This window comes from Streptomyces sp. NPDC107454 (assembly GCF_055582885.1).
In genome coordinates this window covers 56,854-112,269 of the sequence record NZ_JBVJPA010000006.1, presented here as the reverse complement: position 1 = coordinate 112,269, position 55,416 = coordinate 56,854, and the positions used below count along the sequence as shown (strand labels likewise).

General features: G+C 69.8%; 58 protein-coding genes (2 of these 58 cut by a window edge). 20 read left to right on the top strand and 38 right to left on the bottom strand.

The window, feature by feature from the left end; translation table 11 throughout:
* The 3 genes in view from ACZ69M_RS16165 to ACZ69M_RS16155 are tightly spaced (at most 14 nt apart) and all read right to left on the bottom strand, a layout consistent with a single transcriptional unit that may run on beyond the window.
* Window positions 1–369, bottom strand: partial view of an NADH-quinone oxidoreductase subunit C gene (locus ACZ69M_RS16165; RefSeq protein WP_470050354.1) — the beginning only. It extends 372 nt beyond the left edge of the window; 369 of the gene's 741 nt are visible here — the first part of the coding sequence; the start codon lies at window positions 367–369; its stop codon lies beyond the left edge, outside the window.
* Window positions 366–920 (bottom strand): NuoB/complex I 20 kDa subunit family protein, encoded by a 555-nt coding sequence (locus ACZ69M_RS16160; protein ID WP_003998928.1) that lies wholly within the window; start codon window positions 918–920, stop codon window positions 366–368. The genes ACZ69M_RS16165 and ACZ69M_RS16160 overlap by 4 nt, the downstream gene beginning before the upstream one ends.
* A 14-nt stretch (window positions 921–934) precedes the next feature.
* The gene (locus ACZ69M_RS16155; RefSeq protein WP_007383963.1) at window positions 935–1,294 is read right to left on the bottom strand and encodes an NADH-quinone oxidoreductase subunit A; all 360 of its coding nucleotides are present in this window, start codon (window positions 1,292–1,294) and stop codon (window positions 935–937) included.
* Window positions 1,295–2,019: 725 nt separating this feature from the next.
* Here ACZ69M_RS16155 and ACZ69M_RS16150 point away from each other — a divergent pair.
* Window positions 2,020–2,865 (top strand): C40 family peptidase, encoded by an 846-nt coding sequence (locus ACZ69M_RS16150; RefSeq protein ID WP_470050352.1) that lies wholly within the window; start codon window positions 2,020–2,022, stop codon window positions 2,863–2,865.
* A 147-nt stretch (window positions 2,866–3,012) separates the two neighbouring features.
* On the opposite strand, the gene ACZ69M_RS16145 is transcribed toward ACZ69M_RS16150, so the two are convergent.
* A complete protein-coding gene (locus ACZ69M_RS16145) occupies window positions 3,013–4,308 on the bottom strand; it encodes a geranylgeranyl reductase family protein (protein ID WP_352046342.1) in 1,296 nt (431 codons plus the stop codon).
* A gap of 98 nt (window positions 4,309–4,406) precedes the next feature.
* On the opposite strand from ACZ69M_RS16145, the gene ACZ69M_RS16140 reads away from it, so the two are divergent.
* Window positions 4,407–4,913 (top strand): GNAT family N-acetyltransferase, encoded by a 507-nt coding sequence (locus tag ACZ69M_RS16140; protein ID WP_470050349.1) that lies wholly within the window; start codon window positions 4,407–4,409, stop codon window positions 4,911–4,913.
* Window positions 4,914–5,037: 124 nt separating this feature from the next.
* Complete coding sequence (locus ACZ69M_RS16135) at window positions 5,038–5,370, top strand: PASTA domain-containing protein (protein ID WP_470050348.1); 333 nt, start codon at window positions 5,038–5,040, stop codon at window positions 5,368–5,370.
* Window positions 5,371–5,456: 86 nt separating this feature from the next.
* Here ACZ69M_RS16135 and ACZ69M_RS16130 read toward each other — a convergent pair whose 3' ends face one another.
* From ACZ69M_RS16130 to ACZ69M_RS16115, 4 genes are all read right to left on the bottom strand, one after another.
* On the bottom strand, window positions 5,457–6,152 hold the full coding sequence (locus ACZ69M_RS16130) for a demethylmenaquinone methyltransferase (protein ID WP_470050346.1): 696 nt from the start codon (window positions 6,150–6,152) through the stop codon (window positions 5,457–5,459).
* Between the two features lie 72 nt (window positions 6,153–6,224).
* On the bottom strand, window positions 6,225–7,604 hold the full coding sequence (locus ACZ69M_RS16125) for an acyltransferase family protein (protein WP_470050344.1): 1,380 nt from the start codon (window positions 7,602–7,604) through the stop codon (window positions 6,225–6,227).
* A gap of 1 nt (window position 7,605) precedes the next feature.
* A complete protein-coding gene (locus ACZ69M_RS16120) occupies window positions 7,606–10,023 on the bottom strand; it encodes a bifunctional polysaccharide deacetylase/glycosyltransferase family 2 protein (RefSeq protein WP_470050342.1) in 2,418 nt (805 codons plus the stop codon).
* 19 nt (window positions 10,024–10,042) lie between these two features.
* Entirely contained in the window at window positions 10,043–10,351 is a 309-nt protein-coding gene (locus ACZ69M_RS16115) for a hypothetical protein (RefSeq protein WP_470050340.1), read from the bottom strand.
* A gap of 391 nt (window positions 10,352–10,742) precedes the next feature.
* Here ACZ69M_RS16115 and ACZ69M_RS16110 point away from each other — a divergent pair, with 391 nt between their 5' ends.
* Complete coding sequence (locus tag ACZ69M_RS16110) at window positions 10,743–11,795, top strand: chitinase (protein ID WP_470050338.1); 1,053 nt, start codon at window positions 10,743–10,745, stop codon at window positions 11,793–11,795.
* Window positions 11,796–11,886: 91 nt separating this feature from the next.
* On the opposite strand, the gene ACZ69M_RS16105 is transcribed toward ACZ69M_RS16110, so the two are convergent.
* The 5 genes from ACZ69M_RS16105 to ACZ69M_RS16085 form a co-directional block, all read right to left on the bottom strand.
* A complete protein-coding gene (locus ACZ69M_RS16105; protein WP_470050945.1) occupies window positions 11,887–12,333 on the bottom strand; it encodes an imidazolonepropionase-like domain-containing protein in 447 nt (148 codons plus the stop codon).
* A gap of 125 nt (window positions 12,334–12,458) precedes the next feature.
* On the bottom strand, window positions 12,459–13,673 hold the full coding sequence (gene mqnC / locus ACZ69M_RS16100; protein WP_470050336.1) for a cyclic dehypoxanthinyl futalosine synthase: 1,215 nt from the start codon (window positions 13,671–13,673) through the stop codon (window positions 12,459–12,461).
* A 72-nt stretch (window positions 13,674–13,745) separates the two neighbouring features.
* A complete protein-coding gene (locus tag ACZ69M_RS16095) occupies window positions 13,746–14,603 on the bottom strand; it encodes a prepilin peptidase (RefSeq protein ID WP_470050334.1) in 858 nt (285 codons plus the stop codon).
* A 2-nt stretch (window positions 14,604–14,605) separates the two neighbouring features.
* Entirely contained in the window at window positions 14,606–16,324 is a 1,719-nt protein-coding gene (locus tag ACZ69M_RS16090) for a serine/threonine-protein kinase (protein WP_470050332.1), read from the bottom strand.
* A gap of 69 nt (window positions 16,325–16,393) precedes the next feature.
* Entirely contained in the window at window positions 16,394–17,242 is an 849-nt protein-coding gene (locus tag ACZ69M_RS16085; RefSeq protein ID WP_352046331.1) for a menaquinone biosynthetic enzyme MqnA/MqnD family protein, read from the bottom strand.
* Window positions 17,243–17,585: 343 nt separating this feature from the next.
* Here ACZ69M_RS16085 and ACZ69M_RS16080 point away from each other — a divergent pair, with 343 nt between their 5' ends.
* Window positions 17,586–17,789, top strand: a complete 204-nt coding sequence (locus tag ACZ69M_RS16080; RefSeq protein ID WP_028805073.1) for a cold-shock protein — start codon at window positions 17,586–17,588, stop codon at window positions 17,787–17,789.
* A gap of 111 nt (window positions 17,790–17,900) precedes the next feature.
* Here ACZ69M_RS16080 and ACZ69M_RS16075 read toward each other — a convergent pair whose 3' ends face one another.
* Both ACZ69M_RS16075 and ACZ69M_RS16070 read right to left on the bottom strand, forming a co-directional pair.
* Complete coding sequence (locus tag ACZ69M_RS16075; RefSeq protein WP_470050330.1) at window positions 17,901–19,805, bottom strand: AMP-dependent synthetase/ligase; 1,905 nt, start codon at window positions 19,803–19,805, stop codon at window positions 17,901–17,903.
* Between the two features lie 192 nt (window positions 19,806–19,997).
* Window positions 19,998–20,420 carry an ATP-binding protein gene (locus ACZ69M_RS16070; RefSeq protein ID WP_470050328.1) on the bottom strand — a complete coding sequence of 141 codons (423 nt, stop codon included), beginning with the start codon at window positions 20,418–20,420 and terminating at the stop codon, window positions 19,998–20,000.
* Between the two features lie 133 nt (window positions 20,421–20,553).
* On the opposite strand from ACZ69M_RS16070, the gene ACZ69M_RS16065 reads away from it, so the two are divergent.
* The 4 genes from ACZ69M_RS16065 to ACZ69M_RS16050 all read left to right on the top strand — a co-directional run bounded on the left by ACZ69M_RS16065 (window position 20,554) and on the right by ACZ69M_RS16050 (window position 23,755).
* On the top strand, window positions 20,554–21,417 hold the full coding sequence (locus ACZ69M_RS16065) for a helix-turn-helix domain-containing protein (RefSeq protein WP_470050326.1): 864 nt from the start codon (window positions 20,554–20,556) through the stop codon (window positions 21,415–21,417).
* Window positions 21,414–21,668 carry a DUF397 domain-containing protein gene (locus ACZ69M_RS16060; RefSeq protein ID WP_470050324.1) on the top strand — a complete coding sequence of 85 codons (255 nt, stop codon included), beginning with the start codon at window positions 21,414–21,416 and terminating at the stop codon, window positions 21,666–21,668. Before ACZ69M_RS16065 ends, ACZ69M_RS16060 begins: the two co-directional genes overlap by 4 nt.
* Window positions 21,655–22,704, top strand: a complete 1,050-nt coding sequence (locus tag ACZ69M_RS16055) for a helix-turn-helix transcriptional regulator (protein WP_470050322.1) — start codon at window positions 21,655–21,657, stop codon at window positions 22,702–22,704. The genes ACZ69M_RS16060 and ACZ69M_RS16055 overlap by 14 nt, the downstream gene beginning before the upstream one ends.
* 214 nt (window positions 22,705–22,918) lie before the next feature.
* The gene (locus ACZ69M_RS16050) at window positions 22,919–23,755 is read left to right on the top strand and encodes a MaoC family dehydratase (protein ID WP_470050320.1); all 837 of its coding nucleotides are present in this window, start codon (window positions 22,919–22,921) and stop codon (window positions 23,753–23,755) included.
* A 5-nt stretch (window positions 23,756–23,760) separates the two neighbouring features.
* On the opposite strand, the gene ACZ69M_RS16045 is transcribed toward ACZ69M_RS16050, so the two are convergent.
* From ACZ69M_RS16045 to ACZ69M_RS16010, 8 genes are all read right to left on the bottom strand, one after another.
* A complete protein-coding gene (locus ACZ69M_RS16045) occupies window positions 23,761–24,405 on the bottom strand; it encodes a TetR/AcrR family transcriptional regulator (RefSeq protein WP_470050318.1) in 645 nt (214 codons plus the stop codon).
* 42 nt (window positions 24,406–24,447) lie between these two features.
* Window positions 24,448–24,753 (bottom strand): DUF4229 domain-containing protein, encoded by a 306-nt coding sequence (locus ACZ69M_RS16040; RefSeq protein WP_054232132.1) that lies wholly within the window; start codon window positions 24,751–24,753, stop codon window positions 24,448–24,450.
* Between the two features lie 94 nt (window positions 24,754–24,847).
* Complete coding sequence (locus tag ACZ69M_RS16035; protein ID WP_403690568.1) at window positions 24,848–25,387, bottom strand: GNAT family N-acetyltransferase; 540 nt, start codon at window positions 25,385–25,387, stop codon at window positions 24,848–24,850.
* A 181-nt stretch (window positions 25,388–25,568) separates the two neighbouring features.
* The gene (gene mqnE, locus ACZ69M_RS16030) at window positions 25,569–26,732 is read right to left on the bottom strand and encodes an aminofutalosine synthase MqnE (RefSeq protein WP_054232131.1); all 1,164 of its coding nucleotides are present in this window, start codon (window positions 26,730–26,732) and stop codon (window positions 25,569–25,571) included.
* Window positions 26,733–26,773: 41 nt separating this feature from the next.
* A complete protein-coding gene (locus ACZ69M_RS16025) occupies window positions 26,774–27,229 on the bottom strand; it encodes an Lrp/AsnC family transcriptional regulator (protein ID WP_352046325.1) in 456 nt (151 codons plus the stop codon).
* Window positions 27,230–27,324: 95 nt separating this feature from the next.
* Window positions 27,325–27,999: a UbiX family flavin prenyltransferase gene (locus ACZ69M_RS16020; protein WP_054232129.1), complete on the bottom strand. Its 675-nt coding sequence runs from the start codon at window positions 27,997–27,999 to the stop codon at window positions 27,325–27,327.
* Between the two features lie 31 nt (window positions 28,000–28,030).
* A complete protein-coding gene (mqnP, locus tag ACZ69M_RS16015; RefSeq protein ID WP_470050314.1) occupies window positions 28,031–28,936 on the bottom strand; it encodes a menaquinone biosynthesis prenyltransferase MqnP in 906 nt (301 codons plus the stop codon).
* A gap of 31 nt (window positions 28,937–28,967) precedes the next feature.
* Complete coding sequence (locus ACZ69M_RS16010) at window positions 28,968–30,425, bottom strand: menaquinone biosynthesis decarboxylase (protein WP_168494463.1); 1,458 nt, start codon at window positions 30,423–30,425, stop codon at window positions 28,968–28,970.
* A gap of 437 nt (window positions 30,426–30,862) precedes the next feature.
* Here ACZ69M_RS16010 and ACZ69M_RS16005 point away from each other — a divergent pair, with 437 nt between their 5' ends.
* A complete protein-coding gene (locus ACZ69M_RS16005) occupies window positions 30,863–31,270 on the top strand; it encodes a PLD nuclease N-terminal domain-containing protein (protein ID WP_470050312.1) in 408 nt (135 codons plus the stop codon).
* Window positions 31,271–31,343: 73 nt separating this feature from the next.
* On the opposite strand, the gene ACZ69M_RS16000 is transcribed toward ACZ69M_RS16005, so the two are convergent.
* Together ACZ69M_RS16000 and ACZ69M_RS15995 are read right to left on the bottom strand one after the other, a co-directional pair.
* Window positions 31,344–31,946 (bottom strand): hypothetical protein, encoded by a 603-nt coding sequence (locus ACZ69M_RS16000; protein WP_470050310.1) that lies wholly within the window; start codon window positions 31,944–31,946, stop codon window positions 31,344–31,346.
* 43 nt (window positions 31,947–31,989) lie between these two features.
* Window positions 31,990–32,325: an ArsR/SmtB family transcription factor gene (locus ACZ69M_RS15995; protein ID WP_470050308.1), complete on the bottom strand. Its 336-nt coding sequence runs from the start codon at window positions 32,323–32,325 to the stop codon at window positions 31,990–31,992.
* Between the two features lie 117 nt (window positions 32,326–32,442).
* On the opposite strand from ACZ69M_RS15995, the gene ACZ69M_RS15990 reads away from it, so the two are divergent.
* The 6 genes from ACZ69M_RS15990 (at window position 32,443) to ACZ69M_RS15965 (ending at window position 38,918) form a co-directional block, all read left to right on the top strand.
* Window positions 32,443–33,459 (top strand): quinone oxidoreductase family protein, encoded by a 1,017-nt coding sequence (locus ACZ69M_RS15990; protein WP_470050306.1) that lies wholly within the window; start codon window positions 32,443–32,445, stop codon window positions 33,457–33,459.
* Window positions 33,456–33,605 carry a hypothetical protein gene (locus ACZ69M_RS15985; protein ID WP_470050304.1) on the top strand — a complete coding sequence of 50 codons (150 nt, stop codon included), beginning with the start codon at window positions 33,456–33,458 and terminating at the stop codon, window positions 33,603–33,605. Before ACZ69M_RS15990 ends, ACZ69M_RS15985 begins: the two co-directional genes overlap by 4 nt.
* A 101-nt stretch (window positions 33,606–33,706) precedes the next feature.
* The gene (locus ACZ69M_RS15980; protein WP_470050302.1) at window positions 33,707–34,165 is read left to right on the top strand and encodes a nucleoside deaminase; all 459 of its coding nucleotides are present in this window, start codon (window positions 33,707–33,709) and stop codon (window positions 34,163–34,165) included.
* Entirely contained in the window at window positions 34,146–35,123 is a 978-nt protein-coding gene (locus ACZ69M_RS15975; RefSeq protein WP_470050300.1) for an isopenicillin N synthase family dioxygenase, read from the top strand. The genes ACZ69M_RS15980 and ACZ69M_RS15975 overlap by 20 nt, the downstream gene beginning before the upstream one ends.
* A 142-nt stretch (window positions 35,124–35,265) precedes the next feature.
* Window positions 35,266–37,374, top strand: coding sequence for a hypothetical protein (locus ACZ69M_RS15970; protein WP_470050298.1), 2,109 nt, complete (start codon window positions 35,266–35,268; stop codon window positions 37,372–37,374).
* Window positions 37,374–38,918 (top strand): ABC transporter substrate-binding protein, encoded by a 1,545-nt coding sequence (locus tag ACZ69M_RS15965; protein WP_470050296.1) that lies wholly within the window; start codon window positions 37,374–37,376, stop codon window positions 38,916–38,918. Before ACZ69M_RS15970 ends, ACZ69M_RS15965 begins: the two co-directional genes overlap by 1 nt.
* A gap of 101 nt (window positions 38,919–39,019) precedes the next feature.
* On the opposite strand, the gene ACZ69M_RS15960 is transcribed toward ACZ69M_RS15965, so the two are convergent.
* The 11 genes from ACZ69M_RS15960 to ACZ69M_RS15910 form a co-directional block, all read right to left on the bottom strand.
* On the bottom strand, window positions 39,020–39,430 hold the full coding sequence (locus ACZ69M_RS15960) for an SRPBCC domain-containing protein (protein ID WP_470050291.1): 411 nt from the start codon (window positions 39,428–39,430) through the stop codon (window positions 39,020–39,022).
* Between the two features lie 50 nt (window positions 39,431–39,480).
* The gene (gene ccsB / locus ACZ69M_RS15955) at window positions 39,481–40,593 is read right to left on the bottom strand and encodes a c-type cytochrome biogenesis protein CcsB (protein ID WP_352046312.1); all 1,113 of its coding nucleotides are present in this window, start codon (window positions 40,591–40,593) and stop codon (window positions 39,481–39,483) included.
* The gene (resB, locus tag ACZ69M_RS15950) at window positions 40,590–42,413 is read right to left on the bottom strand and encodes a cytochrome c biogenesis protein ResB (RefSeq protein ID WP_470050289.1); all 1,824 of its coding nucleotides are present in this window, start codon (window positions 42,411–42,413) and stop codon (window positions 40,590–40,592) included. The genes ccsB and resB overlap by 4 nt, the downstream gene beginning before the upstream one ends.
* A 3-nt stretch (window positions 42,414–42,416) precedes the next feature.
* The gene (locus ACZ69M_RS15945; protein WP_470050287.1) at window positions 42,417–43,199 is read right to left on the bottom strand and encodes a cytochrome c biogenesis CcdA family protein; all 783 of its coding nucleotides are present in this window, start codon (window positions 43,197–43,199) and stop codon (window positions 42,417–42,419) included.
* Complete coding sequence (locus ACZ69M_RS15940) at window positions 43,196–43,819, bottom strand: TlpA family protein disulfide reductase (RefSeq protein WP_470050285.1); 624 nt, start codon at window positions 43,817–43,819, stop codon at window positions 43,196–43,198. Before ACZ69M_RS15940 ends, ACZ69M_RS15945 begins: the two co-directional genes overlap by 4 nt.
* Before the next feature lie 66 nt (window positions 43,820–43,885).
* On the bottom strand, window positions 43,886–45,235 hold the full coding sequence (locus tag ACZ69M_RS15935) for a polysaccharide deacetylase family protein (protein ID WP_470050283.1): 1,350 nt from the start codon (window positions 45,233–45,235) through the stop codon (window positions 43,886–43,888).
* 174 nt (window positions 45,236–45,409) lie between these two features.
* Window positions 45,410–46,123, bottom strand: a complete 714-nt coding sequence (locus ACZ69M_RS15930; RefSeq protein WP_470050281.1) for a histidine phosphatase family protein — start codon at window positions 46,121–46,123, stop codon at window positions 45,410–45,412.
* Window positions 46,120–47,487 (bottom strand): glutamate-1-semialdehyde 2,1-aminomutase, encoded by a 1,368-nt coding sequence (gene hemL / locus ACZ69M_RS15925; RefSeq protein ID WP_470050279.1) that lies wholly within the window; start codon window positions 47,485–47,487, stop codon window positions 46,120–46,122. Before hemL ends, ACZ69M_RS15930 begins: the two co-directional genes overlap by 4 nt.
* A gap of 5 nt (window positions 47,488–47,492) precedes the next feature.
* Window positions 47,493–47,927, bottom strand: a complete 435-nt coding sequence (locus ACZ69M_RS15920; RefSeq protein ID WP_470050277.1) for a hypothetical protein — start codon at window positions 47,925–47,927, stop codon at window positions 47,493–47,495.
* A complete protein-coding gene (locus tag ACZ69M_RS15915) occupies window positions 47,924–48,487 on the bottom strand; it encodes a recombinase zinc ribbon domain-containing protein (protein ID WP_470050275.1) in 564 nt (187 codons plus the stop codon). Before ACZ69M_RS15915 ends, ACZ69M_RS15920 begins: the two co-directional genes overlap by 4 nt.
* Window positions 48,484–48,834, bottom strand: coding sequence for a recombinase family protein (locus ACZ69M_RS15910; RefSeq protein WP_470050273.1), 351 nt, complete (start codon window positions 48,832–48,834; stop codon window positions 48,484–48,486). The genes ACZ69M_RS15915 and ACZ69M_RS15910 overlap by 4 nt, the downstream gene beginning before the upstream one ends.
* A 507-nt stretch (window positions 48,835–49,341) precedes the next feature.
* On the opposite strand from ACZ69M_RS15910, the gene ACZ69M_RS15905 reads away from it, so the two are divergent.
* Window positions 49,342–49,779, top strand: a complete 438-nt coding sequence (locus tag ACZ69M_RS15905; protein WP_003974483.1) for a hypothetical protein — start codon at window positions 49,342–49,344, stop codon at window positions 49,777–49,779.
* A 125-nt stretch (window positions 49,780–49,904) separates the two neighbouring features.
* Entirely contained in the window at window positions 49,905–50,510 is a 606-nt protein-coding gene (locus tag ACZ69M_RS15900; RefSeq protein WP_470050271.1) for a flavin reductase family protein, read from the top strand.
* A 19-nt stretch (window positions 50,511–50,529) separates the two neighbouring features.
* Here the strand turns inward: ACZ69M_RS15900 and ACZ69M_RS15895 are convergent, their stop codons facing one another.
* Window positions 50,530–51,627, bottom strand: a complete 1,098-nt coding sequence (locus ACZ69M_RS15895) for a magnesium and cobalt transport protein CorA (RefSeq protein WP_470050269.1) — start codon at window positions 51,625–51,627, stop codon at window positions 50,530–50,532.
* 238 nt (window positions 51,628–51,865) lie between these two features.
* Between ACZ69M_RS15895 and ACZ69M_RS15890 the strand changes: the two genes are divergently transcribed.
* A complete protein-coding gene (locus ACZ69M_RS15890; protein WP_470050268.1) occupies window positions 51,866–52,405 on the top strand; it encodes a universal stress protein in 540 nt (179 codons plus the stop codon).
* A gap of 56 nt (window positions 52,406–52,461) precedes the next feature.
* Here the strand turns inward: ACZ69M_RS15890 and ACZ69M_RS15885 are convergent, their stop codons facing one another.
* Entirely contained in the window at window positions 52,462–54,276 is a 1,815-nt protein-coding gene (locus tag ACZ69M_RS15885; protein ID WP_470050266.1) for an APC family permease, read from the bottom strand.
* A 377-nt stretch (window positions 54,277–54,653) separates the two neighbouring features.
* Between ACZ69M_RS15885 and ACZ69M_RS15880 the strand changes: the two genes are divergently transcribed.
* A protein-coding gene (locus tag ACZ69M_RS15880) for a hypothetical protein (RefSeq protein WP_470050264.1) crosses the window boundary here: on the top strand, window positions 54,654–55,416 show its 5' portion. 125 nt of this gene lie beyond the right edge of the window; only the first 763 of its 888 coding nucleotides appear in the window; its start codon is at window positions 54,654–54,656; the stop codon falls past the right edge of the window.

The window sequence follows — 55,416 nt, the reverse complement described above, 5'->3', positions numbered from 1 at the left end:
TGCCGGGTCGTCGCGGAGGGTCTGGGCGACCCGGAGCAGGTACTCGCGTTCGATGTGGAAGGTGAGCTCGTCGCGGTCGACGATCGTCTTGTCGATGGCGTTGTCGGGGACGAGTCCCTGTTCCTCCAGGGCGCCTTCCAGCTCGTCGGCGACCTCGTCGAACCAGCCGCCGTAGGGGCGGGTGGCCGGGCCGGGCAGCCGGACGGAGCGGACCAGGCCTCCGTAGCCGGTGGTGTCGCCCCCGTTGTTGGCACCGAACATGCCGCGCTGGACGCGGATCTCCTCGCCGCCCTCGCCGCGCTGGCCGGGGAGGTTCGAGGCGCCGAGGTCCTTCTCGGGGTTCACCCCGTTGCCGTTCGCGTCGCTCACCGCAGCAGGCCCTTCATCTCGATGGTGGGAAGCGCCTTGAGCGCCGCTTCCTCCGCCTCGCGGGCCGCCTCCTCGGCGTTCACGCCGAGCTTGGAGGTCTGGATCTTCTGGTGGAGCTTGAGGATCGCGTCCATCAGCATCTCGGGGCGCGGCGGACAGCCGGGCAAATAGATGTCGACCGGGACGATATGGTCGACGCCCTGCACAATGGCGTAGTTGTTGAACATTCCGCCCGATGAGGCACAGACCCCCATGGAGATCACCCACTTGGGGTTGGGCATCTGGTCATAGACCTGCCGCAGCACCGGCGCCATCTTCTGACTGACGCGGCCGGCGACGATCATGAGGTCGGCCTGGCGCGGCGAGCCGCGGAAGACCTCCATGCCGAAGCGCGCGAGGTCGTAGCGGCCCGCGCCGGTCGTCATCATCTCGATGGCGCAGCAGGCGAGTCCGAACGTGGCGGGGAAGACGGACGCCTTGCGCACCCAGCCCGCGGCCTGCTCGACGGTGGTCAGCAGGAATCCGCTCGGCAGCTTTTCTTCGAGTCCCATGTCTTAAAGGCCCCTCAGTCCCATTCCAGGCCGCCGCGCCGCCATACGTACGCGTACGCGACGAAGACGGTGAGCACGAAGAGCAGCATCTCCACGAGCCCGAAAACACCCAGGGCGTCGAAGGTGACGGCCCAGGGGTAGAGGAAGACGATCTCGATGTCGAAGACGATGAAGAGCATCGCCGTCAGGTAGTACTTGATGGGGAAGCGCCCGCCGCCGGCCGGCGTGGGGGTCGGCTCGATACCGCACTCGTAGGCCTCGAGCTTGGCCCGGTTGTATCGCTTTGGACCGATAAGCGTGGCCATGACCACGGAGAAGATCGCAAAGCCTGCCCCGAGGGCTCCCAGTACGAGGATCGGCGCATACGCGTTCACGCTCCTCGCTCCTCTCAGTCGGCACTGACTGCTGGCGGTTGCGTCAGGCAAGCACTTCCGCCCCACCCGTCCCACGAACCCCGTGCGTCCCGACGAAGATCGCGGACATGTGAAGCAGGTCACAAGCCCAACTGCCTCGCATCCTATGCCCGCCGGTCTGTGATCTGCGACACGGGGTATTGCACAAGCTTTGTGATCTCCACCACCTGACGAAGGATCATGAAGTCGGATGAGCAGTGATCTTCATACGCGAAGCGTCCGCGCGATCACCAGATGTGACATTTCCGCTCGTCACCACAGGTCCGGGGCGGCGTCTCAATATCAAGAGACTTCCGACGCATGCAAATTGGTGCTGGACGCGGCGGCTTGGTAGAGGGGCGCGTTCACACATCAGGGGGAGGGGTGTGGACGGATGTGGACGAGCGTCGGCGCGTGCATGCATTCACGAGCACGGGGCAGTCGAGAGGTGCGCGCGAGACGCAGCCGGTCCGGTGACCGTTCCGTGACCTGCGTCACATTGATCTATGGGTCAGATAAGCCGGCCTTGGCCACAGGCTGCAACCAGTGGTAGGCAGTGGGCAATTCGGACGTAATGCGGAAACAGCATGATCACAGGCTTGATCACCTCTGTCCAGAATGCCCGTTACGGCGTCAATAAAGAGTGACGCGCGCCGGATTCAGCCGCGGATTGAACAACTGTGGCGCACCACACGTTTCTTGAAGGTATGAGGGAGTCCCTGATACCGGTTGTACCCATGTCCCACACCGCTCACATACGCAACCACCGGAAGCCCCGCCGCAACGCGTCGACGCTAGCGATGCGCGCCGGAGTTGCCGGTGGCGTTCTCAGCACCTTGGCCGTGGCCGGTGCGTCTGGTTCGGCGAACGCGGCCGAGCCCGTTACCCAGACCCTCGAACTGCCCACCCTGACGGCCGACCTGGCCACTCAGCTGGCGCAGTCCGCGGACGCCACTCAGCAGGCAGCTGCGAACTACGAGCTGCAGGCCGAGCGTGACGCGGCCGCCGCAAAGGCCGCGAAGCAGGCCAAGGCGGACCTCGCGGACGCCAAGAAGAAGGCCGAGGCCAAGAAGAAGGCCGAGGACGCACGGAAGGCCGCGGCCGAACAGGCCGCCTCCCGGTCGTCCACCCGGACCATCCTGTCCAGCTCGGCGAGCTCCTCGGGCTCCTCGAGTTCGACCGTCTCCGCCCCGGCCGGCGGCAGTGTCGCCACCGTCATCGGGTTCCTCAAGGCTCAGCTCGGCGACGCGTACGTGATGGGCGGTACGGGCCCCAACGCCTGGGACTGCTCCGGCCTCGTGCAGGCCGCGTTCCGGCAGGTCGGTGTCGACCTGCCGCGCGTCTCGCAGGACCAGTCGACGTCCGGTACGCCGGTCTCGCTGTCCAACATCCAGGCCGGCGACATCCTGTACTGGGGTTCGGCCGGTTCGGCGTACCACGTGGGTGTGTACATCGGTAACGGCCAGTACCTGGACGCGGCCAACCCCTCCAAGGGTGTGGTGATTCAGGACCTTTCGGGCTATCCGGCCACGGGCGCGGTGCGCGTTCTCTGAGCCGCGGGGCTTTGTGAGTCATACGGCGTGAAGGCCGCCACCCGATGGGTGGCGGCCTCGTCGCGCTGTCCCGCTCGTCGTGCTGTCCCGGGGGGCCGGGAGCGCCCCCGGAGGCCGCCCGGGTCCCCGGGCGGCCCCGTGATGGCGTCAGGCCTTCGGTGCCACCTTCGAGAGGCCGTTGATGATGCGGTCCATCGCGTCGCCGCCCGTCGGGTCCGTGAGGTTCGCGAGCATCTTGAGGGTGAACTTCATCAGGAGCGGGTGGGTCAGGCCGCGCTGGGCCGCGATCTTCATGACCTTCGGGTTGCCGATGAGCTTCACGAAGGCGCGGCCGAGCGTGTAGTAGCCGCCGTAGGTGTCCTTGAGGACACGGGGGTAGCGCTGGAGGGCCAGCTCTCGCTGGGTGGGCGTCGCGCGGGCGTGAGCCTGCACGATGACGTCCGCGGCGATCTGGCCGGACTCCATGGCGTAGGCGATGCCCTCGCCGTTGAAGGGGTTGACCAGGCCGCCGGCGTCGCCGACCAGCAGCAGACCCTTGGTGTAGTGCGGTTGGCGGTTGAAGGCCATGGGGAGGGCGGCACCGCGGATCGGGCCGGTCATGTTCTCCGGCGTGTAGCCCCAGTCCTCCGGCATGGACGCGCACCAGGCCTTCAGGACCTCGCGCCAGTCCAGCTCCTTGAAGGAGTCGGAGGTGTTGAGCACACCGAGGCCGACGTTCGAGGTGCCGTCGCCCATGCCGAAGATCCAGCCGTAGCCGGGCAGCAGACGGTCCTCGGCGCCCCGGCGGTCCCACAGCTCCAGCCAGGACTCCAGGTAGTCGTCCTCGTGGCGCGGGGACGTGAAGTACGTACGGACCGCGACACCCATCGGGCGGTCCTCGCGGCGGTGCAGGCCCATCGCCAGGGACAGGCGGGTGGAGTTGCCGTCGGCGGCGACGACCAGCGGCGCGTGGAAGGTGACCTCGCGCTTCTCGCCCGCGTCGCCCAGCTTCGCGTGCACGCCCGTGATGCGGCCGGTGCGGTCGTCGATGATGGGGGCGCCGACGTTGCAGCGCTCGTACAGCCGCGCGCCCGCCTTCTGCGCCTGCCGGGCCAGCTGCTCGTCGAAGTCGTCGCGCTTGCGGACGAGTCCGTAGTCCGGGTAGGAGGCGAGATCCGGCCAGTCCAGCTGGAGGCGGACGCCGCCGCCGATGATGCGCAGGCCCTTGTTGCGCAGCCAGCCGGCCTCTTCGGAGATGTCGATCCCCATGGAGACGAGCTGCTTGGTGGCGCGCGGGGTCAGGCCGTCACCGCAGACCTTCTCCCTCGGGAACGCGGTCTTCTCCAGGAGCAGGACGTCGAGTCCGGCCTTCGCCAGGTAGTACGCGGTCGTGGAACCGGCTGGTCCAGCCCCGACGACGATCACATCTGCGGTGTTTTCGGAGAGGGGTTGGGGCTCGGTCACGGCGGGGTCTCCCCAAGACTCGAAATCTGCGTGCTGACGGGCACTGGACATGGGCAGTCTATGCAGCGGTACTGATCACCTGGCTGAAGGGTTGCCCCGTGAACCGAGCTCTCCCTGACGTACGGCTGCGTGTCCCCACCGACGAGGACGCGTTCGCCTGGCACCGGATCTTCGCCGACCCCGAGGTCATGGAGTTCCACGGTGGGAAGGCGGCCGAACTGTCGGTGTACGAAGAGCTCACCGCACGGCAGCGCCGGCACGACGCCGAACTCGGTTTCTGTCTGTGGACGCTGGTCGACGCGGAGGGTGAGGTGCTGGGCTTCACCGGGGCGCAGCCGTGGCCGCGCGAGTGGGGGCCGAAGGGGAAGATCGAGATCGGGTGGCGGCTCGGCAGGGCGCACTGGGGCAAGGGGTACGTCACCGCCGCCGCGCTCACCACCCTGGAGCGGGTGCGCGCGGCGGGCGTCTCGGATGTCGTCGCCGTGGTCAGAGCGGGCAACGAGCGCTCCATCGCCGTGACCCGACGCGTCGGCATGGAGCTGGCCGAGGTCTTCACCCATCCCGCGACGTCCGAACCCGCGCACTGCTACCGCCTCGTCCTCTGACGGCTTCCGGAAGGCCGCCTCGCAGTTTCTGGCAGCCGTCCGAACGGTTTCTGGCAGTCACCCGACGGCTTCCGGAAGGGCCGGGCCCTGGCTTACCCTTCCGATACCGCTGGGGGTGACGTCCGTGCGCCAGACACCCAAGACACCCGAAGTGCGCGTGCCGCGGCTCATCGGCCTGATGGCCGTGGACGCACGCGAGACGGCCGACGCGCGAGGTGTGCTGCTCGTCGCGCCCGACCGGCCCGACTTCCATCTCACCGTCGTCGACTACGTCGTACGCCAATATCCGCCGCCCGGCTCCGAGGTGCCGCGCGGGGCCGTGGTCACCGTGTGGTTCGACCTCGGTGACGCGGACGGCGGCGCGGGGGTGCGGGAGCCGCGGCTGCCGGGTCCGCCGTCGGGCGGCATGCGCCGTGAGCTCGACGAGCCCGGGGACCCGTTCGAGGTGCTCAGGTGAGACAGCCGTGAGACAGCCGCTCTCCGGAACCGAGAGCGGCAGCCCGCCCGGAGGAGGCGTCAGGCGGCGCTCGCCCGGGGGACGCGTCAGGCGGCCTTGAAGCCTCGGTGCAGGGCCACCACGCCGCCCGTCAGGTTCCGCCAGGCCACCTTCGACCAGCCGGCCTTGCGCAGCTTCCCGGCGAGCTCGGGCTGGTTCGGCCAGGCGCGGATGGACTCGGCGAGATAGACGTAGGCGTCGGGGTTGGAGGACACCGCGCGGGCGACCGGCGGCAGCGCGCGCATCAGGTACTCGGTGTAGACCGTGCGGAACGGCGCCCAGGTGGGGTGCGAGAACTCGCAGATCACGACCCGGCCGCCGGGCTTGGTCACCCGGTACAGCTCGCTCAGCGCCGTGTCGGTCTCCTGGACGTTGCGCAGGCCGAAGGAGATCGTCACCGCGTCGAAGGTGTCGTCCTTGAAGGGCAGCTTCGTCGCGTCGCCCGCGGTCAGCGGCAGCCAGGGGTGGTTCTTCTTGCCGACCCGGAGCATGCCGAGGGAGAAGTCGCAGGGCACGACGTACGCGCCGGCGCGGGCGAAGGGCAGGGACGAGGTCGCCGTACCGGCCGCCAGGTCCAGGATCTTCTGCGCGGGGCGCGCGTCGACCGCCTTCGCGACCTCCCTGCGCCACACCCGGTCCTGGCCGAGCGACAGCACGTCGTTCGTCAGGTCGTACCGTTCCGCCACGTCGTCGAACATCGAGGCGACTTCGTGCGGCTGCTTGTCCAGGGATGCGCGGGTCACTCCCCCATTGTGGCAGCACGGACCGGGCGACTCTGCGGCGCCCGGCCCGTACGCCGGTCTCACGCGCCCCCTTCAGGGGAGCAGCTTCGGCTTCTTCTTGGCGGCCACGTCCTCGACCCAGCCGACCAGCGGGATGGCGACCCAGATCAGCACCCAGCCGATGCCGAACATGAACCACTGGCTCTCCAGCGGCAGCCACTTCTCGAAGGCGGGCACCTTCCAGAACTGGTCGATCAGCGGGACCGCGAGCACGAGGGCGATCTCGTGCCAGAGGTAGATCGTCACCGCCCGCCCGTTGAAGATCGTCACGGTCCGGTCGAGCCGCTTGAAGCGGGCGAGCCAGGCGAAGTCGACGTTGTAGTACGCCTTGAAGTACATCAGCAGCGTCACGAAGCCGGCCGACCAGAAGGTCTGCGCGACGGGGACCTCGTCCAGGTCGTACGTACCGAACTCCGCCTGGTGCGCGAAGGCGTACCAGCCGCCGTACGCCAGGAGGGCGAGCGACGCCAGGATCACCAGGGCGGGCTTCAGCCGCTGGAGGACGCCCTCGCGGTGCGCGAAGCCGACCAGCCAGCAGAACAGGAAGGTGGCGAAGTCCGTCAGGCCGCTGCCGAAGCGGTTGTACGGAGGCTCCCAGGCGTACTGGAAGACCAGGATCGGGGCGAGGGAGAGGAGCAGGACCGGGAGGGGGGCCTTGCGGAAGACCTTCAGGAGCAGCGGGGACATCAGGACGAACCAGAGGTACGTCCGCAGGTACCAGAGGATCTCCCAGGCCTGGATGCCCCACTGGTTGCCCGGCGGGTCGCCGACCGGCACGATCCAGAAGACGATCTGCCAGCCCGGCATCCAGTCGTGGATCAGCATCGCCACCACGACGAAGAAGCCCCAGAACCAGAAGGGCGGCAGCAGCCGTCGCATCCGGCTCTTGACCACCTTGAGCGCGGGGCGCTCCAGGGACTTGGCCATGAGCGAGCCGGCGAGCGCGAACATCACGCCCATCGACGGGAAGACCAGGCCTGCCCAGGCCCAGCCGAAGGTGTGGTACGCCACGACACGGACCAGCGCGACGGCGCGCAGCGCGTCGAAGTAACGGTCGCGTCCGCCGCCCTTCGGCTTGGGCCCGGCATCCGGTTCGGGTCCTGGTTCTGACACCGACCCCGGTGCCGGTGCCGGTGCCGATTCCGGTTCCGGTTCCGGTTCCGGTTCCGTCCGGGGCTCGGCCTGGACCGGGTCCATCTGGATGGTGTTCGAGGCCGCCGCTTGCGGTTCTTCGGCAACGTACTGCCAGGGCTGCTCGTACTGGACGGGCTGTTCGTACTGGACGGGCTGCGCGGGCGGCCCGTATCCCTGGTCGTACTGGGGGTATCCCTGTCCGTACGGCTGCGGCGGCACCTGCTGCCCGTACCCGTAGCCGTACCCCTGCTGCTCCTGTTGTTCCGAGCCCCAGCTCATGTCAGCTCACTCCTGCCGGGGTCCCGACCTCACCCGTGCGCTTGAGCTTCTGCCAGCGGAGGCGGCCGCCGGTCAGGGCGGTCACGGAGGAGTGGATCAGGACGAGGTACATCATCTGGCGGTATGCGAGCTGCTGCAGCGGCAGCATCGCGAGGTAGCGGTACTTCTCTCGGTCGAGGCGGAACGCGTAGGCGGCGCAGACGAGTTGGACGACCAGCACCGCCAGCCAGGCCAGCAGTGAGGCCCAGAAGTCCACGAAGATCATCGAGTAGACGGTGAACACGTCGATGAGCGGGGCGAGGACCGGCGTGATGATCTGGAAGATCACGACGAGCGGCATGCCGATGCGGCCGAAGCGGCCCGACGGGCCCTTGTCCGTCAGGGACTTGCGGTGCTTCCACAGCGCCTGCATGGTGCCGTACGACCAGCGGTAGCGCTGCGACCACAGCTGCTTCAGCGAGCTCGGCGCCTCCGTCCAGGCCCTGGCGTGCTCCTGGTAGACGACCCGCCAGCCCGCGCGGTGCATCGCGATGGTGATGTCGGTGTCCTCGGCGAGCGTGTCCTCGCTCATGCCACCGACCTCGAGGACCGCGTCGCGGCGGAACGCGCCGATCGCGCCCGGGATGGTGGGCATGCAGCGCAGCAGGTCGTACATGCGGCGGTCGAGGTTGAAGCCCATCACGTACTCGATGTGCTGCCAGGCGCCGATGATGGTGTTGCGGTTGCCGACCTTCGCGTTGCCCGCGACCGCGCCGATGCCCGGGTCCGCGAAGGGCTGGACGAGCTGGTGCACGGCGTCCGGCTCGAAGACGGTGTCGCCGTCCATCATCACGACGATGTCGTAACTGGCGTTGCGGACACCGTTGTTGAGGGCGGCCGGTTTGCCCGCGTTCTCCTGGCGGATGACCCGGACGTTGGGCAGGCCCAGCGACTCGGCGATCTCCTTGGTGCCGTCCGTGGAGCCGTCGTCGACGACGATGATCTCGATCGGATGGGTGCTCTGCGCCAGCGAGTGGAGCGTGTTGGCGATGCACTCCTTCTCGTTGTACGCGGGCACGATCACCGTCACCGGCCTGGTGACCGTCGGCCCCCAGCTGAACTTGCCGCCCTTGCCGCGTTTCTTGTTGCGCTGTCTGTAGTGGCGGCGGGCGAGGATCAGCATCATCCCGAAGCGGCCCATGACGGAGATGCCGACGACCAGCAGCAGCCAGGAGAGCAGCGGCAGGACCCATTCGGCGACCGCGACCGCGTAGATGAGGGCCTTGCCCTCGTAGAGGGTCGAGCCGGTGGCCTTCTGCTGGCCGGACTGCTCGATGTTCACCTTGCTGGAAGAGCTGTTGGAGGAGCCGTTGGAGGAGTTGTCGGTGGCGCCCGAACCGGGCGCGGGCTGCGTGCCGCCCGGCTGCTCGCCCGACGCGCCGCTACCGGCACCCGCACCCGTACCCGTGCCGGCACCCGCACCGGTCTGTCCGGCCCCGGCCTCGACGGCCTGCCCGGAACCGGCGGTGCCCGTGCGGCCGGCACCGTTCGGCGCCCCGTTCAGCTTCGCCATCGCGCCGCTGACGGTGGTGAAGGAGTACCCCTTCGCCTTCATCTTCTTGATGTACGTGTCGAGCGCCTTGACCGTCTCCGAGCGGTCGCCGCCCGCGTCGTGCATGAGGACGACGGCACCCTCGTCGTTCTTCGGCGTGGCCCACTGGACGATCTTCGAGACGCCCGGCTTCTTCCAGTCGTCGCTGTCGGTGTCGACGAAGACGCTGGTGTAGCCGAGGTTGCCGATCTCCTTGTAGACGGGCCAGCTGTAGTTGTCGACGGCGTTGATCTCCGAGGAGTACGGGGCCCGGAACAGCGTCGTCGTGATCCCCGCCGCACCCGCGAGCGCGAGCTGGGTCTGCTTCAGCTCGCGCTGGAGCCGGCCCGTGCCCTGGTAGGAGAGGTCGACGTGGGTGAAGGTGTGGATGCCGACCTCGTTGCCCTGGTCCACGAGATCCTTCACGACGCCGGGATAGCGGGAGACCATCGAGCCGACCATGAAGAAGGTGGCCTCGATGTCGTTGTCGTCGAGCACCTTGAGGATCTGGGGAGTCCAGGTCGGGGTCGGACCGTCGTCGAAGGTGAGCACGATGGTCTTCTTCGGAACGGACTGGGTCTTTGCCGTGCCACCCGTGAACGTCAGGAGCGGACCGCCGTCGAGGATCTTCTGCGGCACCTTGTCGTAGGCCGCGCCGTCGCGCACCCGCGCGTCGTTGCCGATCTCGGAACGCAGATAGCCGTCGAGCAGCATCACGCTGGTGAGCCCCAGCAGGAGCAGCAGGGCGAGGATCACACGCGGTTTCTGCAGCGCCGCGGCCTTGCCGGCCGCCCGCTCCATCTTGGTGGGGGCGCGCCGGCGGCCGCGTGAAGGCGTCGTCGAAGTCATGGAGGTGGGTCCGTTCCGGTCAGTTGGCGCCGGCGGAAGCGGACGCGGATGCGGCCGAGGAGGGGGCCGTGCCCGTGCGCAGGCCCGCCGGCGGGGTGCCGGTCGGCCTGCCGGTGGGGGCCACGCCGCCCTGCGGCCGAAGGTCGCCCCCGGGTGCGGAGCCGGCCTGGCCGCCGCTGAAGGGGAAGAGCGAGGACGGGGTCAGCGAGGTGCCCCAGCCCATGAAGGCCATTCCGAGGACGACCGCGTAACCGAAGCAGACGGCGCCGACGAGCATGCCGAACCTGCGCAGCAGACGTGCTCTGCGCCCGGAGTTGTCAACGAACACGGGACCGTCTTCGGATGCGTTGCCGCGTTTACGGCGGCGGCCGCGCCCTTGACTGTGGTTTTCGATGGCTGACTCGGATTGCATTCCCCGGATATTAGGGCTCCTTTATGTGGCCAATTCTCTGGTTCTCATGTGAGGCGCCCATGAAACTTGGCCCAAGCTGTCCATTCCCTGAGAGAATCCTTGAACATCAGCGCAGCTCAGGGTGGATGCATATTTACCTTGTGCACCGATTCGCGGCCCGGCTTGCCCGATTCGTGTACCGCTACTCATGGGTCACCCATGCGCTTGCTGTATTCGGGAATCACCCTCGGATGTGCCACCTTGGAACTCCCGAATCGCACTTTGTTTCGGTCCTGAGACAGAAATCACGAGAGCGGGTGCATACGCAATGAGGGGTTATCTGAGGCCGGCTGCCGGGCTCACCTGCCTGTTTGCTCTGGCGGTGGCGGGGTGCTCTTCCGGCGGTACGGGCACCACGAACGCGGCGCCCGCGCAGACCTCCCCGGCCCCGCGGACGAGCGCGGCGCCCTCGGAGGGCGCGTCCTCCTCCACCTCCTCCTCCAGCACCTCGTACGCGCCCTACGTGAGCGCCACGGAGGCTTCCGCGACGGACTCGACGGGGTCTCCGACCACGTACAACCTGGCCTTCGTGATCTCCGACGGCACCCACTGCACGGCCAAGTGGAACGGCACGGACGCCATCGACAAGGCCGCCGTGAAGTCGCGGATCTCGGCGCTGAAGGAGTCCGGCGCGAGTGTGCGCGTCTCGTTCGGCGGGGCGTCCGGCAAGGAGCTGGCGGAGGTCTGCGGCAGTGCGAGCGCGCTCGCGGCGGCGTACGGGGCGGCGCTCGACGCCGCCGGGTCCACCCAGGCCGACTTCGACATCGAGGGGGACGCGCTGACCGACTCCGCGTCGGTGGCGCTGCGGTCCAAGGCGATCGCGCTGCTCCAGAAGGAGCGCGATGACCTCAAGGTGTCCTTCACGCTGCCGGTCATGCCGTCCGGGCTGGATTCGGACGGTCTGGCGCTGCTGGAGTCCGCCAACGACAACTCCGTGACGGTCTCCACGGTCAACATCATGACGATGAATTACGGGAGTTCGTACTCCGGGGACATGGGCGACTACGCCGAGACCTCCGCCGAGGCGACCCACGATCAACTGCGGGATGTGTTCGGGCTGTCGAGTGCGGGGGCCTGGCAGGGGCTCGCGTTGACGTCGATGATCGGGGACAACGACGTGGCCAATGAGACGTTCAGTCTCTCGGACGCGGCGCAGGTCCGTGCGTTTGCCGAGTCGAAGAAGATCGCTTGGGTGTCGATGTGGTCGACGTTCCGGGATCAGCAGTGTTCGAGTGATGACGCTTCTTCGGACAACGCGGCCACCAATTGCAGTGGGGTTTCGCAGAGTTCGGGGGCGTTTGCTCAGGCGTTCGCCGGGTGACGGCGCGTATCCGACCTGCGGGCCGGTGGGGGCTGGTCGCGCAGTTCCCCGCGCCCTTGAAGGGGCGCTCCAGCGCACGCGGCTCCAGGACTCAGCGGCGTCTGTGTACCAGGCGGCCCGCGCACACCGTCGCGATGCATGCTCCGTCCGCATCGAAGACCGCGAGGTCGGCACGTCCCGTGTCGACGATCGCGGTCTCTCGCGTACGCGGAAGTACGGCGACCTCGTTGCGGGAGGCCGCCGCGCGGAGGTCGGGGGTGTCTGCGTACTCCACCAGTACCGCCGTGGCCCCCGACTTCAGCACCGCGTGCACACGTTCCCGTGGGGACGGCGCGTCGGGCAGTGGGCCCTCATGGACGAGCGCCGGCCCGAGGACCCCGGGCCAGCTGCGGACCCGCGCCCCCGGAAAGCGCTCCAGCAGCGCGTCCAGCGGGCCGGTGCCCGCCACCCGGTCGCCCTCCACGGCGACCGCGCCGTCCTTCAGCGGGTCCGCCTCCCAGCTGACGCGCAGCTCGTCGGCGGTGTGGATCGTCAGCACGGCGGGGCCAGGGCCTGTCCGGCGGAACATGCCGGAGACGCGGGGCGTGGCACGCCCATCTGCCGCGTTGTCCTGTGCTTATGAGACACCGTCGCTTCCCTCCGACCTGATCCGCCGGTCAGGCCCTAGTTGGAGGCGAGCAGCTTCAGCTCGGGATGCGCCGTGCCGCCCTCGATCGCGGTGGACGAGATGTGGGACATGACGCGCTCGTCGACCGGGTCGTTCGCCGGGTCGTCGTGGACGACGATGTGCTCGTACGTCGTGGTCCGCTGGGCGGGCACGCGGCCGGCCTTGCGGATCAGGTCGATGATCTCCATGCGATTGGAGCGGTGCTTGGCGCCGGCGGAGGAGACGACGTTCTCCTCCAGCATGATCGAGCCGAGGTCGTCCGCGCCGTAGTGCAGGGAGAGCTGGCCGACCTCCTTGCCGGTGGTGAGCCAGGAGCCCTGGATGTGGGCGATGTTGTCCATGAACAGCCGGGCGATCGCGATCATCCGCAGGTACTCGAAGAGCGTCGCCTGCGTGCGGCCCTTCAGGTGGTTGTTCTCGGGCTGGTAGGTGTACGGGATGAAGGCGCGGAAGCCGCCCGTGCGGTCCTGTACGTCACGGATCATCCGCAGGTGCTCGATGCGCTCGGCGTTGGTCTCGCCGGTGCCCATGAGCATGGTGGACGTCGACTCGACGCCCAGCCCGTGCGCGGTCTCCATGATCTCCAGCCAGCGCTCGCCGGACTCCTTGAGGGGGGCGATCGCCTTGCGGGGGCGGGCCGGGAGGAGTTCGGCGCCGGCGCCCGCGAAGGAGTCGAGGCCGGCGGTGTGGATCCGCTGGATGGCCTCCTCCACACTCACCTTGGAGATGCGGGCCATGTGCTCGACCTCGGACGCGCCGAGGGAGTGGATGACCAGCTGCGGGTAGGCGGCCTTGATCGCGGCGAAGTGCTTCTCGTAGTACTCGACGCCGTAGTCCGGGTGGTGTCCGCCCTGGAACATGATCTGCGTGCCGCCGAGTTCGACGGTCTCCGCGCAGCGGCGCAGGATGTCGTCGAGGTCGCGCGTCCAGCCCTTGGCGGTGTCCTTGGGGGCCGCGTAGAAGGCGCAGAACTTGCACGCCGTGACGCACACGTTCGTGTAGTTGATGTTGCGCTCGATGATGTACGTGGCGATGTGTTCGGCCCCCGCGTACCGGCGGCGGCGTACCGCGTCCGCGGCGGCGCCCAGGGCGTGCAGCGGGGCGTCGCGGTAGAGGACGAGCGCCTCTTCGGGAGTGATCCGCCCACCCGCGGCAGCACGCTCGAGGACGGCTGTGACATCAAAAGACGTGAGGTCGGCCTTCTCGGTCACCGGGAGCGTCCCTTTCGTAAGGGTTCTGGACGGACCCGGCCAGCCTACGCCAGCCCCTCCCGCGGCCCGACGTCAGGCCGCGTACGCCCCGATCAGCAGCCCGACGTACGCCCCCGCGATCAGGAACGGTCCGAAGGGGATGGACGTCTTGCGCCCCGCGCGTCGCATCAGTACCAGCCCCAGCCCGTACAGGCCGCCGAACAGGAACCCGGCGAAGGTACCGAGCACCACGGTCCCCCATCCGTACCAGCCGAGCACGGCCCCGATTCCCAGCGCGAGCTTCACATCGCCGAAGCCCATGCCGTTCGGGTTGACGAGGAAGAGGAGGAAGTACGCGCCGCCCAGCACGAGCGAACCGAACAGCGCGGCCGGCCACTGCCCCGCGTGCTCCGGTACGAGGGCCATCACGCCCAGCAGGACGAGCGCCAGGCCCGCGAGCGGGAGGGTCAGGATGTCCGGCAGGCGCTGCACCCGGAAGTCCACGACCGCGAGCAGCACGCCGAGCGGCGCGAGCAGCAGCCAGACGGCCAGTTCGGGGCGGGCGCCGGTGGCGAGGGCGAGACCGGCGCAGGCCCCCGCGGTGGCGAGGGCGACGAGCGGGGTGCGGGGGCCGTAGCGGTACGCCGTCGGGGCGTCGCCCGGCACCCGCCCCGCACCGCCCGGCACACGCCCCGCGTCTCCGGGCCCCGACCAGGACGTACGAAGGTCACGAAGGTCCTGGGCGCAGTCGGGGCAGCGGGCGAGGCCGAGCCAGCCGCCCGCGGCGCCGGTGAGGACGTGTCCGCCGGGGCACCGGGTCCGCCACGCCTCGTCCGGCTCCACCGCCAACCGGTAGACGGCCCGCGGCACCAGCAGTCCCGCCGCCGCGCCCCAGAGGGCGGCGAGGACGGTCAGCCACAGCGGCCGGACGGACCAGAGTTCGAGGTCCACGGCTACTCGGCCTTCGACATCCGCGCCACAGGATCGCCCGCGTCCGCGTTGTCCGTCTCGTACTTGAGGTCGCCCCCGGCGGGGGTCAGCCGCACCTCGTGGCTGCCGGTCGTGCACGTGCCGGGGTTGGACGACTTGGCGGTGCTCGTCGCGGTGAGCTGTTTGTCGGTGACCTTCTTCAGGACGAGTACGTCGTCACAGTTGCCGCCGATCAGGTCGGTCGACCGGAACGTGCCCAACTCCTTGCCCACGGCGGCCTGGTGGAGGGTGACCCGGAACGTGCCCGCGGGCAGCTTCCCGTTCAGCGCGTAGGCGTCGCCCGACCAGGTGCCGAGGTAGTGCGCGGGCACGGAGGCGAGCGTCGCGCCGGCCGGGCCGGGGACGCTCGGTGTCGCCGCCGGAGGGGTGGCCGCGGAATCGGAGCCGCTGGAAGCCGAGTTGTCGTCACCGCCGCCCGGGAGCAGGTGGAACATGAACACCGAGCCCACGGTCACCGCGGCCAGCGCTCCCGCGACGGCCAGCGCGAGCGTGCAACTCACCCTGCGGCCACGGCCGTTCGCACCGGGGGCCGAGGTCGCGGCCATGCTGACGGAGAGCTTGCCCGGGTGTTCCCGGTGGCCGGGGCCGGCCGCGGGCGTGCCCGGGTGGACGGTCGGCGCCGCGACCGCGTCCTGGACATCGCGCTGTCCCGGGACGTATGTCGGCATGGCGTACGGCGGCATGGTCGGCGGCGGACCGAACACCCCGTCGGGCGGCGGCGCCCCGGCCCCGGAGTCCGTGCCCACCGAAGGGCTGCTGAACCCCACCGGCCCGGACGGTGTCACCTCCGCCGCCTCCAGGTTCAGCAACTGCACCGCGCTGCGGCTGACCTGCTCCACCAGGGGCCCCGGCAGCCAGCCGCCGGTCACGAGCCGGGCCGCCCCCTCGGGGGCCAGGCGTCCGGCCACCTCACCCGGGGTCGGCCTGCCGGCCGGGTCCTTGGCGAGGCAGGCGGCCACGAGTTCCCGCAGCTCCCCCTCCAGGGAGCCGAGCCGGGGTTCCTCGTGCACCACCTTGTACAGGAGGGCGGCCGAGGAGTCGCCGGGGAACGGGGACTCGCCCGTCGCCGCATACACCAGCACCGCGCCCAGGGAGAAGACGTCCGCCGCGCCCGTGACCCCCTTGCCGAGGATCTGCTCGGGGGCCATGTAGCCGGGGGAGCCGACGGAGACGCCCGTCGAGGTGAGCGAGGCGGTGCCGTCGGTGGCCCGGGCGATGCCGAAGTCGATGAGGAGGGGGCCGTCGAGGGTGAGCAGGACGTTGGAGGGCTTGACGTCACGGTGGACGAGGCCCAGTGCGTGGACCGCCGTGAGCGCCTCGGCCAGGCCCGCGCCCAGCACCCGTACCGAATGCGCCGGAAGCGGACCGTCCGCGACCGCCGCGGCGAGCGAGGGACCGGCCGCGTAGCCGGTCGCGACCCACGGCACGGACGCCTCGGGGTCCGCGTCGAGGACCGGGGCCGTCCACGCGCCGCCCACCCGTCGCGCGGCCTCCACCTCGCGGCGGAAGCGGGCGCGGAACTCCTCGTCGAGCGCGAAGTGCGGGTGCACGATCTTGACCGCGACCGTCCGCCCGCCCGCGCTGCGACCCAGGTACACCCGCCCCATGCCGCCGGAGCCCAGCCGGCCGAGCAGCCGGTAGGGCCCCACGACCGTGGGCTCATCCACTCCGAGCGGCTGCATGGCGCTCCCACCTCCCCCGTACGCACGGACGCACTGCCCAGCAGGGTAGTTCCGTACGCCCCCGCGATCTCAGGGAGTCAGCAGTTCGACCTTCACGTCCGTCGGGAAGCCGGTGGTCGAGCCGACCCGCCGGGCGAACTCCCGTACGGCCGCCAGCTGCGGGCCGCCGAAGCGGAAGTCGAGCGTGGTGAAGTACTGCTCCAGGATCCGCTCGTCGAAGGCCTCCCAGCGGGCCGCCTGCTCGGCGACCTTGGAGACCTCGTCCAGCGAGAGGTCCCGGGAGGCGAGGAAGGCCTCGTGCACCTTGCGGGTGACGACGGGCTCGCGCTCCAGGTAGTCGCGGCGGGCCGCCCACACGGCGAAGACGAACGGCAGGCCCGTCCACTCCTTCCACAGCGTGCCGAGGTCGTGCACCTCCAGACCGAACTTCGGCCCGTCGAGGAGGTTGGCCCGCAGTGCCGCGTCGCCGATGAGGACGGCGGCGTCGGCCTCCTGCATCATCAGGCTGAGGTCGGGCGGGCACGTGTAGTAGGACGGCTGGACGCCCACGCTCTCGGCCAGCAGCAGCTGCGCAAGGCGAACGGACGTACGAGAGGTGGAGCCGAGGGCGACGCGGGCGCCGTCCAGCTGGTCCAGCGGGACCTGCGAGACGATCACGCAGGACATCACCGGACCGTCGCAGCCGACCGCGATGTCCGGGAAGGCGACCAGCTCGTCGGCGTGCTTGAGGAACTCGACGAGCGTGATGGGCCCGATGTCGAGGTCGCCCTGCACCAGCTTCTCGCTGAGCTTCTCCGGGGTGTCCTTGGTGAGCTCGAAGTCGAGGAGCGTGCCCGTTCTCGCGAGCCCCCAGTAGAGAGGCAGGCAGTTCAGGAACTGGATGTGGCCGACGCGCGGCCGGGTGCGGTAATTGTCCACATCGCGAGGCTAGACCCCATGGAGTACCGTGCAGTCTCCAGGGTCCCCGCGTGGTTTCCGAAACCCTTCCACCCTCTTGTGTCAACCCTTGCGACAGCGAGTCGACACCATCACGTCAACCCATCCGCCATGCGGGTCAAACATCCGGGTGACGTGATCTTGCCCCCTATTGCTTTCGGCTGCCTGCGTGCTAGGCTCGCCGCAAGTTGCAGTTTGGTTTCCCTTGCAGTACAGAGCCTGCGGAGCATGTGACCGCGGGCTCTCGTCGTTTTCAGACGAATGCAGTTGTTTACACAATCGCAGGTTCTGGAGCAGGGCAACCCTTTGGGCCCAAGGAGGGCTTATGGCTACCGGAACCGTGAAGTGGTTCAACGCCGAAAAGGGCTTTGGTTTCATCGCCCAGGAAGGCGGCGGCCCGGACGTCTTCGTCCACTACTCCGCGATCAACGCGAGCGGATTCCGCTCTCTCGAAGAGAACCAGTCGGTTTCCTTCGACGTCACGCAGGGTCCGAAGGGCCCGCAGGCGGAGAACGTCACCCCGATCTAAGTCTGCGGGCTTCATGAGCCCAATGCTTTGATCCGGAACGGATCGCAGTACCCAAGGAGCCCCGCGCCAGCCGGTCGCGGGGCTCCTGCCTTGCCCTCGGGGCCCTAGGACCTAGCGCACGTACAGCTCCTCGATCTCCTCGCTGAAGTCACGTTCGATCGCCGCCCGCTTCAGCTTCATGGTGGGGGTCACGTGGCCCGCCAGTTCCGTGAAGTCTCCCGGGAGGACGGCGAAGCGGCGGATGGACTCGGGGCGGGAGACGAGTTTGTTGGCCTCGTCGATCGCGCGCTGGAGGATGACGTTCAGCTCCGGGTCGTCCATGAGGAGCTCCGGCGGGACGGGGTGCTTGCCGATCATCTGGCGCCAGTGGGTGACGCCGTCCTGGTCCAGCGTGATGAGGGCGCTGACGTAGGGGCGGCGGTCGCCGAGGACGATGCACTGGGCGATCAGCGGATGCGAGCGGAGCCAGTTCTCCAGGGGCGCGGGTGCCACGCTCTTGCCGCCCGCGGTGATCAGGATCTCCTTCTTGCGGCCCGTGATGGTGAGGTAGCCCCCGTCGTCCAGTTCGCCGATGTCACCGGTCGCGAACCAGCCGTCCGGCGCCGCGTCGACGACACCGCCCGCGTTCGGGTCCCAGTAGCCGCGGAAGATCTGTTCGCCGCCCAGCAGGATCTCGCCGTCCCCGGCTATCCGTACCCGGGTGCCCGGCAGCGGCCAGCCCACCGTGCCCAGTCGGGGTTTGAGCGGGGGCGTGACGGTCGCGGCGGCGGTGGCCTCCGTCAGGCCGTACCCCTCGAAGATCTCGATGCCGGCACCCGCGTAGAACGCGGCGAGTCGGCGGCCCAGCGGGGAGCCGCCGCAGATCGCGTAGCGGACCTTGCCGCCCAGCGCGTTGCGGATACGGCGGTAGACCAGGGGGTCGTAGAGGGCGCGGGCGGCGCGCAGGGAGCGCGAGGGGCCCGGCCCGGTGCCGTGCTGCTTGGCCTCGACCGCCTCGCCGTAGCTGCACGCGATGCGCGCGGCGCGGTCGAAGGAGGACCCGCGGCCCATCTTCTCGGCCGTGGCCCGGCCGGTGTTGAACACCTTCTCCAGGACATAAGGGATGGCCAGCAGGAAGGTGGGCCGGAAGCTCGCCAGGTCCGCGAGCAGGTCCTCGGTATCCAGGCTCGGCGCATGGCCCAGGCGCACCCGGGCACGTAGACAGGCGACCGCGACCATCCGCCCGAAGACATGGGAGAGGGGGAGGAAGAGGAGCATCGACGCGGCGTCCGAGGTCGTCGCCTTGAAGATCGGGTAGAGCAGTTCGATCGCGTTGTCGATCTCGGCGAAGAAGTTGCCGTGGGTGAGTGCGCAGCCCTTGGGGCGGCCGGTGGTGCCCGAGGTGTAGATGAGAGTGGCGAGCGTGGCGGGGCCGAGCACCCCACGGCGCACGGCGACCTCCTGGTCCGGGATGTCCTGGCCCAGCTCGGCCAGCCGCTCCAGGTGTCCCTTCTCGAAGACCCACATGTGCCGCAGGTCGGGGATCCGGTCGCGTTCCGGGCCGAGCGCGGACGCCTGCGCCACCGTCTCCGTGGCGAGGGCGACCGCTCCCGAGTCCTGGAGGATCCAGCGGACCTGGAAGACGGAGGAGGTGGGGTAGATGGGGACGGTGACCAGGCCCGCCGCCCAGGCCGCGAAGTCCAGGAGCGTCCACTCGTACGTCGTCCGCGCCATGATCGCGATGCGGTCGCCGGGCGCCAGGCCCTCGGCGATCAGCCCCTTCGCCACCGCCAGTACCTGCGCGGCGAACTCGGTGGCGGTCACGTCCTCCCAGGCGCCGTCGGCGTTCTTCCTGCTGAGGACCGCCGCGTTCGGGGCCACGGCCGCGTTGTCGAACGGGATGTCCGCGAGCGAGCCATGGGTGACCTGACCGACGAGGGGCGGCATGGACACCTCGCGCACCACTCCGTCCAGCCGCTTGATCTCGGGCTCCACGAGAGAGGGCGGGGAGTCGTACGGGCTGGGCTGGGTGGACATGGAGTGGCTCCTTGGCTACCAGGACCCGGTCGGTATGAGGCGGGTTGGGGGCGCAACGCCTCATACGTGCCTGGGGCGTGGGGGGTTCATGCGAGTTTCAACAAGGCAGGGGTGACCGGGATCGTACGGGGTCGGGGTGTGGGGTTTGTGGGTGTTTGGGGCGGGCGGGGTGCGAGTTACTCCGGGTAAATGTTAAATCTCCAAGGGAAGTTCGGCCCATACCGTCTTGCCGACGGGGCGGTCCGCGATGCCCCAGACAGGGGCGAGCAGGGCCACGATGACCAGACCCCGCCCTCCCTCACCGTCCACCGCCCCCGCACCGAACCGCAGCTGCCGGTCACCCCGCGTGTCGCTCACCTCGATGCGCAGGGTGCCCTCCGGGAGGCGCAGCAGGCGGAGTTCGAAGTCGCGTCCGGGTACGCGGCCGTGGGTGACCGCGTTGGCGGCGAGTTCGGCCACGACGTGCTGTGCGGTGTCGTTCACGTCGCTGTCGTGCGGGTATCCCCACGCGGCGAGCTGGTGTGCGGTGAGGTGACGGGCCAGGCGGGCGCCGCGCGGGGTGGAGCTGAGGCGCTGGCTCAGTTCGCCGGTGGGGGTGGAGATTCGGGAGTTCACATCACCGAGCGTGGTCGGCTCGCCCTACGCTGACCAGGAGTGACCCGGCGACGCTGCGTAGCCGTACGGGTGCGGTGCGCGGGGTGTGCGGGTTGTCGGCCGTGGCGGTGAGCGTGTGAAGGCGGTGGCGTACGTGACGGAAGAGACCGACCGGAGGCCGGAGACACCGGCGGAGGCCGAGGGAACGACGGGTCTGTTCACCGCGCTCGGCAAGATGCTGAAGCTGCTGCGCGAGCGGGCGGGACTGACGCAGAAGGAGTTCGGGCAGGCGGTGGGGTACGGGCCCGACGCGATCTCCGCGATGGAGCGGGGGGTACGGGTGACTCGACCCGAGCTGCTGGAGAAGGCGGACGAACTCCTGGATGCCGGGGGGCTGTTGAAGCAGGCGATCCCCGAGGTCAGGGAGGCGATGAAGAAGGCGCGGACGCGTCATCCGGAGTGGTATCGGAGTTATGCGGGGCTGGAGGCGGAGGCCGTTTCGCTGTACGACTACAGCACGATGGGCGTGCTCGGGCTGTTACAGACGGAGTCGTACTCGCGGGCGGTGTTCACGCAACGGCACCCGCCTCTCGACGAGGCGACCATCGAGCGACGCGTGGCGGACCGCCTCTCGCGACAGCAGCTCTTCGAGCGCTGGCCTCCGCCGGAGTGCAGCTTCGTGCTGGAGCAGGCCGTACTGGAACGGCCCATTGGCGGGCCCGAAGTGCACGCTGAACAGTTGCAGCAGTTGCTGCGCATCGGGCGCCTGCGGAACGTGCAGCTTCAGGTGATGCCGACGGGACGCTACGAACACCCCTGCTTGGACAGTTCGTTCACCCTCCTGACCCCAAAAAGGAAAGACCAGGTGGCGTACATGGAGTCCCAGGGTTACCCGAGGCTGATCACCGACCGCGAAGAGGTCCGCGTCCTCGCCGCTCGCTATGGGATCATCCGGGCGCAGGCGCTCAACCCGTACGAGTCCCTGGACCTGATCGAGAAGATGCTGGAAGAGCGATGACCATAAAGCAGTTGAACTGGTTCAAGTCGAGCTACAGCAGCGGCGAAGGCGGCCAATGCCTCGAAGTCGCCTACACCTGGCGCAAATCGAGCTACAGCGACGGCGAGGGAGGTCAGTGCCTCGAAGTCGCTGTCACCCCCCACACCATCCACCTCCGCGACTCCAAGAACCCCACCGGCCCCCACCTCACCCTCTCCCCCACCACCTGGTCCGCCTTCCTCGCCGCCGGGCCCGGGATTGCCGGCCCCTGACGCGGGCGACGCGACCAACGCCGCGGAACTCGGCGAAGCCCTCTCCGTCGAGATCGGGCGTCGGGTCCCCCACGACGGGTACCACCTGATCGGCCTGGACCCCGTCAGCGGCACCATCTCCTTCCACGTCACCCGGCACGGCTACGGCATGAGCGCGCGGCGCGTGCTGAACGAGGAGTACTGGCGGACCGGTTCGACGCTGCCCTTCCCGGCCCTGTTCGGCGGGCCCACACCCGTCGCCGTACTCGGCACGGCCGGTGACGTGCCCCCGGTCGGCGTACGGCTGCACGAGGTCATGCGGGCCGAGGGGCTGGGCTGCGAGATGCGGATCGCGCTCACCGCGGGCGGCCTGGCGTGCGGCGGCATGCTGCTGCTGCGGGCCCGCGGCGGCAGGCCGTTCTCGGACACCGAGATCGCCCGCGCGGAGCGACTCGCCGCACCGCTCGCCGTCGCCCTGCGCCGCTTCGTGGCCGGACGGCCCCTGCGCCTGCTGCCGTACGAGGGGCCGCCCGGGGTGGTGGTCGTGGGCGGGGACGACACGGTCAAGGCGGCGAGTCCCGGCGTACAGGACTGGCTGTACGAGTGCCTGCCCGCACCCGGCGGCCGGTCGACGGTCCCCCAGTGCCCCCCGAAGCTGGACCTCGAGGCCCTGCGCAGCTCCGTCTGCAACATCACGGCCACCGCCCGCCGGGCACCCGACGGCACCGCGGTCACCCGGATGTTCACCGCGCGCGGCTGGGCGCTGCTGCACGCCCAGCCGCTGTGCTCGCCGGAGAGGGGCGAGATGGTGATCACCATTCAGACGGCGACGGCCGAGGCGCTGCTGCCGGCGGTGGCCGCCTGGTACGGGATCACCCCGCGGGAGCGGGAGGTGGTCCGGCACGCGCTCGAAGGCCTCGCGGCGAAGAACATCGCCCGCCGCCTGGAACTGTCGCAGCACACCGTCAACGACCACTTGGGAGCCGTCTACCGCAAGTTGGGCGTGAGCGGACGCGAGGAACTCTTCGCGTGCCTGCGGCACCCCGCACCCCCCTAGTTCTCGGGATACCTCCCCGCCTCGGCACCCGCCACCGTGATGACGGGAATCACCGAGCGAGGGAACACCATGCACCGCCTGCGCCTGACCATCGCACTCCTCATCACGGCGGCCACTCTGGCAGTGGTGACCTTCTGCCCCGGCAGGTATTGACGCGGACTTACCCTGGGTAACCTGACTCCGGAGTAAATACACCCGAGCCGGGAGCTGGACCATGGCCGACCGCTACCTGACCCCTCTCCTCGCCCAGGGCGCCTTCCTCTCGCCCTTCAAGCGACCCCGTCCGGATGCCCACGTCCCGCCGACCCGCCTCGTTCTCCCGGACGTCCGTATCGATCTCGCCCGGCTCACCGCGTACGAGCGGGTCTGCGGGTTCGCCACGGGGGCGGACGCGCTGCCGGTGACGTATCCGCACGTCCTCGGGTTTCCGCTCGCCATGCGGATCATGGCGAGCCGCTCGTTCCCCCTGCCGCTGCTCGGGCTCGTCCACACCTCGATCGAGATCACCCAGCGCAAGGCACTGGCAGCCTCGGCGACGTACGAACTCGGCGTGCGCGTGGCGGGGTTGGAGCCCCATCGCCGTGGGACGCAGGCCTGCGTCGTGACCGAGGCGAGCGTCGACGGCGAGGTGGTGTGGGAGTCGAGGAGTGTCTATCTCGCCCGGCACCGGACGGCCGGGGAGCCGACGTCCACGCCCCCGCGGGAGCCGGGCGACGGCACGCCCCTCCCCGTCCGTGCCGAGTGGCGGCTCGGTGGTGACGTGGGCCGGCGGTACGGTGCCGCCTCGGGAGACCGCAACCCCATTCACCTGCACCCCCTCACCGCCCGCCTGTTCGGCTTTTCCCGCGCCATCGCGCACGGCATGTGGACGGTCGCCCGTTGTCTCGCGGAACAGGGTCCCCAGGACGCGGTACGTCTGCGTGCCGACTTCAGGGCCCCCGTCCTCCTCCCGGGCACGGTCACCTACGCCGCCGACGGCCCCGCGTTCGAGCTCCGCGGAACGGACTCCGGACGCCTGCATCTGACGGGCGACCTACAGCCCGTACGGTGAAGGGGTCAGTCCTGCGGGGGCGTCCACGGGCGGTTCTCCATCAGGTCGCCCAGGCCCGCCCAGGCGAAGTTCATCAGGGTCGCCGCGGCCTGCTTCGCGGAGACGCCCGGCGTGGCGTTGGCCCAGGCGGCGAGGGACTCGGCGGCGCCGACGAGGGCCTCGGCGAGTCCGGCGACCTCCCGTTCGGGCAGGGACGGGTCACGGTGGGCCTCGCGCGCGGCGACCACGATCAGCTGGGTGACGAACGCGACGAGTTCCTCGCGCATCGCCGCGACCTCGGCCGCGAACGGCTCGCCGTGCGTGCGCGCCTGACGGTGCAGGACCGCCCAGCCGTCCGGATTCTCCGCCGTGTGCGTGAAGAACGCCCGCAGGCCTGCCCAGAGTTGACGGTCGGCGGGCAGGCCGGGCTGGACGCCCGCGCGTACCGCAGTGGTCAGTGCGGCCGCCTCACGGCGGATGCAGGCGGTGAAGAGGTCTTCCTTGGAGTTCAGGTACAGATACACCAACGGCTTGGACACGCCCGCCAGATCGGCGATCTCGTCCATCGAAGCGGATCGGTACCCCAACTGCCCGAAGGTCCGCACGGCGGCGTCCAGCATCTGCTGTTCACGTACCGCGCGCGGCATCCGCTTGTTCTTCACAGCACCCATATGGGCAAGCGTACGATCGGCTGCCGTCGGCCAGGTACAGCGTTACGAGGTCTGGCCCTGCACGCCGCCGCGGGTGGCGTCGTCCACGCCGTCCTCCTGGCTGCGGTTCTGCTCCAGGTTGGTCTTCATGCGATCCACGCGCGCGACGACCTGGGCGGAGGCGCGGTCGCGCTCCTTGCGCAGCACGACGAAACTGATGGGCGCGGAGATCACCAGCGCGAGCAGGACGATCCACATGTAGTTGGAGTCACCCAGGCCGCGCGGGGCGATGCCCAGGTAGACGAGGCCCCAGACGACCACGAGGCAGCCGGCGAAGACGCCGAGGCGCATCAGTGTGTAGCGGCCCATGTCAATCCACTCTTCCGTTCCGAACCGTTTCGAACGTTCCCAAAGGGCACCGTCCAGTGAAGCACGCCCGGCGTTCCCGGCGCGCAGGGGGGCCTCAGTCGGTGCGCGGGAGAGGCAGCAGCATCGTGATCTCGTCGCGGTCGTCGCCCGGCGCGACACGCAGCGCGTCGGGCGCCCGGCCGATCTCCTTGTAGCCGCAGGAGGCGTAGAAGCGTTCCAGTCCCTCCCCGCCCCGGCAGGTGAGGCGGAGTCCCTCCAGGCCGAGCGCGCGGGCCCGGTCCTCGGCCTCGCGGAGCAGGTCGGCGCCGTAGCCGCGCCCCTGGAGGGCCGGGTCAACCATGACGGTGTACAGCCAGGCCCAGTGGCGCATGAGGGGGTGGTCGTTGAGCGCGAGGAACGCGGTGGCGGCGAGCCGGCCGTCGGCGGTGAACCCGGCGAGGAGCCGGGTGCGGCCCTCGGCTATCGCGGTGAGGTGGGCCTCGGCGCGGGGGCGTATGTCGACGGCGGTCACCGGCGGCACGAAGCCGACCGCACCGCCCGCGTTGGTGACATCCGTCCAGAGGGTGAGCAGCTGGTCGGGCAGGGGGCGGGGCGGCTTCGCGTCACGGGTGAACAGGGTGAAGGTCAGTGGCACGGCCACCGAGCGTAGAACACCGAGGTCGGAGTGGACCAACTGCGGATGTCGCCCGTCCACGCCCGGTTGAACTTCCGGAACACGACGGCGGAGTCGTCGCACAAAGCGAAAGGCCGGCCCCCTCCGCGGGGAGGGAACCGGCCCAGGGGCCGTCAGGGGCGCACGACCGGACCGCGGAGCGTCAGACGCGCATCGGCTGCGGCGACTCGCGGCGCGCCGGGTCCGGGCCGTCGTACTCGCGGATGATCTCGTAGCGGGTGTTGCGCTCGACCGGCTGGAAGCCCGCGTCGCGGATCAGGTCGAGCAGGTCCTCGCGGGTCAGCTTGTTCGGCGTGCCGTAGTTGTCCGCGTCGTGCGTGATCTTGTACTCGACGACCGAGCCGTCCATGTCGTCGGCACCGTGCTGGAGGGCGAGCTGCGCGGTCTGCACGCCGTGCATCACCCAGAAGACCTTGACGTGCGGCACGTTGTCGAAGAGGAGACGGGAGACCGCGAAGGTCTTCAGGGCCTCGGCACCGGTCGCCATCTGGGTGCGCGCCTGGAGCCGGTTGCGGACCTTGCCGTCCTTCATGTCCACGAAGTCGTGCTGGTAGCGCAGCGGGATGAAGACCTGGAAGCCGCCGGTCTCGTCCTGGAGCTCGCGGAGCCTGAGGACGTGGTCGACGCGGTGGCGGGGCTCCTCGATGTGTCCGTACAGCATCGTGCACGGGGTCTTCAGACCCTTCTCGTGCGCGAGCCGGTGGATGCGCGACCAGTCCTCCCAGTGCGTGCGGTGGTCCACGATGTGCTGGCGGACCTCCCAGTCGAAGATCTCCGCGCCGCCACCGGTGAGGGACTCGAGGCCCGCCTCGATCAGCTCGTCGAGGATCTCCGACGCCGACAGCCCGGAGATCGTCTCGAAGTGGTGGATCTCCGTCGCCGTGAAGGCCTTCAGGGAGACGTTCGGGAGCGCCTTCTTCAGCTCGCTCAGCGACCGCGGGTAGTAGCGCCACGGCAGGTTCGGGTGCAGGCCGTTGACGATGTGCAGCTCGGTGAGGTTGTCGTTCTCCATCGCCTTGGCGAGGCGGACGGCCTCCTCGATGCGCATCGTGTACGCGTCCTTCTCGCCCGGCTTGCGCTGGAACGAGCAGTACGCGCAGGACGCGGTGCACACGTTCGTCATGTTGAGGTGGCGGTTGACGTTGAAGTGGACGACGTCGCCGTTCTTGCGCGTGCGCACCTCGTGGGCGAGCCCGCCCAGCCAGGCCAGGTCGTCCGACTCGTACAGCGCGATGCCGTCCTCGCGGGTCAGCCGCTCACCGGCTCGAACCTTCTGCTCCAGCTCGCGCTTGAGCCCGACGTCCATGGCACTACCTCTTCCTAAGACAGACTTCGTAAACCGTACGCCTAGCTCTCTTCGGGCAGCTCTCCGACCCGGTTCTCCCACTTCGTGGAGAGCACGATCGTCGTACGGGTCCGGGAGACACCCTTAGTCCCCGAGAGCCGTCGGATGGTCTTCTCCAGCCCGTCGACATCACTCGCCCGCACCTTGAGCATGAACGAGTCGTCGCCCGCGATGAACCAGCAGTCCTCGATCTCGCCGAGGTCCCGCATCCGCCGGGCCACGTCCTCGTGGTCGGCGGCGTCGGAGAGCGAGATGCCGATCAGGGCGGTGACGCCGAGACCGAGCGAGGCGGAGTCGACGGTGGCGCGGTAACCGGTGATGACCCCGGCCGCCTCCAGCCGGTTGATGCGGTCGGTGACGCTGGGTCCCGACAGACCGACGAGGCGCCCCAGCTCCGCGTAGGAGGCCCGGCCGTTCTCTCTCAGGGCCTGGATGAGCTGCCTGTCCACCGCGTCCATGCGATCGCTAGCCTTCCGCTGAAGTGTGTGAGTCGTGAGTGGTGCGATGTTGCTCAGTGGTGCTCGGTTGCTCAGTGGTGCTCGGCCGTGGCCGCTCAGGTCGCCCGGGAACCGCCGCCGAGTTCGCCCTCCCACCGGCGGTACAACCCGTGTTCGACACCCGCCGCGTCCAGCACCCGCCCGGCGACGAAGTCCACCAGGTCCTGGATGTGGGTGGCCCCCGCGTAGAACGCCGGCGAGGCGGGCAGCACGGTGGCGCCCGCGTCGTCCAGGGAGACCAGATGGCGCAGCGTCTGTCCGTTCAACGGGGTCTCGCGGACGGCGACGACGAGCTTGCGCCCCTCCTTGAGGGTCACACTCGCCGCGCGCTGCAGCAGATCCTTCGACAGCCCCAGGGCGACTCCGGCCACACAGGCCGTCGAGGCCGGCACGATCAGCATGCCCTTCGAGGGGTACGAGCCCGAGGACGGCCCCGCCGCCAGGTCACCGGCGCTCCAGTGCCGTACGTCCTCGATGCGCACGTCGAAGGTGCCGGGCTTGCCGTCCGCGCCACGCGCCAGCCATTCCCGCAGGTCGTCCTGCCAGTGGGCGTCCCGGAAGGGGAGGCCGGTCTCGTCGAGCAGCGTGAGCCGGGAGGCGCGCGAGACCACCAGGTCGACGCTCTCCCCCGCCGCCAGGAGCGCCCGCAGCACGGAGGCGGCGTAGGGCGTACCGGAGGCACCCGACACCCCCACGATCCAAGGCCGGCGCTGCGTCTGTCCTGGCTTCATGATGTCGAGGGTATCCGGCGGCTGTCGGGATTCAGACCGTGAGCCCGCGGACCAGCAGATCGAGCAGGGCACACACGAACAGGGCGATGCCGATGAATCCGTTGACTTGGAAGAACGCGCGGTTCAGACGGGACAGGTCGTGCGGCTTCACGATGGAGTGCTCGTAGAGGAAAGCGCCCGCGACGATCAGCAGGCCCAGCCAGAAGAACGCGCCCGCGTCGGTGGCGACGGCGTACCAGGCGAACAGCGCGGTGGTGACGGCGTGACAGCCGCGCGCCCCCCAGATCGCGGCGGGGATACCGAAGCGCGCCGGTACCGACATGACCCCGATCTCGCGGTCCGTGTCGACGTCCTGGCAGGCGTAGATCAGGTCGAAGCCGCCGATCCAGATCCCGACCGCGAGCCCCAGGACGACGGCGTCCCACGACCACTCGCCGGAGATCGCCAGCCAGCCGCCGATCGGGCCCATCGCCTGGGCCAGACCCAGGATGGCCTGCGGGAAGTTCGTGAACCGCTTGCCGTACGGGTACACCACCATCGGGATCACCGCGATGGGGGCGAGGGCCAGGCACAGGGGGTTCAGGAGGGCCGCGGCGCCCAGGAAGAAGACCAGCGCGACCAGCGCGCCCGTCCACGCGTGCTTCACGCTCATCGCGCCGGTGACCAGCTCACGGTGGGCCGTGCGCGGGTTGCGGGCGTCGATCTCGCGGTCGATGATCCGGTTCGCCGCCATCGCGAACGTGCGCAGCCCGACCATCGCGATCGTGACGAGCAGCAGCCTGCCCCAGTGGATGTTGCTGTCCCACTCGAACATCGCGGTCAGCGCGGCGATGTAGGCGAAGGGCAGCGCGAAGACGGAGTGCTCGATCATGACGAGCCGGAGGAAGGCCTTGGTGCGCCCCGGCTGCTGCGGGAGCGCGGCGGATGCGCTGGTCACCGGACGGCCGCCCTCGTGCTGTTGATGGACCTCACAGGCCGTACTCCTTCCAACGGCGGTCGACCGTCGCCGCCGTCTCCGGGTCGGAGAGAACCATTTCCGGCCATCCCCCGTCCCGGGTGTAGCCCTCCTCGGGCCACTTCCTCGTCGCGTCGATGCCCGCCTTGCCGCCCCAGAACTGCTGGTAGGAGGCGTGGTCGAGATGATCGACGGGGCCTTCGACGACGGTGAGGTCGCGGGCGTAGTCGGTGTTGCCGAGGGCCCGCCACGCGACCTCGTGCAGATCGTGGACGTCGCAGTCCGAGTCCACGACCACGATGAGCTTCGTGAGGGACATCATGTGGGCCCCCCAGACGGCGTGCATCACCTTCTGGGCGTGCTTGGGGTACTTCTTGTCGATCGCGACGATCGCGCAGTTGTGGAAACCGCCGGCCTCGGGGAGGTGGTAGTCCACGATGTCCGGCACGATGATCTTCAGCAGGGGAAGGAAGAAGCGCTCGGTCGCCCGCCCGAGGGGGCCGTCCTCCGTCGGGGGCCGCCCCACGACGATCGACTGGAGCAGCGGCCGCTTGCGCATGGTGACGCAGTCGATGGTCAGCGCCGGGAAGGGCTCCTGGGGCGTGTAGAACCCGGTGTGGTCGCCGAAGGGCCCCTCGGGGAGCATCTCCCCCGGCTCCAGCCACCCTTCGAGCACGACCTCCGCGTTCGCGGGCACCTGGAGCGGCACGGTCTTGCAGTCCACCATCTCGATCCGCTTGCCCTGGATGAACCCGGCGAAGAGGTACTCGTCGATGTCGCCGGGCAGGGGGGCGGTGGAGGCGTAGGTCACGGCGGGGGGGCACCCGAAGGCGATCGCGACCGGCAGTCGCTCTCCCCTCCTCGCCGCCACCTGGTAGTGGTTGCGGCTGTCCTTGTGGATCTGCCAGTGCATGCCGATGGTGCGCTTGTCGTGGCGCTGGAGGCGGTAGAGCCCGAGGTTGCGGATTCCGCTCTCCGGGTCCTTGGTGTGGGTGAGCCCGAGGTTGAAGAAGGAGCCGCCGTCCTGGGGCCAGGTGAAGAGTGCGGGAAGGGCGTCCAGGTCGACGTCCTCACCGTGCAGCACGACCTCCTGCACGGGCGCGTTGTCGGACTTTACCTTCTTCGGCGGTACGTGGGTCATCGCGCCGAGCTTGCCGAAGGCCTCGCGTACGCCGACGAAGCCGTGGGGCAGCTCGGGCCTGAGCAGGCCGCCGATCTTCTCGCTGATCTCGCCGTACGACTTCAGGCCGAGGGCCTTCAGCAGCCGTCGGTCGGTGCCGAAGACGTTCATGGCGAGCGGCATGGCGGACCCGCGCACGTTCTCGAAGAGCAGCGCCGGTCCACCCGCCTTCTGCACCCGGTCGACGATCTCCCCGACCTCCAGATACGGGTCCACCTCGGCCTTGATGCGCTTGAGGTCGCCCTCGCGCTCCAGCGCCCTCAGCAGGGATCGAAGATCGTCGTAAGCCATGCGTCCAAGTATCGCTGAGGGCCCCCTGACACCTGCGTGCGCCCCACCGCCACGGGCGGGACCACCCCTCTCGCCCCCGCCGCCCCTGCCCGTCCCGTCCCAGGGGCTCCGCCCCTTCCACCCCACCGGGGGCTACGCCCCCAGACCCCCTATCGGCCTGAACGGCCTCGTCCTCAAACGCCGGACGGGCTGAAAGATGCGCGCCAGCGCCCTTGAGGGGCGCGGGGAACTGCGCGACCAGCCCCCACGGCCCGCGGTCGACGAACCACCGGGCGCACGGGGGGATCGGGGCGAAGCCCCCGCTCCGGGGCCGGCGGAGTCCCTGGGGCGGTGGGGGCGGGGAAAGTTTCATCCCCCGTTGAAGTCAGCCGCTACCCTGTGCGCGTCACCGGGGCCCCGCACCGCCCCGCCGCCGTCCACTGGGGGACCGTTCCGCCATGCTCAGGTATCTGCCGTTCCTGCTGGTCCTGGCGCTGTGGATCTACGCGTTCATCGACTGCCTGAACACCCCGGAGGAAGAGGTCAAGAGCCTGCCCAAGGTGGTGTGGGTGATCATCATCCTGCTCTTCGGCGAGGTACTGGTCGGACCGATCGCCTGGCTCGTGGCGGGCAGGGCCGGCCGGGGCCCGACCCGAGGCGGCACGCCCTCCGAGTGGCACCGCGACCAGCACCCGCAGTACGTCGCCCCCGACGACAACCCCGAGTTCCTGAACTCCCTCAGCGCGGAGCCCGCCCCCTCCAAGAGCGTCAAGGACGAGGCGCTCCTGAAGGACTGGGAGGCCGACCTGCGGCGCCGCGAGGAGGAACTGCGCCGGCGCGAGGCCGGTGAGGAGTCCGAGAGCTGACGTCCGTACGCGGGCTGGGTGCCCCGGCACTGGGCGTCCTTCGGCGACCTCACCTGCCTGGTGGGCTTCGCGGTCAGCCGGTGGCGCTCAGCAGCGAGGCCTGTTCGGCGTACCCCACCTCGATGTGCCGTGCGCCGAAGGCCTTCTTGACGAGGGGCGCGGCGGTGGTGGGGTCGTCGACGCCCACGAACACGAACCCGGCCTCGTCCACGCCGACTTCGCGCAGGTCGAAGGTGCCGTTCCAGCGGTTCATGTCCTCGGCGATCCGGTCGGCGAGGGCCTCCAGGTCGGTCCGGTTGGCATCGGTGTCGTGCAGCCGCACCGTGACGCCCTTCTCGGCGGCGGCGCAGAGGTCGGCGTCGAAGGAGGCGGACGGCATGCGGTACACGTCCGTGGCCCGGTCCTCCTCGTCGACCGACATGCCCGTGTAGACGGCGGCGTAGCGGGCGGACTCCCCCATCCTGCCGACGTGGGCCAGGGTGCGGTCCAGCGGGGTGAAGTCCTCGGCGCCGCGGTCGGGAAGGCTCCCGGCCGGCCGCGTGCCGACGCAGGTGGCGGTGACGGGCGCGGCGTGCGCGGACTCGGCCTGCGCGACGGCGCTCGATCCCTGGAGCAGCGCCCCCAGCAGCACGACGGCACCGGTCACGGTGACACCGGTGGCCGTCCGACCCCTCACACGCTTCTTCATGCCCCTTTGACGCGGGAGGCGGCGAATCGGTTCAGTCCGTCGGGTCCTCGCGCAGAACCAGGTCGAGGAGTCCGGGGAAGCGGGCCTCGAACTCCTCGCGGCGCAGGCGGTTGACGCGCTTGGGGCCCTCGTCGCGCTGCTCCACCAGGCCCGCCCCGCGCAGCACCGCGAAGTGGTGGCTGAGGGCCGCCTTGCCGACGGGCACGTCGAAGCTGCCGCAACTGCGCGTCCACTCCGCCGAGTCGGCCAACTCCCTCACGAGGGTGACGCGTACGGGGTCGGCGAGGGCGGCGAGGGCGGTCTGGACCGGAACGTCGTCGGGATGGATGTGCTCCGGGGCGGCCCGGTGACTCGCTCGTTCCACCACGCCCGACTCCCTTCAGATCTTTCACACCTTGCCGAGTGTTCGATGGAAACCATACACTCCCGAGTGTTCGGTTTTCATTGAACAGTCGAGCGGACGAGTTCTCGTGAGAGGTGTGCCATGCGCGCGGTCGAGATCCAGGAGTACGGCGGTCCCGAGGTACTGAGGGTCGTCGAGGCGGAGGTGCCCGCGCCGGGTCCGGGGCAGGTGAGCATCGACGTGGCGTACACCGGCGTGAACTTCGCCGACCTCAAGGCGCGGGCCGAGGGCTACCGGGTGCCCGCCCTGCCCTTCGTCCCCGGCCTGGAGGCCTCGGGCCGTGTCCGGGCCCTCGGCGCGGGGGTCACCGGCCTCGCCGTGGGGCAGGAGGTGGCGGCCCTGACGCAGGGCGGCGCGTACGCGGACGTCGTCGTCGCCGACGCGGTGACCGTCTTCCCGCTGCCGCCCGGCGTGGACCTGCGCACCGGCGCGACCCTCCCCACCGTGCTGCCCACCGCGTACGCCCTGATCCACACCGTGGGCCGGCTCCAGCCCGGCGAGACGGTGCTCGTGCAGGGCGCGGCGGGCGGGGTGGGCACGGTGCTGGGGCAGTTGGCGAGCGCGGCGGGGGCCGGGGCGGTCTACGGGGTGGTGTCGAGCGCGGCGAAGGCCGAGTACGCGCGGGAGCACGGTTACGACGAGGTCTTCGTCACCTCCTCCGACTCCGCCCCCTCCTTCGCCAAGGAGGTGCGCGAGGCGACGGACGGTCGCGGGGTCGACCTGGCCCTCGACCCGGTCGGCGGCGAAACCCTCCGGGCCTGCCTCGACTCCCTCGCGGCCTTCGGCCGCCTGGTCTCCTTCGGCAACGCGAGCGGGGCGCAGCCGTGGCAGGTGGGCCAGCCGGACCTCTACCCCCTGGCCCTCTCGGTCTCCGGCTTCTCCATCCTCACCCTGGCCCAGACGTCCCCGACCGCCCTGCGCGCCCTCACCGAACGCGCCTTCCGCACGGTGGTCGACGGGGTGGTGTCCCTGCCGGTGACGGCGGAGTTCCCCCTGCCGGACGCGGCGCAGGCACACCGGCTGATGGGAACACGGACAAGCACCGGCAAGCTGTTGCTGCGCGCCAACGGCACGGCCGGGGACACCGCCATCGCGTGACGACAACTCCTCAGGGCTGTCGTTCCCCCTTCGTCACCCCCGGCGCCCCGCACGAGGACCGCCACGGCGGCCGGCACTGGGAGCCGAAGAAGTCCTTCCGCGCGCCGGCCCGGCAGTACGCACGGGCCCGCGCACACCCCTGCTGACGGCCGGGTCGGACCGGATCCGATCGGGGCAGGTCACGCCGGAGGGTGCTTTCCGCACGTTGCCCTCGTGTTCCGGCCACAGGAGACGGGAGAGTGGGGTCATGGAGCGCATTGATCAGGTACGGGCACGGATGTGGCTGTCGACCGCCGTCGCGGAGGCCCGCGCCGGGCTGGCGGAGGGCGGCATCCCCATCGGCGCCGCGCTGTACGGCGCGGACGGCACGCTGCTGGGCCGCGGTCGCAACCGGCGGGTCCAGGACGGCGACCCGTCCATGCACGCGGAGACCTCGGCGTTCCGTGCCGCGGGACGACAGCGTTCGTACCGCGGCACGACCATGGTGACGACTCTTTCGCCGTGCTGGTACTGCTCCGGCCTGGTGCGCCAGTTCGGCATCTCGCGGGTCGTGGTGGGCGAGGCGGAGACCTTCCACGGCGGCCACGACTGGCTGGCCGAGCACGGCGTGGAGATCATGCTCCTGGACGACCCCGAGTGCGCCGCCCTCATGCGCGACTTCATCGAGAAGAACCCGGCCCTGTGGAATGAGGACATCGGTGTCTGAGCCCCGCATCCCGACCATCGACCTGCGGCCCTGGCTGGCCGGCGACCCCGAGACCCGCACCCGCATCGCCCGCACCGTCGACGAGGCCCTCCAGAGCGCCGGTTTCCTCCTCGTCACCGGCCACGGCGTGGACCCGGCCCTGCGCACCCGCATCCGCGAGGCCGCCCGCGCCTTCTTCACCCTGCCCACGGAAACCAAGCAGCCGTACGCCGCCCAGGTCGGCGGGCGCGGCTGGCTCGGCCCGGGTGCCGAGGCCAACGGCTACTCGGAGGGTACGCAGACGCCCCCCGACCTCAAGGAGTCGCTGACCTTCGCGACGCACGAGCCCTTCGAGGACCCGGCGACCAACGCGGAGTGGTACGCGCCGAACATCTGGCCCGCCGAGGCCCCGGAACTCCAGAAACTCTGCGAGGAGTACCTGGCGCGCATGGGTGAACTGGAGAACCACCTCCTCGCCCTCCTCGGCGAGGCGCTCGGCCTGGAGCCGGACTTCTTCGCCCGGCACATGGGCCATCCCACGTACGGCTTCAACATCAACTGGTATCCCGGCACGGAAGTCGTCGGCGAGCCCGAACCCGGCCAGTTCCGCATCGGTCCGCACACGGATTTCGGGACGGTGACGATCCTGGACCGGCAGGCCGGAAAGGGCGGACTCCAGGTCTTCACCGACGAGGGCGGCTGGGAGGACGCGCCCTTCGACCCGGCGGCGTTCACGATCAACATCGGTGACCTGATGGCCCGCTGGACGGGTGACCGGTGGCGCTCGGGCCGGCACCGTGTGCTGCCTCCGCCCGCCGACACGCCGGCCGAGGAGCTGATGTCGCTGGTCTACTTCGGCGAGTGCACGCCGGGGACGGTGGTGGAGTCGGTCCCCGCGCCGGTGGGCCGCGTCGCGTACCCGCCCGTCGACTCCCATGTTTATCTGCGCGAAAAGCTGGATTCGATCACCGTGGGATAGCCGGGCAAAAAGGCGCGAACAACTTTCGTAACCAAACGGACATCCCATGCCCTAGTCCGAATCAACTCCCCCTTTTTACACTGGTGTTGATAGACCTCACAGCAGCACAGAGCAGGACCGGACCGCGCCAGGGGGAGATGCGGTGCACAGAGGGCTGCACGGACGCGGAGCGTTGTTCGACACCGATCCGCCCGGTCTTGCATCACGGCTCGTCGGCCTGCGCCCGTACCAGCTGCGCGCGAACCCGTACGAACACCCGAAGGAACTGCCCTTCGTGGTGTTCGCGGGCGGGCGGGGGCTCGGCAAGAGCGCCGTACTGCGGGAGCTGCGCGACGCGTACCGCGGGCACACACCGGTCGCGCTGATCGACGGCGAGGAACGGCAGTTCGCCGGGCCGCCCGCCGAGCGGCCCGCGGAGTCCTGGTCGCCGGTGGGACAGGCGCTCACCACCATCGCCGAGCAGCTCGCGGAGCCGGTCACGGGCGCCGGACGGATCGGCTTTCCACGCCTGACGTCCGGACTGCTGGCCGTGGCGGCGGGCGGCTGGAGCGACCGTGACGTGCCCCGCATCCGGCAGGAGGCGGAGCGGATCCTGCTGCTGAACGAGACCGGCTCATGGCTCTCGGGGTTCGCGGGCCGCTGGGTGAGCAAGGTCGTCTCCAAGCTCATCGCCTCGCTCAGCGGTACGGGTCCCGTGATAGCGCCGATCATCGAAGCCACCCTGGAGGCGTTCGCCGAGGGGATCGGCCCCGCTCCCCGCCGGCTGCGCAGAGCCGCCACCTGGTACCGCGACTATCCGAACGCGGGCGGCAATCCCAAGCTCGGCCTGATCCTGCTCTCCTCGCACTTCCGGGCGGGCGGCGACTCCCGCACCCACGCCGAGCGCTATCTCGTACGGGCCCTGCTGGCCGACCTCGACGACGCGTACGCGGGGGTCATGCAGCGCTCGCACCGGCTGGGCCGCCCGGTCGTGCTGATCGACAACGTGCAGGAACGGGCGGGCCTCGGCCTGCTGGAACCGGTGCTGCGCGACCGCGCCGACGGCATCGCCGACCACGTCGTCTTCTTCGCCGCCCTGCGCGGATACACCCATGGAGCCCTGCGCAACGCGAGCCACCGCACCCTCCCCGAGGTCGCCCGGCACGCCGGCTGGGAGCCGGGCACCTCGCCGTCCTCGCGGGCGCTGCTCGTCGCGCTGCCGCCGCTGACCCCTGACGACACCCTGCACCTCGTGGGCGGCGTCTCGCAGGGCCTCGCCGTCCCCCCTCAACTCCCGCACGCCACCCACCGGCTGTCCGGCGGCAGCCCGCTCGGCGTCACCCTCCTCGCGGAGTCCGCCCGCCAGAACCTCCCCCAAGGAGCCCAGTCCCTGGGCGAGTTGCTCACCTCCGACGTCGCCGTCCACGAGGACAACGACGGCCGGCCCACCTATCAGGAGCTGCTCGACCGCCTCGTACCCGGTGGCCGGCTCGACGAGCTGACCGTGCTCGCCGCGGCCCACGACCGCGACTCGGCCTGCGCACTCGCGGAGGTCCAGCTCTCCGACGACTTCGGCGCGTCGGGGGTCCTCGCACTGGAGGAGCGGCTCGCCGAGGAGGGCCGGCCCAGCGCCGCCGGGCAGTTCGTGGGCGATCCGTTCCTGCGCGCGCTGCTCCTGCTGCGGCTGCACCACGACGACCCCGACCACACACGCTGGCGGTCCGTGCACCGCACCCTCATCGACCACTACGGCGACGGGGGCCGGCCGGACAGCGCGCGCTACCGGCTGCACCACGAACTCGCGCTCGGCAAGGCCGACTTCGCGGTGGCGCACCTGCGTGACACCTTCCCGCGCGCCGACACCGGGTCCTGGCTGTCCTCGCTCGTCTTCATCGCGTCCGCGCCCTACTACCACGCACACGACCCGGACGGCCGCGACTTCGGCGGCCACGGCGCTCACGACGACCGGGCGGCCGTCGCGCTCGGCCGCACCGATGCCGCCCAGCAGCCGCCCGACAGCGTGGACGCCGTACTGCATCTGCGGGTACGACGGCTGCTGCACGCGGTCTGGCAGCTCACCGATCCGCTGGTGCTGCCGGACCCGAAGGTGTCCGACCGGCTCCGTTTCGAGCTGGAGCAGCTGTCGAACCTGCGGCCGGCGGGCAACCCACTGCTGTGGCGGGCCTCGCGGGAGTGGCCGTCCGACGCGCTCGCCGGCCGCCCCCTGCGCATCCCTGGTGACGACGACGACAACGCGAACGGGGACCTGTGATGGCGCGCTTGTGGACCTGGCTGCGCGAGGACGTCTGGGAGATTCGTTTCCGCAGGTATGTCGCGCTGACCCTCGCGGCGGTGCTCGCGGGCCTCGGCGTCTGGGGCGGTATGACCGCCACCAAGGAGAATCGCTCCTGCGCGCCCGGCGTCGTCCAGCCGAAGGGCAGCGACGAGTGCGTCGGCGTCTCGTGGACGACGTACGCCTTCGGGCGTGCGCAGTTCGCCGACACCGTACGGGCCATCCACCGCGAGAACGCCCGCCTCGCGCCCGGCAGTTACGTCACCGTCGCGCTCCTCGAACCCTTCACCGCCACCGACGCCGACAACCTGGGGGATGTGCTGCACGAGCTCCAGGGCGCCTATCTGGCCCAGTACCAGGCCAACCACGACACCACCGACCTGAAGCCGAAGATCCGCCTGGTGCTGGCCAACCCCGGCTCCACCGGCACCTACTGGCAGCACACGGTCGACCAGCTGGCGGGCATGACGGGAGGCTCCGACCGGCTGCGCGCGGTGACCGGGGTCGGCCTGAGCACCGACAACAACAAGAAGGCCGTCAAGGAGCTGACCAGCCGGGGCATCCCGGTGATAGGGAGTTCGATCACCGCCGACGACCTGGCCAACGGGCAGAACGGCAAGGACCCGTTCCCCGGGCTCGCGCGGGTCTCCCCCACCAACACCGACGAGGCCCGCGCCCTCGCCTCCTTCGCCAAGGTCTCCGCGGCCAACGCCTTCCTCGTCTACGACCGCACCGGGGACCCGTACACGCGCACGCTCCAGGCCTCCTTCGAGAAGATGCTCAAGGGCTCGCGCTACGAGGCCCAGCCGTTCACGCCGCCCGCCGACCGCAGCAAGGAGGGCAGCACCTCCAACGTCTTCATGCAGATCACCAACATCCTCTGCAACACGCCGACCACCACGAACACCATCCTGTTCGCGGGGCGGCACACCCAACTGCGGCAGTTCATCAACATGCTGGGCCAGCGCGGCTGCCACGACCGCCGGTTCACCGTGCTCACCGGCGACGAGGGCTCCTATCTCGCCGGGGACAAGGACCTCGACCCGGCCGCCCTCAAGGACCCGCTGCTGACCGTCCGCTACACGTCCCTGGCCCACCAGGACGCCTGGCTGAAGGACGCCGCGAAGACGGGCGGCAGCGTGGCCGACGCGAAGGTGCTGCAGTCGCTTCTGGGGAGTGCCGGGAAGGAGCCGGTCGGGCCCCTCGGGCCGATCGCCCTCGACGACGGCCAGCTGATCATCGCGTACGACGCCATGCGGCTCGCCGTGCGCGGCATCCGCGGGGCGTCGCCGACCGGGAAGATCCCGGCCCTCGCGGATGTCGGGCTCCAGTGGCCGCAGGTCAAGGGCAAGGAGCTGCGGGTGAACGGGGCGAGCGGGTGGATCTGTCTGGACGCCCACGGCAATCCGTACGACAAGGCGGTGCCGATCGTGCAGCTGACGCCCGAGTCACGGGCTCGCTTCGTGAAGATCGCGTGGCCCGAGGGGAAGCCGCCCTCCACGGAGTGTCTGCCGCCGGCTTGAGAGGGGGCGCCGTTGGGGACACGGTGACTTGGTGCGTGCGGGTCGTGTGTGGCTGGTCGCGCCCACGCGGCGGAGCCGCACAATGTCACAGCCCCGCGCCCCTAGGGGGTGCCCTCGACGTAGGCCGACAGGTGCTCGAAGCGCTCTCGCCAGCCCGGGTCCTCGTCCCTCGGGGACTCGTGGGTGAAGCGGATCGTCGTGCCTGACGGGCGGTCCGGTTCCAGGTGGAAGCGGATGCGGCCCCGTCCTTCGACCGTGTACTCGACGATCCGCTCGACGTCCCACGCCGTGATACGACCGCTGCCCAGCCCGCGCAGCGTGACCGCGCCGCCCAGTCGCGGCTCGAAGACCTCGGCCTCGGCCAGCCACGTCCGCAGGCCCTCGGACGTGGCCACCGCCTTCCAGACGTTCTCCACAGGCTGGGGAAAACGCAGCAGGTAGTGCAGGACGCGGGTGCCGTCCTCCCGGGTCTCGGTGGCGCCCTCTTCGATGGCTCGGGTCACTCCGGTCATGACACCAGCGTGGCCCGAGGCGGGAGGTTCCGCACGTGTTGCGCCGCGGGCTAGACGCCCGCGTAGGAGTGCTTGCCGGAGACGAAGATGTTGACTCCGTAGTAGTTGAAGAGGAAGCAGGCGAAGGCGATCAGGGCGATGTATGCGGCCTTGCGGCCCTTCCAGCCGGCCGTGGCGCGGGCGTGGAGGTAGCAGGCGTAGGCGACCCAGGTGATGAACGCCCAGGTCTCCTTCGGGTCCCAGCCCCAGTAGCGGCCCCACGCGTCGCCCGCCCAGATGGCGCCCGCGATGATCGTGAAGGTCCACAGCGGGAAGACGGCGGCGTTGACGCGGTAGGAGAACTTGTCGAGGGAGGCCGAGGAGGGCAGCCGCTCCATGACGGAGGTGGCGAAACGGCCCGGCCGGCCGCCGGTGGCGAGCTTGTTCTCGTACGAGTCCTTGAAGAGGTACATCAGGGTGCCGACCGCGCCCACGTAGAAGATGGCGCCGCAGAGGATCGCGGTCGAGACGTGGATGTACAGCCAGTACGAGTGGAGCGCGGGCACCAGCTGGTCGCTCGCGGTGTACAGGACCGTGACGGCGAGGCCGAGGTCGAGGAGGACCGTGGTGACCAGGGGCAGGCCCAGCCAGCGGATGTTCTTCTTCAGCGCGAGCATCACCAGGTACACGGTGACGGCGACCGTGGAGAAGGTGACGCTGAACTCGTACATGTTGCCCCACGGCGCCCGCTGCACCGACAGGGCGCGGGCGAGGACGCCGGCCGCCTCGACGGCCCAGGCGAGCACGGTGAGGGACACCGCGATCCGGCCGTAGAGGTCGCCCTGCTCGTCCCCGCCGTGCGCGCCGGGCCCGTCGGGCACGTCACGCGCCCCCGCCGCCGAACGGGTGACGACCTTCGGCCGCTCCAGGACGGCCGTGCCGCCCGCCGACTGCACGGTGACCGCCGGGGCCTTCGCCTTCTCGGTGCTGGTGAGCGCGGCAGCCGTACGGGCGACCTTGCTGCGGCTGCCGAAGATCCATTCGGCGATGTACGCGAAGAAGGCCAGGGTGTAGACGGCCATCGCGGAGTAGATCAGCGTGTTGCTGATGTTGGCGAGGTGTTCGTTGGTGGCCGTGGCCAGATCGGTCACGGCACCCAGGTCGGTTGCGGTGGCGAGAGTCACTTCTCAGCCCCTTCGGCGGCAGGTACGGAGGGTTCGGCGTCGGGGTCGGTTTCGACTGCGACCGCGGCTTCGTCTGTGTCGGGCTTGGTGGGCGCCTGTTCGTGGACGAGCGCGGCCAGGTCGCCGAGTTCTTCGGGGAGCTTCGCGGACTCGCTGCGGCCGAGGCCCGCCATCTCGACGATGGTGACGCCGTCGGCCCCGGTGGACGCCCGCACCCACACGCGGCGGCGCTGGATGAAGAGCGAACCGGCGAGACCGAAGATCGCGGTGAAGGCACCGACCAGCGCCCAGTCACTGCCGGGCTGCTGGGTGACCTGGAAGTTCGCCCACTCCTTGATGCCCTTGTCGAAGGTGATGGAGCCGGCGCCGTTGGGCAGTTTCATCGTCTCGCCGGGCAGCAGGCGCGCCTTGACGATGTTGCCCTTGGCGTCCTTGAACTGCTTCATCTTCGAAAGCTCGAGCTGGTACACGTTCTGCGGGATGCCCGCGTCGACGCCCAGACTGCCGTGGTATCCGGTCAGGTTGAGCACAGGGAAGTCGAGCGCCGGGAACTGCGAGAACATCGTGCCCTTGCCCGCACCCGCGAAGGTCGGCACGAAGACCGCGGAGAAACCGAGCTGTTCGGTCGTCCCCTGCGCGTTCTTGTAGCCGTCCATCACCTTGATCGCGCCCTGCGAGGTGACGTTCGGGTCGAGCGGCAGCATCGGCACGGCGTCGTGGTAGACGACGTTGCCCTTGCCATCCCGGACGGTGACGACGGGCGCGTAGCCGTGGGCGGTGAGATAGACCTTCGAGTCGCCGATCTTCAGCGGCTCGTTGACCTTGACGGTGGTCTTCTTCTCCTTGCCGTACGCACCGACGCTGTACGTGAGGTCCGCCTGGTACGTGCGGGGGGTGCCCTTGTTGGGGCCGGTGCGCTCGTAGGTGCCCGTGAACTTCTTGAGGTTGAAGCTGAACGGCGTGAGGTCGTCGGTGCTGAAGAGGTTGCCGGACTTGAAGTCGTCGTACTGCGAGATCGTGTTGGAGAAGCCGTCGCCCTCGACGATCAGCTTGTTGCCCTCGGACTTGAAGAGCTGGCCCCAGGCGAAGGCGACCAGCATCACGATCAGCGCGATGTGGAAGAGCAGGTTGCCGGTCTCGCGGAGGTAGCCCTTCTCGGCGGCGACGGCGTCCTTCTCGATGTGCGCCCTGAAGCGTCGCTGCTTGAGGATCTTGAGGGCGGCCTCGCGGACCTGCTCGGGCTCGGCCCCGGTGCGCCAGGTCGCGTACGCGGGCAGCCGGTTCAGCCGCTTGGGGGCGCCCGGCGGGCGGCCGCGCAGCTGCCCGACGAACTGCCAGGTGCGCGGGATGATGCAGCCGATGAGCGAGACGAAGAGCAGGATGTAGATCGCGGAGAACCACACCGAGCTGTAGACGTGGAACAGCCCGAGCTTGTCGTAGACGGACCCGAGGATGCTGTGCGCGTCCTTGAAGTCCGCCACCTTCTGGGCGTCGGTCCCGGACTGCGGGATCAGCGAACCGGGGATCGCCCCGAGCGACAGCAGGAAGAGCAGGATCAGGGCGACCCGCATCGACGTCAGCTGCCGCCAGAACCAGCGGGCCCAGCCGACGACCTCACGGCCGGTCCAGGTCAGCCAGCCCAGGGCGCCGGGTGCGCGGGACCCGCCGAAGGAACCGGGTACGGCCGTGTCGACCGGCGCGGTGGACAGCTGGGATCCGGCTTCGCCGAGTTCGCCGTCGGCGCTCACCCCGATGTGCCGCTTGGCGGTCGCCGGGTCCTTGGTCCTGCCCGTGCCCGGGTCGGTGTCGGTCGTGCTCATCGATCAGATCCCTACCGTGAAGCCGTTGGACCAGGTCTGCATCTGCTGCACGATGCTGTCCCAGGCGCCGGTGAGCAGGAGCAGGCCGGTCACGATCATCATGCCGCCGCCGATCCGCATCACCCATGCGTAGTGCCGCTTGACCCAGGCGAAGGCGCCGAGCGCCTTGCGGAAGGCGACGGCGGCGAGGACGAAGGGCACTCCCAGACCGACGCAGTACGCGACGGTCAGTATGGCGCCGCGGCCCGCGCTCGCCTGGTTCATGGAAAGAAAATTGATGGAGGAGAGCGTCGGTCCCAGACAGGGCGTCCAGCCGATACCGAAGAGCGCACCGAGTATCGGAGCGCCCACCAGGCCGGTCACCGGCCGCTTGTGGAAGCGGAACTCGCGCTGCGTGAGCCAGGGCATCATCCCCATGAAGAACACGCCCATCGCGATCATCAGCACGCCGAGGATCTTGCTGAGCGTGCTCTGGTACTCCTGGAGGGTCGACCCGAAGTAGCCGAACAGCGCCCCGCCGGAGACGAACACGGCGGTGAAGCCCACCACGAACAGGCTGGCGCCCGCGACCATCCGCCCCCGTCTGGCCTCCGCCAGATCCGTGCCGGTGACACCGGTCACGTACGACAGATAGCCGGGGACGAGCGGCAGCACGCACGGCGAGAAGAAGGAGACGAGCCCGCCGAGGACGGCGATCGGCAGGGCGAGCACCAGGGCACCGCTGACGACGGTGTCGGACGACGCGGCGAGGCTCGTGGACGCGGCGAGAAGGGACACGTCGGTCACTTCTCCGCGAGAACGGGGTCGAGCATCTCGCGGAGCTTGTCCTCGCTGAGCGCCTGCAGCGTACGGGCCGCGATCTTCCCGTCCCGGTCGATGATGATCGTGGAGGGGATCGTCTGCAGGTTCAGCGTGCCCTTCTTGAAGCGGAGCAGCAGCTTGCTCGTCGGGTCGTAGAGGCTGGGGTAGGTGACGCCCTGCTGCTTCTCGAACGCCTGGGCCAGACTGATGTTGGCGTCACGGGTGTTGATGCCGACGAACTGCACGCCCTTCGCCGCGGTGTCCTTGGCGACCTTGACGAAGTTCGGCGCCTCGGCACGGCACGGCGGGCACCAGGAGCCCCACACGTTCACGACGACGATCTTGCCCTTGTAGTCCTTGACGTCGAGCTGCTTGCCGTCCACGGTCGGACCGGAGAGGTCCGGGGCCTCGGCCCGGGAGCCCTTGGCGACGGTCGAGATGCCGTCCTTGCCCGCCACGAAGTTGCTGTTGCCCGAGCCCCCGGACGTCCCGCCCGAACCGCACGCGGACAGGACAAGCGCGGCGACGGCGGCCCCGGTGGTGAGCAGGGCGGCGCGGCTACGGGTGCGGTTCGAGCGCTGTTCGGCGCGGCAGGCGGCACTCATGTGAAAAGTTTCGCATGCCCGTTTCGAGGATCTTCCGCACCCCCCTCGCGGGCGGAAAACACCATTTCAGGCGGCGTTCCCGGACCCCTTGGAAGGGGCCGTCCCGGAACCCGTACCCGTGCCCGTTCCGGTGCCCGAACTCGTACCGGTGCTCTTGCCGGTGTCACCGAGGAACGTCTTCCAGCCACCCGCGGGCCGCTGTCCCACGTCCAACGTCCGCAGCTTGGCGAGGATCTCGGGCTTCTGTACGTCCATCCAGTCCACGTACTGCCGGAAGGAGACGAGGCGGACGTCCTCGCCCTTCTCCTTCTCCCGGGCGATCTGCTTGAAGGCGTGCTCGACGGCGTCCATGTATATGCCGCCGTTCCAGTGCTCGAAGTGGTTGCCGATGAAGAAGGGCGCCCGGTTGCTCTCGTAGGCCCGCCGGAATCCGGCGACGTACGCCTCGCCCGCCTGCTGCCGCCACGCCGGGTAGTTGTGCGCGGGCGCCTTCGTCGAGTTGATCGACTGGTTGGCCAGCATGTTGTAGTCCATGGACAGCACTTCGAAGCTGCGCCCCGGGAAGGGGATCGCCTGGAGGGGCAGGTCCCACAGTCCGTGCCGCTTCTGCGGCCAGACCTGGCGGCCGCCGGGCGAGGAGGCGTCGTAGCGCCAGCCGAGCTCCTTGGCGGTGGGCAGCAGGTTGTCCTGGCCGAGCAGACAGGGGGTGCGCGCGCCGACGAGTTCCTTCTCGTAGTCGAAGGGCAGCGGGGGCAGATCGGTCCAGCCCGTGTTGGTCCGCCACTCCTTGACGAAGGACTTGGCCTGGTCGATCTCGCTGCGCCACTGCGCCGGCGTCCAGTTCCCGACGGTGCCGTGGCCGGAGCAGAAGTGGCCGTTGAAGTGCGTGCCTATCTCGTGGCCGTCGAGCCAGGCCTGCCGGACGAGCCCGAGCGTCGACTTGACGTGGTCGTCGGAGAGATAGCCGATGTCGGAGGCGCCCCGGGGGTTGTTCGGCGGCAGGTACTTGCGCTTCTTCGACTCGGGCAGGAGGTACAGCCCGGAGAGGAAGAACGTCATGTGCGCCTCGTGCTCGCGGGCGAGTTGCAGGAAGCGGGAGAAGAGACCGGTCCCGACCTCACCCGCGCCGTCCCAGGAGAAGACCACGAACTGCGGAGGGGTCTGGCCGGGCTCCAGAGGAACCGGCTTCGCGGGCTGCTTCGGCTGCTTGCCCGTGAAGGAGGTGGAGCCGTCGCCTATCAGGCGGGCGGGGTGCGCACTGGCGCCGGGCTTGCCGGACGGACCGGGCTTGCCCGACCGGGAACCACCGCCCCCGCCATGACCGTCCTGTTGGTCGGTGCCGCACGCCGCGAGTCCCATCGCCGCCGCGGCACCCGCCCCGAGGCCGATCATTCCCCTCCGGCTGATGTCCCGCATTCGGTCCCCATCTCATCGCGCCCTCTCAGCTGGCTCCCAGCTGACACACAATGAGAGGGCACGACAAGTGGATAGGTTCCTTCGAACGCGCAACGTTGATCGTATTTTACGAAGAACAGTTCGGGTAGCGACACATACGAACACATTGCGCCAACATGTACGGGAATAGCCGCTCTACGCCCCGAACGCCTTGCTCTTCCCCTTCACCGGCTTGGCGCCCGCGAGGAGATGGGCGGGAACGAGATCGCGGGCGGGCTCGCTGTACCCCACCGACACGATCTTGTCGCCGCGGTAGGTGAAGGACGTCAGGGACGCCAGCGTGCACTGCCGCTTGCGCGGGTCGTGCCACAACCGCCGCTTCTCCACGAAGGACCGCACGATCCAGATCGGCAACTGGTGGCTGACCAGCGCCGCTTCATGCCCACGGGCCGCGTCCTTGGCGGCGTCCAGCGCCCCCATCATCCGTACGACCTGGTCGACGTACGGCTCGCCCCAGGACGGCTTGAACGGGTTGACGAGGTGCTTCCAGTTCTCGGGCCGCCGCAGCGCCCCGTCCCCCACGCCGAAGGTCTTCCCCTGGAACACGTTCTCGGCCTCGATCAGCCGCCCGTCGGTGGCGAGGTCGAGACCGTGCGCCTTCGCGATGGGCGTCGCGGTCTCCTGCGCCCGCTCGAGCGGGGAGGCGACGACATACGTGACGTCCCGCGAGGCCAGGTGCTCGGCGACCCGCTCGGCCATCTGCCGCCCGAGCTCGGACAGGTGGTAGCCGGGCAGCCGCCCGTACAGCACCCCGTCCGGGTTGGCGACCTCGCCGTGCCGCATGAGATGCACGACGGTGATGTCCTGATCCCGGCCCTGCGTCTGATCCTGCGTCTGATCCTGGCTCATGCCGTGGCCTCCGCCGCTGCCCTGGCCGCTGCCGGAAGGGCGTCGGCGATCCGCTGAATGGCCCGCTCGTCGTGGGCCGTGGACACGAACCACGACTCGAAGGACGACGGGGGCAGATAGACGCCCTGCGCCAGCATCGAGTGGAAGAACGCGGTGAACCGGAAGGACTCCTGCGCCTTCGCGCCCTCGTAGTCGCGCACCTCACGCCCGGTGAAGAACACCGAGAACATGTTGGAGGCGTTCTGCAGCCGGTGCGCCACGCCCTCCTTGCTCAGCGCCTCGGTGACCAGCCCGCGGATCTGCTCGGAGACGGCGTCGACCTTGTCGTACGCGGCGTCGTCGAGCAGCCGCAGCTGGGCGAGCCCGGCGGCGGTCGCGACGGGGTTACCGGAGAGCGTGCCGGCCTGGTAGACGGGCCCCGCGGGAGCCAGGTGCTCCATGACGTCCTTGCGGCCACCGAAGGCGGCGGCGGGGAATCCTCCGCCCATGACCTTGCCGAAGGTCATGAGATCGGGACGTACCCCGTCGATCCCGTACCAACCGGCCTTGCTGGTGCGGAATCCGGTCATGACCTCGTCGGAGATGAACAGGGCGCCGTTGCGCGCGCAGGCGTCCTTGAGTCCCTGGTTGAAGCCGGGCCGGGGCGGTACGACGCCCATGTTGCCCGGCGAGGCCTCGGTGATCACACAGGCGATCTCACCGGGGTGCGCGTGGAAGGCCTCGTTCACGGCTTCGAGGTCGTTGTAGGGCAGGACGATCGTGTCGGCGGCCTGGGCGCCGGTGACACCGGGGGTGTCGGGAAGCGCGAAGGTCGCCAGCCCGCTCCCCGCCGACGCCAGCAGCGAGTCGACATGCCCGTGATAGCACCCGGCGAACTTGATCACCTTCGACCGCCGGGTGAACCCGCGGGCGAGCCGGATGGCGGACATGGTCGCCTCGGTCCCGCTGGAGACGAGCCGGAGCTGCTCGACGGGCTCGACGCGGGCGACGATCTCCTCGGCGAGCGCGACCTCGCCCTCACCGGGAGTGCCGAAGGAGGTGCCGCGCGCGACGGCGTCCTGGACGGCGCCGATGACGTCGGGATGCGCGTGCCCGAGGATCATCGGCCCCCATGAACACACGAGGTCGACGTATTCCCTCCCGTCGGCATCGGTCAGGTACGGACCGTTTCCGGACACCATGAAGCGGGGCGTACCGCCCACGGCGCGGAACGCGCGCACCGGAGAGTTCACGCCGCCGGGCGTGACGAGGGACGCACGGTCGAAGAGGGCCTGCGAGACCGGCGCCTCATAGGGATACGGCGCGTGCGCGGTCTGCCCTGTCTGGGGTGACGTATCGCCGGAGATGTTGTTCGCCTCTGCCATACCGTTCAGCGTACGGCCCGGCGGCCGCCACTCCGGCCCCACCCCGGGGCGCCGGAACAGGGCCGCACCGGGTCAGGCCCGCACCGTACGGCGTTGCCGCGGAGCCGGACGCCTCCGCGATAGGCGGCCTTGGTGACAGTGATCCGGTCCACGACCAAGGTGATCAGTCTGCGCCGGTCTTCCACGGAGGCACCGTGCCACCACGAGCCCGGCTCCGAGGAGTCCATACCGTCACCCCGCGAGAGCCAGTCGGAGAACTGCCCGGATCGCGGTTCGGCCCCGTCCGCGCCCGAGCCGTCCGTTCCGGCGATACACGAATCCAGTCTGTCCAGACGCTCTTCGAGCGCCTTCTTGTCGGCGAGGAACCTCCGGCGTCCGACGCTCCCGCTGCAGATCCCACAGTTCAGGTCGTCATAGAGGCGCTCCAACTCATCGGTCACAAGCGCGCGTTCGGACAGGAGGACACATCGAGGATGCGACACACCACGTGGGCGTCGAGTGCCTCCCGCTGAATGGTGCATCCACCCGCATGTTGCCCCGCTTCCACCGTCCCCGGCGGCCGCGAGCACTTGTACCAGTCGCCCGAGCGGGTCATCGGCCCGCCGCATGCGCAGAACAGGAGCCCGAGGCCGCTGAGCAGGGCCTGGACGCGCGACTCCCCCTTCCCCCGCCCGCGCCCGCGTCCGGAGAGCCACTCCTGCAGTTCGTACCACTGGGCGGAAGGAATGATCAGCTCGCAGATCGTGACCGGCTCCTGACTCTCGGGGTCCCGGACGATCCGGTAGCCGCTCGGTGTGCGGGTCGGGGCGCCGTCCTTCCCTGCGCTCTCCTTTCCCTCATGAGGTCGGCTCTTGTGGCGCAGGACCTGTTCCACCATGCCCCGGACCACGCCCGCTTCGTCCGTACGCGCGCTGTCGGGTGCGCTGGGCCGCAGCCTGCGGACGGCTACCGTGACGACCCTGCCCTCGATTTGGCGGACCTCGGTACGCGCCACGCTCACCAGGCCGTACGGTGGCGCTCCCCCGCCCACCCGCCGGACTCCTTGGCCACGCGCTTGCTCCCGGTGACGATCGGTCCCGTCTCCGCAGGACCCCGTCGCGAGAGGCGGCTGACGTCGAAGACAACGATCTTCTGGATCCTGCCGGTCCTGCAGTCATGCAGGAGGCGGGCGAAGTCCGGACGCTCAGCGCCGGAGGCGTACCCGGAGACCCCGATGTCGCGGTAGTGGCCCAGGAACGCGCAGCCGCGCTCCACCGCTCCGGCCTTGGTAGCCTCGTCCTGGGCTTGCGGGCCGGCCCCGGATTTGTCCGGCTTGAGCTTCGACTGCCGGGTATACCCTGCTGCCACGCGGCGTTTCCGCGCCGCTCCCCCTTCTTCGCTGGTCATGGCGGGAACGCACTACCTAAAATCCATGAAGGCGCCGTTCTCGGGGATAGTTCACCCCGCGGGGTTGGGGCCGGCCCTCGGCAACGGACAAGTGTTTCGGCGTACGTTTCGGCGTGCGGCCGTGGGGGAGGTCACTGTCACGATGATCGGGTTGCGTGGCGGGGGTCGCGCGCCTTAGAAAAGCAGTCGGGTGGAGATATGCATCGCGGTGGCGGACTGGGCGAGGGGACCGATGACCTCGGTCCTCGGCGTGCCCGGCGGGGAAGGCACCGGCGCGAGGCGGAGGAAGCGGCCGAGGCACGACAGACGCACGGGTCGCCGAGCTCTCCCGGATCGCCCGGATCACCCGGGTCGCAAGGATCACAGAACGATCCTGAGCGGATCGACCCGTCGGGCCGTATGGACGGTATGGACTACACGGACCGCGGGGCAGACCGGCTCAGGGCAGGAAGCGGGAATGGTGGCCGGGTGGGGGTGACCTACAAATACTTCGGCGCGCCGGACGGCGCGACGGCGGCCCGCGTGCCGATCTCGATGCGCCCCGAGGAACTCGGCGGCGACGAGCTCGGCATGAACGGCATGTTCACCAAGATCAAGCCGGAGACCATGGCCGCGATGGTCCTCACCGGCATCGAGGGCGTCCCTCTCCACAAGGTCCCGCCCCTGGAACTGGTCGTCCTCCACCCCGACTACGCCGTCGTGAAGCTCCCCATGACCGTTGTCGACCCCCTGCGGGGCATCGGCGAGGAGGCGGTCGGCGCGGCGGCCTTCATCTGGTCGACGGTCCCGGACCGCGGAGGCCCGCGGGACGCCTTCAACGTGTACCAGCTCCTCCACGAATGGCAGGATTTCAGCCACCGGCTGCACGAGGCGGGCCATCAGCCGTACTGCCTGGTGTGGCCCTGATCTCCGGTTCTCCGTGACACGGGCGAGGCCTTCGGGTCCCGCCCGGGAACGGCCCGCGCAACGGGCATGACGGACACAGCCCACATGGCGGGCATACCGTTCGGGACCGGCGGATACTGAACTCCATGCGCGTCGATTTCGACCCGGAAGCCATGCGGGGGGAAGACTTCTTCAGGTTCCTCACCTCGGTCGTCATCCCTCGTCCGATCGCATGGATCTCCACCGTCACACCGGACGGCTCGACCGAGAACCTCGCCCCGCACTCCTTTTTCAGCATCGCCAGTACCGACCCGCCGATCGTGCAGTTCACCTCGATCGGCCGCAAGGACTCCCTGCGCAATGTCGAGGACACCGGGGAGTTCGTCGTCAACTTCTCCTCGGAACCGCTGCTGCACCTGATCAACGCCACTGCCACCGACTTCCCCCGGTCGGTCAGTGAATTCGACTTCGCGGGAATCGAGCGCGAACCGAGCCTGCGGGTACGACCGCCCCGGGTGGCGGCCTCCCCCGTCGTTCTCGAGTGCCGTTCGCACACCACCCTGCGGATGGGAAACTCCACCCTCGTCTTCGGACGGGTGCTCCTCGCGGCGGTGCACGCGGACCACATCGTCGAGGGCCGCCCCGGCTCCGCCCATCTGCTCCCGCTCACCAAGCTCGGCGGCGACGAGTGGGGCACGCTGGGAGAGGTCCTGCACCTGAGCCGCATCCCGTATGAGGAACCGCGTCCCTAGGGCCTGGGCGCAGCCGCGGTCACAGCCAGCCGTTGCGCTTGAACCCCCGGTGGATGACGAAGCACGAGACGGCGATCACCGTGAGGGCCAGGGGGTAGCCGAAGCGCCAGTGGAGTTCGGGCATGTGGTCGAAGTTCATCCCGTAGACGCCGCACACCATCGTCGGTACGGCGATGATCGCGGCCCAGGCCGTGATCTTGCGCATGTCCTCGTTCTGGGCGACGGAGACCTGGGCGAGGTGGGCCTGGAGGATGGAGTCGAGGAGGCCGTCGAAGGCGGTGATCTGTTCGGTGACCCGGGACAGGTGGTCGGCGACGTCACGGAAGTACGCCTGGATCTCGGGGGCGACGAGGCGCATCGGCTCGGTCGCCAGGATGTGCAGAGGGCGGCCGAGGGGGACCACCGCGCGTTTGAATTCGAGGAGTTCGCGCTTGAGCTGGTACATGCGGCCGGCGTCGGCGCCCCTGGCACCGCGGGGTGAGAAGACGGACGTCTCCACCTGGTCGATGTCGACCTGGACGGCGTCCGTGACGGTCAGGTAGTCGTCCACGACGTGGTCGGCGATGGCGTGCAGCACCGCGGCCGGGCCCTTGGCCAGCTGCTCCGGCTCGGCTTCCAGGTCCTCGCGCAGGGGGCCGAGGGAGCCGTGCCGTCCGTGCCGTACGGTCACCACGAAGTCGGGGCCCGCGAAGACCATGATCTCGCCGGTGTTCACGACCTCGCTGGTGGCGGTCAGTTCGGCGTGTTCGACGTAGGAGACCGTCTTGAAGATGGCGAAGAGGACGTCGCCGTACTGCTCGACCTTGGGGCGCTGATGGGCGTGGACCGCGTCCTCGACGGCGAGCGGGTGCAGGCCGAACAGTTCGGCGACCCGGGCGAACTCCGTCTCGGTCGGCTCGTGCAGCCCCAGCCAGACGAAGCCGTGGCCGCCGCGTTTGCGGACCCGTGCGAGGGACTCCTCGACGCTGGGCGCGGCCTCCTGGCGGACACCGTCGCGGTAGATGACGCAGTTGACGACGGCGGAGCCGAGCGGGGAGCGGGCGGGGTGGCTCAGGTCCACCCGGCGTCCGCCGCGTGCCAGACGGGCGACTTTGCGCAGGTTGCCGACCATCGACATGCGGTGCTCCTTCCCCGGACTTCCCGGAACGGACGGCCAGTGTGCCAGCAGGGGGTAAGACCGACGTCAGAGCCCGGTTCGAGCGTGCGCCCTCGCCCGGCCCCGCGGTGTCAGGGGGGCGTCATGAATCACGCCCGCGCCGTCAGGCTCGCGCCAACGTGGCGGTCCGCTGCCGTCCTGGGGCCCTTCGATGGCCGGTGGGTACGTGTGTGGACCGGCATCGAGGAGTGCGCGAGCGATGAGCGAGGAAGAGCGGGGACCGCGCGTGGTCGCGGCAGTGAGCGGTTCGCCGGGGAGCCTGGCGGCCCTGCGCCGGGCCGCCGCCGAGGCCCGGCGCGGCGGGGCCGAGCTGCTGGCCGTGATCGCCTGGGAGCCGCCCGGCGGTGACTTCGCCCACCGCAGTGCGCTCGGTCCGCTGCCGACGGCCGCGCTGCGGCTGGACGCGGGCCGGCGGCTGCTCGCCGCGCTGGACACCGCCTTCGGCGCCGCGGGGCCCGGGGTCCCGTACCGGGGTCTTGTGATACGGGGCACACCGGGGCGGGCGCTGGTCGAGACCGCGGACCGGACCGACGACCTGCTGGTGGTCGGCCCGGGGGGCCGGGGAAGGCTGCACCGGTGGCTGTTCCCGTCCGTCGCCCGGTACTGCCTCGCGCACGCCGTCTGCCCGGTGCTGGCCCTGCCGCCCTCGCCCCTGTCCCGCGAGCTCGCCTCGGTGCACCGCCGTATCCGGCTGTGGCTGCCGTTCGACGCACGGGAGCTGACCGAGGGCAGGTCCTGAGCGACCCGGGGGTGTTACGCCCCTCTTCGGGATCAGGCTCTGGCCCGGCGGCCGGTTCAGAGGCTGAGCCGGTAGGGCACCACGCAGACGACCACGTCCGTACGGGCCCGCAGCGCGGCGGCGAGGAGCAGACCGCGCTGGTTCTGCAGGATCTGATAGCGGCGGTGGCGGGGCTCCACCTCGGGGATGAGGACCGCGATCTGCCGTCCTCCCTCCTCCGCCCTGTGGACGTAGTCGACGATCGGCTCCACCAGGGAGCGCTGCGGGCTGTCGACTACGTCCAGGCGTACACCCGGGTTCCAGCGGTCCCAACTCTCCCTGAGGGCACGGACCTTGGCCGGGTCGGCGTGTACGGCGACGGCGACCACCTCGTGGCCGAGGGCGCCGGCGGCGGACAGCGCGTGCTGGGTGAGTCTGCTGACCTCGCCGACCGGCACGATGACGAGGGAGTCGCCGACGCGCACGGGCGGCGGGACCTCGCCGAGCCCGAGTTCCCGGCCGACGGTCGTGTAGTAGCGCTGGATGCGGGCGAACAGCAGCATCAGCAGCGGGATGGCGACGACCACCACCCAGGCTCCTTCCAGGAACTTGGTGGCGAGCAGGACGACGCCCGCCACGGCGGTCAGTACCGCGCCGACCCCGTTGAGGGCCGCGCGCCGCAGCCAGCCGTGCGGACGCTGCACCTCCCAGTGCCGCACGAGACCGACCTGACTGATGGTGAAGCCGATGAACACGCCGATCGCGAAGAGCGGGATCATGCGGTGGGTGTCGGCGTTCACGGCGATCAGGAGAACGGCCGCGAGCAGGGCGAGGGTCACCACGCCCCAGCGGTACACCGGCCGTTCCGTGCGCAGCCCGAAGAGGTGCGGCAGCCGGTGGTCCTTGGCGAGCAGGCTCATCAGGACGGGCAGACCGCCGAAGCTGGTGTTCGCGGCGAAGGCGAGGGCCAGGGTGACGATGAGATTGGTCGCGTAGTACGGCCATCCCGTCCCGTACGCGCCCGCCGTCAGCTGCGCGAGCACGGTCACGCCGCCGCGCGGGGCGACATCGTCGCGGCGGATCAGCAGGGCCATGCCGATGAGCATCAGACCGAGGAGTGCGCCGAGCATCAGCTCCGTGCGCTGGGCGCGTTTGACGCGCGGCTCGCGGAAGGAGGGCACGCCGTTGGCGATGGCCTCGACTCCGGTGAGCGCGGAGCAGCCGGAGGAGAACGCCTTGAGGAGCAGCAGGACGCTCAACGCCTCGGTGGCGTGGACGGGCTGGACGGTGCCGACGGCCGCCACGGGATGGCCCCGCACCAGACCGAGCACGACGATGCCGAGGATGCTCACGATGAACAGCACGGTGGGCAGCATCAGCACCCGCGCACTCTCGGCCACACCGCGCAGGTTCACGGCCGTGAGCAGGGCGAGCCCGATCAGGCAGACCGCGAGCAGGTGCGAGCCGAGCACCGGGAACGCGGAAGCGAGGCTGGCCGCGCCCGCCGCCAGACTGACCGTCACCGTCAGCACGTAGTCCACGACCAGGCTGGCCGCCGCGAGCAGGCTGACGGTCGGTCCGAGATCCTTCTTGCCCACCGCGTACGCGCCGCCGCCGTCCGGATGCACGGCGATCACCTGTCCGTACGACACGACGAGCACCGCCAGCAGCCCGGCGATGACGAGCGTCACCGGCAACGTGGCGGACAGCGCGCCCGTCCCGGCGGCGATCAGTACGAGCACGATCGCCTCGGGGCCGTACGCCACCGAGCTCAGCGCGTCCAGGGAGAGCGCGGCGAGTCCCTCGACGCTCGTCAGGTGGTACTTCTCGCCCTCCCCGTGCCGCAGCGGAACTCTCGGCCGCAGTTCGCGGCGGGCCAGGCCGTACGCCATGGGGACCTCGCGGGGGTGGGGGTGTTTGAGGTCAGTGTGACCGGCTCGGTGCGGTGTGGCGGGGCAAGGACGCGCCAGGACCGACGCGGACCGAAGGCGCGGGACGCGCAGTCGTGTTGCCGCCGATCGGGTAGTACCCGAAGCGCGGTGCGGACGGGGCCACACCCGCTCACTCCTGACGAAACAGCAGGTCAGTGCAGTCTGACGCACCATCGGCCGGTCGAACGGGGCTGACTGGGCGTGATCTCGGGGTGCGCCAGGTGAGCGGCTCGAGTGGTGCGCGGAGCCCGGCGGATTGACGGTGGATCACGTCGGGGTCGGGTTCTCACGAGCTGACGCGGTGTCAGCTGCCTGGCTGCGACGGAAGGACTCCGAAGATGCGATCTGCCCGCATGCTCCTCGCCGCCGCGACGGCCACGGCCGCTCTCGCGATCGGCGCACCAGGCGCCCTCGCCGCCACGGCGGGTGACGGGAGCCACGACGACTCTTCCTACAGCAAGGAGCAAGACAAGGAGGGCAAGCACGGCAAGCCGAACGGGGGGATGCACACGGGTGGCGGTGCTCTTACCGCCGTGCGCGGCGAGGACTCGGGCAGGGACGACTCCGGCTCCGACCGCGGCAAGAGCGACGACTCCGGCTCCGAACACGGCAAGAAGGGTGGCTCCGAGCGCGGCAAGGGTGACGACTCCGGCTCCGAGCGCGGCGGCCCCCGCGGCGGCATGCACACCGGCGGCGGTGCCCTCAGCGCCGTGCGCGGCGAGGACTCGGGCAAGGACGACTCCGGCTCCGACCGCGGCAAGAGCAACGACTCCGGCTCCGACCGTGGCAAGGGTGACGATTCCGGCTCCGACCGTGGCAAGGGTGACGATTCCGGCTCCGAACACGGCAGGAAGGGCGGCTCCGAGCGCGGCGGGCCCCGCGGCGGCATGCACACCGGCGGCGGTGCCCTCAGCGCCGTGCGCAGTGACGACTGGAACAAGGACGACGAGAAGTTCGACCCGGAGACCTACAAGGACAAGGGCGACAAGGGCAACAAGGGCGACGACGAATCCGGTTCAGGCCGTGGCAAGGGTGACGACTCGGGTTCCGACAGCGGCAAGGACGACTCGGACTCGGGGCGCGACAAGCCCCGCGGCGGCA

Bases quoted from the DNA above. Each gene is read 5' to 3' on its own strand.
- ACZ69M_RS15885 (WP_470050266.1), bottom strand. From the start codon at position 54,276: ATGGCGTACGGCCTGGCCCGCCGCGAACTGCGGCCGAGAGTTCCGCTG.
- ACZ69M_RS16120 (WP_470050342.1), bottom strand. From the start codon at position 10,023: ATGACTTCGACGACGCCTTCACGCGGCCGCCGGCGCGCCCCCACCAAG.
- ACZ69M_RS15930 (WP_470050281.1), bottom strand. From the start codon at position 46,123: ATGAGCCAGGATCAGACGCAGGATCAGACGCAGGGCCGGGATCAGGAC.
- ACZ69M_RS15960 (WP_470050291.1), bottom strand. From the start codon at position 39,430: ATGACCGGAGTGACCCGAGCCATCGAAGAGGGCGCCACCGAGACCCGG.
- ACZ69M_RS15935 (WP_470050283.1), bottom strand. From the start codon at position 45,235: ATGCGGGACATCAGCCGGAGGGGAATGATCGGCCTCGGGGCGGGTGCC.
- ACZ69M_RS15980 (WP_470050302.1), top strand. From the start codon at position 33,707: ATGGAGCGCATTGATCAGGTACGGGCACGGATGTGGCTGTCGACCGCC.
- ACZ69M_RS16160 (WP_003998928.1), bottom strand. From the start codon at position 920: ATGGGACTCGAAGAAAAGCTGCCGAGCGGATTCCTGCTGACCACCGTC.
- ACZ69M_RS16025 (WP_352046325.1), bottom strand. From the start codon at position 27,229: ATGGACGCGGTGGACAGGCAGCTCATCCAGGCCCTGAGAGAGAACGGC.
- ACZ69M_RS16050 (WP_470050320.1), top strand. From the start codon at position 22,919: ATGGCCGACCGCTACCTGACCCCTCTCCTCGCCCAGGGCGCCTTCCTC.
- ACZ69M_RS15940 (WP_470050285.1), bottom strand. From the start codon at position 43,819: ATGAGTGCCGCCTGCCGCGCCGAACAGCGCTCGAACCGCACCCGTAGC.
- ACZ69M_RS16005 (WP_470050312.1), top strand. From the start codon at position 30,863: ATGCTCAGGTATCTGCCGTTCCTGCTGGTCCTGGCGCTGTGGATCTAC.
- ACZ69M_RS16110 (WP_470050338.1), top strand. From the start codon at position 10,743: ATGAGGGGTTATCTGAGGCCGGCTGCCGGGCTCACCTGCCTGTTTGCT.
- ACZ69M_RS16045 (WP_470050318.1), bottom strand. From the start codon at position 24,405: ATGGGTGCTGTGAAGAACAAGCGGATGCCGCGCGCGGTACGTGAACAG.
- ACZ69M_RS16150 (WP_470050352.1), top strand. From the start codon at position 2,020: ATGAGGGAGTCCCTGATACCGGTTGTACCCATGTCCCACACCGCTCAC.
- ACZ69M_RS16075 (WP_470050330.1), bottom strand. From the start codon at position 19,805: ATGTCCACCCAGCCCAGCCCGTACGACTCCCCGCCCTCTCTCGTGGAG.
- ACZ69M_RS15900 (WP_470050271.1), top strand. From the start codon at position 49,905: ATGCGCGTCGATTTCGACCCGGAAGCCATGCGGGGGGAAGACTTCTTC.
- ACZ69M_RS15890 (WP_470050268.1), top strand. From the start codon at position 51,866: ATGAGCGAGGAAGAGCGGGGACCGCGCGTGGTCGCGGCAGTGAGCGGT.
- mqnE (WP_054232131.1), bottom strand. From the start codon at position 26,732: ATGGACGTCGGGCTCAAGCGCGAGCTGGAGCAGAAGGTTCGAGCCGGT.
- ACZ69M_RS16040 (WP_054232132.1), bottom strand. From the start codon at position 24,753: ATGGGCCGCTACACACTGATGCGCCTCGGCGTCTTCGCCGGCTGCCTC.
- resB (WP_470050289.1), bottom strand. From the start codon at position 42,413: ATGAGCACGACCGACACCGACCCGGGCACGGGCAGGACCAAGGACCCG.
- ACZ69M_RS16010 (WP_168494463.1), bottom strand. From the start codon at position 30,425: ATGGCTTACGACGATCTTCGATCCCTGCTGAGGGCGCTGGAGCGCGAG.
- ACZ69M_RS15965 (WP_470050296.1), top strand. From the start codon at position 37,374: ATGGCGCGCTTGTGGACCTGGCTGCGCGAGGACGTCTGGGAGATTCGT.
- hemL (WP_470050279.1), bottom strand. From the start codon at position 47,487: ATGGCAGAGGCGAACAACATCTCCGGCGATACGTCACCCCAGACAGGG.
- ACZ69M_RS15975 (WP_470050300.1), top strand. From the start codon at position 34,146: ATGAGGACATCGGTGTCTGAGCCCCGCATCCCGACCATCGACCTGCGG.
- ACZ69M_RS16080 (WP_028805073.1), top strand. From the start codon at position 17,586: ATGGCTACCGGAACCGTGAAGTGGTTCAACGCCGAAAAGGGCTTTGGT.
- ACZ69M_RS16125 (WP_470050344.1), bottom strand. From the start codon at position 7,604: ATGAGCTGGGGCTCGGAACAACAGGAGCAGCAGGGGTACGGCTACGGG.
- ACZ69M_RS16090 (WP_470050332.1), bottom strand. From the start codon at position 16,324: ATGCAGCCGCTCGGAGTGGATGAGCCCACGGTCGTGGGGCCCTACCGG.
- ACZ69M_RS15990 (WP_470050306.1), top strand. From the start codon at position 32,443: ATGCGCGCGGTCGAGATCCAGGAGTACGGCGGTCCCGAGGTACTGAGG.
- ACZ69M_RS16020 (WP_054232129.1), bottom strand. From the start codon at position 27,999: ATGAAGCCAGGACAGACGCAGCGCCGGCCTTGGATCGTGGGGGTGTCG.
- ACZ69M_RS16060 (WP_470050324.1), top strand. From the start codon at position 21,414: ATGACCATAAAGCAGTTGAACTGGTTCAAGTCGAGCTACAGCAGCGGC.
- ACZ69M_RS15895 (WP_470050269.1), bottom strand. From the start codon at position 51,627: ATGTCGATGGTCGGCAACCTGCGCAAAGTCGCCCGTCTGGCACGCGGC.